Source organism: Hyphomicrobium sp. (genome assembly GCF_009026145.1).
GTDB lineage: Bacteria > Pseudomonadota > Alphaproteobacteria > Rhizobiales > Hyphomicrobiaceae > Hyphomicrobium_A.
Genome location: NZ_WBUE01000024.1, coordinates 1 through 57,300, shown reverse-complemented (window position 1 = coordinate 57,300; position 57,300 = coordinate 1). Strand labels below are relative to the sequence as shown.

The window sequence follows — 57,300 nt, the reverse complement described above, 5'->3', positions numbered from 1 at the left end:
CGAGTGCAATGAGTGCGAAAGCGATCGGGTAGAGCGGACTGGAGAAACGCTCATGCAACTCGGCGCGGAACTTGCCTGGCGCACTGCGATAGCTGTTGCTCGTGGGCTCGGGGTAGAGAAGCTCGCTCAGGTAGCGCTCGCGCGGCTTTAGATCCTCGTCCTCGGAGAGCTTCTTCTCGAACTGGTCGAGGTCGACGGCATACTTCTCGAAGGCGATGATCTGCGCCGGCTCGTCCTTGTCGGTGCGGCGCACGATGTGTCCCTTGCTCATGACGAGAAAGTTGGAGGGATCGTGCTCGACGATGAGGCCACGCTCGGCAAGGTACGACTGGTTGAGTTCCTTGTTGCGCGTGTCGTGGACGATCAGCCCCAGCAGCTCTCCGCTCGGGGCGCGCTCGCGGATGTGAAAGGTCAGGCCTTGCTCGGGGCTGGAAAAGGCCCCCGGCTGGATCACCTGCGTCAGGATGTTGGCGCGCACCTGCACGATGTACTGGCGCAGCAGCTTGAGGCTCCAGGGCATGGCGAGGTGATTGACGAAGGCGACGCCCAGCGCCACCAGCAGTGCCAGCGTCAGAAGCGGCTTGGCCGCCCGCCATACGGTGGCGCCGGAGGCGGTCAAGACGATCAGCTCGGAATCGCCGTTGAGGCGGTTGAGGGTGTGGATGGACGCGATGAGCAGCGAGAAGGGGGCGATGATGGCCATCAGGTTGGGTAGCGCCAGGGTCGTCATCTTGATCAGCATCCACACGTCTTGACCCTGGCTGGTCACGACGTTGAGCTGACGCAGCGCTAGGGCCACCCAGACGATGCTCGACAGCGACAACAGGATGATGAGCAGCGCGGACCCGGCCTGCCGAAAGACATACCTTTCGAAAATCGTCATGCTGACCGAGTGTGATGAATGGGGCGCCCGCGCCCTGCCGGCCCTCCCCGGCTCGTCCCATACCGCTTCGTTCCATTTCAGCGTGGCGGAAATTCGGCTTTTCCCCAGTGACTTGCGCTCGGCGCCTAGCCCGTCGCGCGCCGATCACGGCGCCGCCGCCGCCAGGGTCCGCCGAGGCACGCGAACGCACCGGGAACACCGGGGCCGCCACGCTGGTGTGATGGCACTTTTGGCTCCCATCGCTTGCCAGCGCGGCATCCGCGGGTTAGCTCGGAGAAACCAATGTTTCGGACTTCCCTGCCTTCCCTGCATGGCTCGGGTCCCTGCTCGGCGGCGGGGGTTCGCGTGCGGATCATTCTGCATCCCGGGCGGGGAGACCTCCATGCAACCCACCTGGGAGCTTCGCCTATATGACCAGCCGCCCCGAAATCGTTTTCCAACCGCTCTCCGCCGACCTCGAGCCGACGGTCGTCGCGCTCGCCGGCACCGACGTGGCGCTGGGCAGCCGCGCGCGTGAGATCGACCAGCGCGCGGGCGGTGCCATTCTCAAGGCGGCCGAGGCAGCCCAGTACAAGGGGCGCAAGAAGTCGACGGTCGAGGTGCTCGCTCCGCCGCGCCTCGGCAGCGTCAACCGCATCATCCTGCTCGGCACCGGCAAGACGGGCGAGCTGAAGGAGAACGACTGGGTGCTGCTCGGCGGCTCGACGGCGGCAGCAGTCGGCGCGCGCAAGACGAAGTCGGCGAGCCTCATCGCCGAGGCGTCCGACACCGGCGGCATGAAGCCGGAGATGCTCGCCGCCCTGCTCGCCTTCGGCGTCGCCCTGCGCCAGTACGAATTCAAGAAGTACCTCACCAAGACCAACAAGTCGGAGGACGAGCCGAACGAGCCCGACGGGCTGCAGAAGCTCGTCGTGCATTGCGCCGATCCCGACAAGGCGCGCGCCGCCTATCAGCACTACGAGGCGGTGGCCAACGGCACCCTCACCGCCCGCGACCTCGTCAACGAGCCGGCCAACGAGCTGGGGCCGGTCGAATTCGCCGATCGCGTTAAAGAATTGGAGAAAGCCGGCGTCGAGGTCGAGATCCTCGATCAGGACGACCTTGCCAAGCTCAAGATGGGCGCGCTGCTCGCCGTGGCGCAGGGCAGCGTGCGCCCGGCGCGCGTCGCCATCCTGCAGTGGCACGGCGCCAAGTCGAAGCGAGCAAAGCCCCTCGCCTTCATCGGCAAGGGCGTCGTGTTCGACACCGGCGGCATCTCCATCAAGCCAGCCGCCGGCATGGAGGACATGAAGGGCGACATGGGTGGCGCGGCCGCCGTCGTCGGCCTGATGCAGGCGCTCGCCGAGCGCAAGGCCACCGTCAACGTCGTCGGCATCATCGGCCTCGTCGAGAATATGCCGTCGGGGACGGCGACGCGACCCGGCGACATCGTGCGCGCGCACTCGGGGCAGACGGTGGAGATTCTCAACACCGACGCGGAGGGGCGGCTCGTCCTCGTCGACCTCATCTCCTACGTGCAGGAGCGATTCAAGCCGCGCCTCATCATCGATCTGGCGACGCTCACCGGCGCCATCATGGTATCGCTCGGCAAGGAGTACGCGGGCCTCTTTTCCAACGATGACAAGCTGGCGCACGATCTGCTCGAGGCCTCGGCCGAAACGGGCGAGAAGATCTGGCGCATGCCGCTCGACAAGGCCTACGACAAGATGCTCGAATCTAAGAACGCCGACATCAAGAACATCGGCGGGCGCTGGGCGGGCGCCTGCACCGCCGCCGCCTTCATCAAGTTCTTCGTCAAGGACACCCCGTGGGCGCACATCGATCTCGCCGGCACGGCGATGGACGCGCCGAAGTCGGAGATCAATCCGAGCTGGGGCTCGGGCTGGGGCGTGCGGCTCTTGGACCGCTTCGTCGCCGACAAGTACGAGAAGGGCGAGAAGTAAGGCGCAAGGCGGCTCTGAGCCTTCCATCGCCGTCTCCGTAAGTATCCGTAAATACACGTTAATAGAGACATATTTTCCATAATATATATTATGCGAACTAGACGGCTGGACAGTTGAGCTCGTTCGCCAGCTGTCCCAGAGCGGCGAGCGTGGCGGAGGTGCGCTGCTGATCGTCCCCCGGCCGTGCGCGCAGCACGCCCATGGCCGCATCGCCGGCTGCCTTGCCGCGCGCAACCGGCTCACACGTCCGCGCCCGTTTGGCGAGTTGCAGGTTGGCTTCCGCCAACAGCATCTGCGACTCGGCCCACAACAGCGGCGTCTCCGTCGGGGAGCGGACTTTGAGGCTTTGGCTCAACGAATCGATCGCGTCGAGGATACGACCCGGCCCCGCGTCCCCCTCGGCCAGCAGCAGCTCGGTTTGGGCGAGCGAGGTGAGCGTCAGCGCCCATGGCATGGGCACCCGTTGCTGTGTTCTGGTGGTCAGCGCATCGCGAAAAGCCGTCTCGGCTCGCTCCAAATCGGTCCGCTCCTGCGCCAGTTTTCCGCGATTGACGAGTGCGAAGCCGAGGATCTGCTGCGTGGCTCCCCATTGCAGGGGCGCCTGCTCGCGCTTGAGATCCTTGACTACCTCCTCGAGCATGGCCACTGGAGCGTCGAGCTTCGGGCGGTCGTTCTCGCGGAGCGCGATGAGCACCAAGGCGGCGGCCATATTCGTCTCCGTCATCGCCCAGTCGAGGGGAACGACGTCGCGCGGCTGCGCCAACTGGGCGGTCTTGTAGGCTTCGATGGCCTTCGCGAGGTTCTCGCCGCCGCTTTCGCGCGCGCCAAGCGTGGCGAGCGCAGTGCCATAGTTGTTCTGCACCTTCGCCCAATCGAGAGACCAATCAGGATCGATGACGTCCAGAGCGCTCTTGAAGGTATCTACTGCCTCCTTGAGACGAGCGGTGCCAGGCTCTCGCTCGCCCATTCTCAGCAGCGCATTGCCGAGGTCGTTGGTGGTCACCGCCCATTCGCGCGGATGCGTATCGCGCGCAAAGTGGCTGAGCGCCGCCTGGAACGCGGCCCTGGCCTGCTCGAACTTGGCAGTGCCGCTGGAGCGCTCCCCCAAACGCATGAGAGCGTTGCCGAGCCGATCCTGCGTGGCAGCCCAGCGCTGCTCATCCTTGTCCTGCCAATAGCTCGCGACCGCGCGGAGTTCCGCGACCCCGCGCTCGATCGTCGCTGAGTCGCCCGTCTGATCCCCGAGCCGCGCCAAACTGGATGCGAGGGACTCGCGCAAAATGGCAAGGTTCTTGTCCGAGAGCGCAGCAGAAGGACGCCTGACAATCGCTTCGAGGCGCCTCACCTGCGGCTTCAGCACCTCGCCAATATAGGTTCCCGTGCCGTAGGTGGGGTTGGCGGCTGCGACGGCCTGGGCGACGACAATCTCGGCCAGGTCGGTACCGAAACTCGGCTCGAGCTCTAGCATCTCGTTGCCGACTTGATATCCCTTTGCGGCGCTCGGGGATCCTCCGTGTCTGGATAGGAACCGGAGCCTCAGCACGCGTGTGCCCTCCTCGGCCAGCGAGCCCCAAATCAGCACGTCGGCGTTGAAGGTCTCGAGCCAGCTCTGACCCTCCCGCTCGGCATGGGCACGCGCGGCGGCGTCCCCAGACCAGGCGATCTTCAGCTCGCGCATCGCCAGCTGCACCTGGACGGGCGACGTTGGATCGAACCCGCCAAATCCCTTCTCCAGGGCAAAAACGATATGGCCGCTCTGTTCATGGCCCGTGTCGCCTTCGAGGTCGGCGACCAGAATGTTGTAGTGGTCCGCCGGCATGCGGTTGACCGATAGCCACTGGATCACGTCCTTTGGGTAATCGACCACAATGGAGGTCTCGAAGTAGTTCCATGCAAACGCGGCGCCGCCGACGAGACCGAAGAACCCCGCGATCGCGCCAGTTAGCCAGGAAGGCAAAGACATCGCGAGGGAATAGAGGCGCTCAATCCACGCCCAGACGCGTCGCAGAATGTCCATGGCAATATCTCTGAGAGCAAATAAGAGAATGAATAGGCCACTCTACCGCAACACAAGATAAGGCGTGAGCCCTCGGCGACGGGCGAGGTCAAAAATCTACAGCAGCGCGTCCTCGGCGCGGCGCACGCCGGCGGCAATGAGCGCCGCGTAGAGCGCGCTGACGAAGCCCGACAGCACGTTGACGCTGATGACGATGGCGATGATTCGCGCCGTATCGGCATCGACGATCTGGCTCAGGATGGTGACGATGAATTGGTCGAACGCCTGCTTGATCTGGAACAGCAGCTCGCTCACCTGCTCGATCGAGGGGTGCTCCGGCGTCTCGAAGATGATCTTCCAGCCGATGTCGCTGACGGTCGATTGCGGAAGCACGGCGGCGGCGGCGAGCACGGCCATGCCGATCGAGAATAGAAGGCCGAGCAGCGGCGCCAGGCGGAAGTAGCCCCAGCGCATGGGCAGCGCGTCCGACTTGAGCGACAGCAGGCGCAACAGGCTCGCGCCGGCATAGATGCAGAGCGCGAACACCACCGCCACCCAGAAGCGGCGGTCGGTATCGGTGCCGGAGAAGGTGAACAGCGTCGCCACACCCGCCACGATGCCTTTGAACGCCGCCTCGAGGAAGCCCACCATCGCGGTGAGGACGGCGCTGCGCCTGACGAGCCCGCCGAAATAGAACGGCAGCTCGTAGCGCAGCCGCGCCACCTCGAGCCTGAGGCCGAGCAGAAAGCTCAGCGCCGCCGTCACGCCGGCAAACACGAACGGGCAATAGAAGGCGAAGGCGGCGATGGCGGCCACGGCCGCCACCTCGCCCGCCATGATGATGGCGTTGCTGAGGATGCGCAGGATGATCATGCGTCGTATCCGCTCGGGCGATCCATCGCGCGGACGCGCCCCCTTCCCCTAGTCTGATGCTAGACCGGACGGGGACGGGGAGACAATGGCGCAAAGCTGCGCGCCGGCGCTACTGCAGCGAGGAGACCGTCTGCGGCGCGTGACACACGGCACCCGGTGGCGGCACACTCCCGTCATCCCGGCGCAGGCCGGGATGACGCAAGCTTCCGCGTCGGCGACACTGCAGTAGCTCACCGCGCCGAACTCGCACAGCCAGATTTCACCAGAAGCGATCGTTGAAACTGGCCTGGATCCCGCTCTAGCCGGGATGACGACATTAGGGGCAGCGCCAGCATGCCGTCTCGCCGTGTCGACCGGCTTCCATTAGGGTGCCGCGCATGACGCCCTCCAAAGACATCTCCCGCCTCATCGAGATCATGGCCGCGCTGCGCGATCCCAAGACCGGCTGCCCGTGGGACCAGCAGCAGACGTTCGCCACCATCGCCCCCTACACCATCGAGGAGGCCTACGAGGTCGCCGACGCCATCGCGCGCGGCGACATCGCCCACCTCAAGGACGAGCTGGGCGATCTGTTGCTGCAGGTCGTCTACCACGCGCGCATGGCCGAGGAGAGAAGTGCCTTCGCCTTCGGCGACGTCGTCGAGGCGATCACGGCGAAGATGATCCGCCGCCACCCGCATGTGTTCGGTACCGAGGAGGAGCGCGCCGCCGGCGCCGCCCCGGGCTTCTGGGACCGCGCCAAGCAGGCGGAGAACAGCAACAATGGAAAGACGAGCGGCGGCGTCCTCGACGACGTATCCGTCGCGCTGCCCGCATTGACGCGCGCCATCAAGTTGCAGAACAAAGCCGCCAAGGTCGGCTTCGATTGGCCCTCGCTCGCACCTGTGTTCGCCAAGCTCGAGGAGGAGATCGCCGAGCTGCACGAGGCCATCGCCGAGAACGCGGCCGTGCCCCACCCGGACATCGAGGAGGAGTTCGGCGACCTTTTGTTCGTCGTCGCCAATGTCGCCCGTCACCTGAAGATCGATCCCGAGGCGGCGCTGCGGGCAGCAAACGAGAAGTTCAGGCGCCGCTTCCGCTACATCGAGGATGCGCTTGCCAAGCGCGGGTCATCGCCCGCCCAGTCCAATCTCGCCGAGATGGACGCGCTGTGGGACGAGGCCAAGGCCAACGGCAAGTAAGCCCTGAGCGGGGCGTATTTCGCCGCAACCAAATGTCAATTCCGGTTCATCCGCCGTTCAGGCTTCGGGAGCCTTTCTAGGCGCGCGGACGGCGTTCATGGCGCCGGGCGCCTCACATCAAGTCCATTCCAAACGGAGTACCCGCAATGTCTCGAACCCTCGTGATTGCGAGCGCGGTCTGTGCCATGTCGGCAGCCGCCTTGCTCACCCCCGCCCAGGCCACCCCGGTGAACGGCCTGACGACGGGCAAGCTGCTCCCCGCTCAGTCGATGATCGAGAAGGCCGGCTGGCGTCGCTGCGCCAAATGGAACTACATCTGCCGCGAGCGCTGGGGCTGGGGCTGGAAGTACCGCCGCTGCATGCGCCGCCACGGTTGCTGAAGTGACGGTCCGGAGCAACTGCGGTTGCTCCGGACACCCCTACCCTAGATCTTATGACGTGCTCAGTTGTGTGGGCCGTGGGCGCCGAAGTCCTCGGCGCGCGGCTCCTCGACGTTCACGCCTGTGGCGCGGTTGATGGCCATGGTCACGCCCCACAGGACAACGCCGATGGACAGCAGCACACCGGCGATGACGTACTGCTGCGGATCGCGCCCCGTCCACGGCCCGACGAGAAAGCCGCAGGTGAGCGCGCCGAGTAGCGGAACTATGGTCGGTGCGCTGAAGTGGCCGTGATCGACCTTGTCCTTGCGTAGGACGAGCACCGCAACGTTCACCACCGTGAACACGCACAGCAAGAGCAGCGCCGTGGTGCCGCCCAGCGCCGGCACCTCGCCGACGAAGGTGATGAGCGCGAAGGCTAGGAGCGTCGTAAAGCCGATGGCGACGTAGGGCGTACGCCGGGCGCTATGCACCTTGCCGAGCACCGGCGGCAGCACATGCTCGCGGCTCATGCCGTAGATCAGCCGGCTCGCCATCAGCATGTTGATGAGGGCGCTGTTGGCGACGGCGAACATGGTGATGAAGCCGAACACACCGAGCGGGAACGCAGGCGCGCCCGCCTGCACCACCTTCAAGAGCGGCGTCTCGCCCTCGCCCAGCTCCCGCGGCGGCACCAGCGCGATGGCCGAGACCGACACCAGCACGTAGACGAGCCCGGTGAGGATGAGGCCGGTCAACAGCACTTTGGGGAAGATGCGGCTCGGATCCTTGGTCTCCTCGGCCATGTTCACCGAATCCTCGAAGCCGACCATGGCGAAGAAGGCGAGCGTGGTGCCGGCGATCACCGCCCAGAAGGCGCCGCCGTCGGCGCTGGTGTTGAACGTGAGCGCGCGTGACGGATCGCCGGTGCCGGCGCCGATCGCCCACAGGCCGATGGCGATGATGATCAGGAGCCCCGACAGCTCGACGCAGGTCAAGAGCACGTTGAGCTTCACGCTCTCACCGACGCCGCGGAAGTTGATGGCCGCCACCGCCGCCATGAAGGCGAGGCCGATGAGCGTTATGCCGACGCCGCCGGCGAGCCCTAGCCCGAGCGAGTCTGAGAAGTTGGCGGCGAAGGCGCGCGAGGCCGTCGACGCCGAGGTGATGCCCGAGCACATCACGGCAAAGGCGATGAGGAATGTGACGAAGTGGATGCCGAAGGCACGGTGGGCATAGAGCGCGGCGCCGGCGGCCTTCGGGTACTTGGTGACCAGCTCCAGGTAGCTGAAGGCGGTCAGCACGGCGACGAGGAAGGCGACGAGGAATGGCAGCCACACGGCGCCGCCGACGTGCTTGGCCACCTGGCCGGTGAGCGCATAGATGCCAGTGCCGAGGATGTCGCCGACGATGAACAGCAACAGCAGCCACGGGCCCATGACCCGGACCAGCGAAGGCTCGCCGGTCGCGGGCTTGTCGTCCGGCTTGGCGGCGGCTTCGTTCATCGCACTCCCCCTGCATCGGAAGGCGCGAGTGTGGCCGCCCTGGCGTGAGCGCGTCAAACGAAAGCTGCGCGCTCGAGCCTTCTCCGGCAATGCGCCAAGACGGGCGCCAGGCCGTTACCAGTTGCGCACGATACGCTCGATCCGCGCCGCCGCCCCCTTGAAGGCGGGCGTGCGAGAAGCGCCATCGAACTCGGTGCCGATGAGCCGGTTCGCCGACTGCTTTGGATAGTGGAAGGGATAGAACACCATCCCCTCCGGCATGCGGTCGGTGACGAGCACGCGTGCCTCGATCGAGCCGCGGCGCGTGGTGAGCCGTGCCCAGTCGCCGGTCTTGAGCGCGCTGCGCTTGGCGTCCTCGGGATTGATCTCCACCTCGCCCTCGGGCCGCATGTAGTTCAGCCCCTGCGAGCGGCTCGTCATCGTGCCCGTATCGTAGTGCTCGAGCTGGCGCCCGGTATCGACGATCAGCGGGTAGTCGGCGCTCGCATCCTCGATGGCGCGCTGCTGCGTGAGCACGGTGAAGCTGGCGCGTCCATCCTCGGTCGGGAAGCGCTCCGCGTAGAGGAAGCGCGTGCCGGGGTGCGAGGTGTCCGGGCACGGCCACTGCAAACCGCCGTTGCCCTTCAGCCGCTCGTGGCGGATGCCGGCATAGGAGGGAACCAGCGAAGCGATCTCTTCCATGATCGCGGCCGCGCTGGGATACGACATCGGATAGCCCATCGCCGTCGAGACATCGCACACGATCTGCCAATCGGGGCGGGCCTGGCCCGGCGGATCGACGGCCTTCTGCAAGAGCTGCACGCGCCGCTCGGTGTTGGTGAAGGTGCCCTCCTTCTCGGCGAACGCCGCAGCCGGAAGCACGACGTCGGCCAGCTGCGCCGTCTCGGACATGAAGATGTCCTGCACGACCAGGAACTCGAGGTTGCGCAGGCCCTTCTCCACCGCGGCGGTATTCGGGCTCGCCGACAGCGCGTTGTCGCCCATGATGTACATGGCGCGGATTTCGCCGGTGGCGGCTGCTGCCTCCAACTCGATGATGGACATGTACGGATTGTCGGGCAGCCTCACGCCCCACGCTTTCTCGAACTTGGCGCGCGCCGTGGGGTCGGTGATGCTCTGGTAGCCCGGCAGGGCATTGTGGTGCCCCTGCATGTCGGAGGCGCCTTGCACGTTGGCCTGCCCGCGGAGCGGCATCCAGCCGGTGCCCGGACGGCCCACGTGGCCGGTGAGCAGCCCCAGGTTCGCCATGCCGAGCGCGCCGTCGACGCCCTTCAGATGCTGGGTGATGCCCATGCCCCAAAGCAGCATGCCGCGCTCCGCCTTGGCGTAGAGACGCGCGGCCTCGCGCACGAGCTCGGGCTCCACCCCGGTGACGATCGCCATCCTCTCGGGGCTGTATCGCGCTAGGTTATCGACAAACGCTTCGTAGTTCGCCGTGCGCGCTTTGATGAAGGATTCGTTCGCCAGCCGTTCCCCGACGATGACGTGCGCGAGCGAGTTCAAGAGCGACACGTTGGTACCGGGCTTGAGGCGCAGCCAGATGTCGGCATGCCCGACCAGCTCGGTGCGGCGCGGGTCGGCAGCGATGATCTTGGCGCCCCGCTCATACTTGGCGCGCAGCACCTCGCTGGAGATGACAGGATGCGACACGGTGGGATTTGAGCCGACCGCAAGAATGACATTCGCTAGTCCGATGTCCGTGGCCGAGGCGGAGGGCGCGCTCGACCCGATCGCCTGCTTCAAGGCGACGACGCTCGCCATGTGGCAGAGCCGCGCACAATGGTCGATGTTGTTGGTCCCGACCGCGCAGCGAATGAGCTTCTGCAGGACGTAGTTGTCCTCGTTGCTGACGCGCGCCGAGGTAAGGGCGCCGATGCTGTGCGGTCCGTGCGCGGCTTTGATCGCGTTGAGGCGGCGCGCCACGTGGGCGATCGCCTCTTCCCACGTTGCCTCCTCGAAGGGGCTGCCTTTGCCGCCGCGGCGGATCAGCGGCTTGGTCAGGCGTTCCGGGCTTTGGATGAAGTCCATGCCGAAGCGGCCTTTGACGCAAAGGTTGCCGGAGTTGGACGGCGAGCGCGTCGAGGCGTTGACGGCGACGATCCTGTCGCCCTCGGTTTCGAACTCGATGGCGCACCCGGTGCCGCAAAAGTTGCAGACACTATCCGTCTTCTTGCGCTCCGACTTCGGCAAGACGCCGGTGTCGAACAGGCTCTTCAGGGCTCCCGTGGGACACACGCCGACACACTGGCCGCAGTTGTTGCATTCGGTATCGCGGAAATCGAAGGTACCGCTCACCAGCGCCGGATAGCCGTCGCTGTCGGTCGTGTAGACGTTGCGATGCTGCACCGTCTCGCAGACGTTCACGCACGCCATGCACTTGATGCACTTCTCGCGATTGAGCTCGAAGAACGGCCACGACACGATGGGCTCGAAGACACGCTCTTTTTCCGGCGCATAGGCCTTGCCCACGTAGGCGGTCGTCCCGGCGCCGTACTCGAGCGAGTACTTCTGCAGCTTGCACGTCCCAGCCGCCTGGCAGACGCACTGCAGGCAGCGCTCGGCCTCTCGCTGGGCGACGTCGTCGGAGAGGCCCAGCTCGACCTCTGCGAAGGCACCGTCGTTGTCATCGTGGCCGACGTGGCGGGAACTGCGAAAGGCGGCGACGCGCGCGGCCCCATCGAGCACCGGCATCTCGGCCATCTTCGCCGGTTGCTTGGCGGTGGCGCCGATGTCGAAGAACTTCGGAAGCGGGCGCGCAATGGCCTTGGCGATGCCGCGCTCATCGGCCCCGTTCAGATAGGCATGAATGGCATAGGCGCCCTTGCGCCCTGCCGCGACCGCCTCCACCACCGTCGCCGCACCCGTGGCGCAGTCGCCGCCGGCGAACACGCCGCGCAGACTGGTGGCCATCGTCGCCTCGTCGATGGCTATGTGGCCCGAGCGGTTGGTGCCGAGATCGGCCTCGGCCAGTGCGGTCGTGTCGACGTCCTGGCCAATGGCCATCAGGATGGTGTCGGCGGGCGTGAAGTACTCTGATCCCGCCACCGGCTCGGGCTTGCGACGCCCGCTCGCATCGGGCGCGCCCAACGCCATGCGCTGCGCCGTGACGCCGATGGCGCGGCCGTTCTCCACCACCACGGCCACGGGCGCCGCGAGGAAATCGAACCTGACGCCCTCGACCTCGCACTCGTGCACCTCATGTGCGGCGGCCGTCATCTCCGCCCTTGTGCGCCGGTACATCATGATGACCTCGGACGCCCCTTCGCGCCGGGCAGTGCGAGCCGCGTCGGCGGCGGTGAAGCCGCCACCGACCACGATCACGCGCTTGCCGATGGCCGGACGCTCACCCCAGTTGACGCGGCGGAGAAACTCGACCGCCGGCATCACGCCCTGCGCGTCTTCACCCGCAATGCGCGACTTCTTGCCGAGCATGGCGCCGATGGACAGGAACACGGCATCGAAGCCCTGCGCGCGCAGGCTCCCGATCGTGAAATCGCGGCCCACCCATTGGTCGGTCTTGAGCTCGACGCCGAGCGACAGGATGTCGGCGATCTCCTCATCGAGGATGTGGTTGGGCAGGCGGTAGGAGGGAATGCCGAAACGCAACGTGCCGCCCGGTTCCTTCTCGCCCTCGAGCAGGGTCACCGCGTGTCCTTCGAGAGCGAGATAGTAGGCGGCCGACAAGCCACCGGGTCCGGCCCCGATCACGGCAACGCGCTTGCCAGTAGCTGGCTTCGGTGACGGCTGTGTGGGCAGGCCGGACTCACGCGCCTTGTCGGCGGCGTAGCGCTTCAGGGCGCAGATGGCGACGGGCTCACCGTCAATCTGCTGGCGCCGGCATGGGTCCTCGCATGGCCGCGGGCATACGCGCCCAAGGATGCCCGGCAGGGGCAGCATTTCCTTGATCAGCGCTGTCGCCTCGACGTGCTTGCCCTCAGCAATGAGCGCGATGTAGCCGGCGATATCGATGCCGGCCGGGCAGGCGGCCTGGCACGGCGGTTGGCAGTAGGCGTTGTGATTGGAGAGGAAGCCATCGAGCCGAGACTTGCGCAAAGCGCTCAGCGCCGGCGTCATGGTCTTGATGTCGAGGCCGTCGGCAACGAGCGTGCTGCACGCCTTGACCGGCGCGCCGTACCCGGCCACTTCGACGAGGCACATGCCACACTCGCCGCTGGGCTTCAGGCGGGGATCATCACACATGGAGGGTATGGAGATCCCCGCCTTCCGCGCCGCCGCGAGGATAGGGGAGCCGGCCGCGGCCTCAATCGCCGTGCCGTCGATGACGACGCGGCAGGTTTGATCTGTACCCTCGCCAACCCTGCTGCGGCCTGCGTCCGGCGACAGCCGATCTTCAACCTCGGGGTTGGAAAGCATTGCGGGTCCCTCTCCCAAATTTGGGACTCGGCCCCCAAAACAGGGGCTGTCCGTCGCATTATCGAGCATGTCTATCGTGTGATAGCGTCGGTCGATTGTGAATTTTCAATATGTTGTCGGCCGTGAAAGAAAAACTGAATCAACGCCGTATGCGCGACGTGACGCTGAAGCAGCTGCGCGTCGTGCAGGCCGTCGCGCGAACCGGTCGGATCACGTTCGCCGCCAATGAGTTACGGGTGACGCCACCGGCCGTGACGCTGCAGCTCAAGCTGCTCGAGAGCGCCGTGGGACTGGTGCTGTTCGAGCGTACGCGGCAGGGCCTGCGGCTGACGGACGCGGGCCAGTACGTGCTCGGCTTGCAAACGCGCATCGAGGCCGCACTACTGGAGTGCAGCGAGGCGCTGAGCGAAATGAAAGGGCTGACCCGCGGCCGGGTCTCGATCGGCGTGGTCAGCACGGCGAAGTACTTCGCCCCGCGTGCCGTGGCCGCCTTCGCGGCGGCGCACCCGCGCATCGAGGTCAAATTGATCGAGGGCAATCGCGAGACGATCGTCGCCGCACTGGAGCGGTTCGAGCTCGACATCGCCATCATGGGATCGCCTCCCGGCACGCTCGCCGCCGCCCACCGCACCATCGGCGACCATCCCTTCATCATCGTCGCTCCGGCCGGACACCGGCTGGCTGCGCGGCGTCGCGTAACACTCGCGGCCCTCGCCAACGAGAAGTTCCTGTTGCGCGAGCCGGGATCGGGCACGCGCACGCTGATGGAGCGCATGTTCGCAAAGCACGAGGTCGTGCCGCGCGCCGTCACCGAATTCGGCAGCAACGAGACGATCAAGCAGGCGGTGATGGCCGGGCTCGGCCTCGCCTTCATCTCCGCGCACACGGTAGCGGCCGAGATCGCGGCCGGGTGGCTCAGCGTGTTGCACGTCGAAGGCCTGCCGATCGTGCGCCAATGGTACGCCGTCAGAGCCGAGCAAAAGCAGCTCCTGCCCGCCGGGCTGGCCATGTGGGACTTTCTGATGCGGGAGGGAGCCGGATTCCTCCCCGAGGTCTAGTTCGAGCGCCTATTCAGCGGCCTTCACGTAGCTATCCAGCGACGGGCACGAGCACACGAGGTTGCGGTCGCCGTACACGTTGTCGACGCGGTTGACCGGTGGCCAGTACTTGTCGACGCGGAAGGCGCCGGCCGGGAAACAGGCAGCCTCGCGGCTGTACGGCCGACGCCAATCGCCGACCAGATCCTCCACCGTGTGCGGGGCATTCTTCAGCGGGTTGTTGTGCGGGTCGCTGCGCCCATCCTCGATCGCACGCACCTCCTCGCGGATGGCGAGCATGGCATCGCAGAAGCGGTCGAGCTCGGCCTTGGTTTCCGATTCCGTCGGCTCGATCATCAGCGTGCCCGGAACCGGCCAGCTCATCGTCGGCGGATGGAAGCCGCTGTCGATCAGGCGCTTGGCTATGTCGTCGACGGTGATGCCGGCGCTCTGCTGCAGCGGGCGCGTATCGACGATGCATTCATGCGCGACGCGCCCGTTTCTCCCCGTGTAAAGCACCGGGTAGGCACCCTCGAGCCGCTTGGCGATGTAATTGGCGTTGAGGATCGCGACGCGGGTCGCCTGCGTTAGACCCTCCCCGCCCATCATCAGGCAGTAGCTCCAGGAGATGGGTAGGATCGATGCCGATCCGAACGGCGCCGCCGACACGCATCTCGCCCCGCCGGCCTCGGGATTGCCCGGCAGGAAGGGGGCGAGGTGCGCCTTGACGCCGATCGGACCCATGCCGGGGCCGCCGCCGCCATGCGGAATGCAGAACGTCTTGTGCAGGTTGAGATGACTGACGTCGGCGCCCATGTCCCCCGGCCGCGCCAGCCCCACGAGCGCATTGAGATTGGCGCCGTCGAGATAGACCTGCCCGCCGTTGGCGTGGGTGATGTCGCAGATCTCGCGCACCGTCTCCTCGAACACGCCGTGCGTTGAAGGGTAGGTGATCATGCACGCCGCGAGATCGTTCGCATGCTGCTTGGCGAGCGAGCGGAATTGCTCGAGGTCGATATTGCCTTTTGCGTCCGTGCCGATGACGACGACCTGCATGCCGCACATGGCCGCCGAGGCCGGGTTGGTGCCGTGCGCGGAGGCGGGAATGAGACAGACGTTCCGGTGCCCCTCGCCCCGGCTCTGGTGATAGGCGCGAATGGTCAGAAGACCGGCGTATTCGCCCTGCGCGCCCGAGTTCGGCTGCATGGAGATCGCATCGTACCCGGTGATCTGGCAGAGCTTCGCCGAAAGATCCTCGATCAGCTCAGCGTATCCACGCACCTGACCGGCCGGAACGAAGGGGTGGATCTCGGCGAACTCCGGCCAGGTGATGGGGAGCATCTCGGCCGTGGCGTTGAGCTTCATGGTGCACGAGCCCAGCGGAATCATCGCCCGGTCGAGCGCCAGGTCGCGGTCGGCGAGCCGGCGCATGTAGCGCGTCATCTCGCTCTCGGCGCGGTTCATATGAAAGATCGGGTGGGTGAGATATTTCGACTGGCGCAGCAGCGCTTTCGGCAGCCGGTATTCGGGATACTCGTCCTTGTAGACCAGGTTGTAGCCGCCGAAGGCGCGCCATACCGCCTCGAGCGTCGCGGGACGCGTGCGCTCGTCCACCGTGATGCCGATGCGGTCGTTGCCGACCTTGCGCAGGTTCACACCATTGTCGACGGCGTTCTTCATGATCAGCCCCTGATAGGGACCGACCTCGACGGTGATGGCGTCGAAGTAGGATTCGGGCGCGATTCTGAAGCCGAGCGAAGCCAGTCCGTCGGCAAGGCGCGCCGCCTTGCGATGCACGCGCTCGGCGATCGCCTTGAGCCCCTTGGGGCCGTGGAACACGGCGTACATCGAGGCGATCACGGCGGGTAGCACCTGCGCGGTGCAGATGTTGGAGGTGGCCTGGCCGCGGCGGATGTGCTGCTCGCGCGTCTGCAGCGCCAGCCGGTAGGCGCGATTGCCCCTCGCGTCGATCGACACGCCGACGAGCCGCCCCGGCAGGGCGCGCTTATAGGCGTCCTTCACCGCGATGTAGGCGGCATGCGGGCCGCCGTAGCCCATCGGCATGCCGAAACGCTGCATCGAGCCGATGGCGATGTCGGCCCCCATCTCGCCCGGCGGCTTCAGCAGCGTAAGCGCCAAGGGATCGGCGGCGATGACGCCCAGGGCCTTGGCGGCGTGCAGCTTGGCGATGACGGAGGAGAAGTCGTGAAAGTCGCCGTTCACGCCGGGATACTGGAAGATGGCGCCGAACACCGCCTTGGGATCGAGATCCTTGAACGGATCGCCGACGATGAGCTTCCAGCCCATCGGCTCGGCGCGGGTCTGCAGCACGGCGAGCGTCTGCGGCAGGCATTGCCCGTCGACGAAGAAGGACTCGGCCTTCGATTTCGTCACCCGGCGCGCCAGCGCCATCGCCTCCGCCGCCGCCGTCGCCTCGTCGAGCAACGAGGCGTTGGCGACGTCGAGCCCGGTCAAGTCACTGACCAGCGTCTGGAAGTTGAGCAGCGCCTCGAGGCGGCCCTGGCTGATCTCCGGCTGATAAGGTGTATAGGCCGTGTACCAGGCCGGGTTCTCCAGAATGTTGCGCTGGATCGCCGGCGGCATGATCGTGCCGTGATAGCCCTGGCCGATGAGCGAGGTGAGGACGCGGTTCTTGTTGGCCGTCTCGCGCAGCTTATCGAGCGCGCCGCGCTCCGAGCGCGGACGGCCGAATTCCAACGGCGCCGTCTGCCGTATCCCCTTCGGTACGGTCTCCTCGATCAAGGCATCGAGGTCCTCGGCGCCGACGATGCGCAGCATCTGCGCCATCTCCTCGGGCGACGGCCCGATATGGCGCCGATTGGCAAAGTCGTAGGGCTCGTATCTATCGCTGGCCATGCCGATCACCATCAGCCGATGAGGGATTTGTAGGCGTTCTGATCCATCAGCTCCTCCATATCCTCGATGCGGGCGAGCTTGAGCTTGAAGAACCAGCCCGCACCCATTGGGTCACTGTTGACGACGCCGGGCTCGCCGACGATTGCCGCATTGGTCTCAACCACCTCGCCTGACAGCGGGGCATAGACGTCGGACGCAGCCTTCACCGATTCGACCGTCGCCGCCCGCTCGCCCTTCTCGAGCTTGGCGCCGACCTCCGGCAGCTCGACGAAGACGAGGTCGCCCAGCTGCTCGGCGGCGTGCGCGGTGATACCGACGGTGGCGACGCCGCTGTCGAGCTTCAGCCATTCGTGCTCCTCGGTGAATTTCAGCAAGGCTCCCTCCTCGAATTGCTTGCGCTGCGGCCGCGTTGATAGTGGGTGGTGATGAAGGGTAGCGGGCTCACCTCGACGGGGAGCCGCTTGTCGCGGACTTCGGCGAAGATCCGCGTCCCTGGCGCCGCCAGCTCGGTGGGCAGGTACCCCATGGCGACAGGCGCGTTGACGCTGGGTCCGAAGACGCCGGAGGTAACGACGCCGACAGACTTGTCGGCGCCCTCGGCGGGGAACAACGGCGCGCCCGCGCGCACCGGAGCCTTGCCTTGCGTGCGCAGTCCAACGCGGCGGCGCGCGGCGCCGTTCTCCAGTTGCGCCAGGATGATCTCGGCGCCGGGAAAGCCGCCCGCGCGGGGGCAGCCGTGCCGGCGCACTTTTGGGATTGCCCACGCCAGCTCCGCCTCGACCGGCGTCGTCGTTTCGTCGATGTCGGATCCGTAGAGGCAAAGGCCGGCTTCGAGGCGCAGGGAATCGCGCGCGCCGAGGCCGGCCGGGGCAACCGTCGGATCCTCGAGCAGAGCTTCTGCGATCTCGCGCGCGATGTCCGCGTGCGAGGCGATCTCGAAGCCATCCTCGCCGGTATAGCCGGAGCGCGAGACGACGCACTGCGCGCCGAGGATCTCGAACGTCCGCACGTCCATGAAGGCCATCCGTCCGCACTCGGGTGCGATGCGCTCGAGCGCCGCCGCTGCCTTGGGGCCCTGCAGCGCAATGAGCGCGCGCTCCTTCAGCAGCTCCACCTCACATCGATCGACGAGGAACGCGCGCAGATGCGCCGCGTCGGCTGCCGTGCGCGCGGCATTGACGACGAGGTGCAGATGATCGCCCAAGTGGGCGACCATCAGATCGTCGAGCATCCCACCCGAGGCAGCGGTGAAGAAGGTGTAGACCTGCCGCCCGGCCTTCAGTCCGACGATGTCCGCCGGCACGAGTTCTTCCAGCGCCCGCGCCGCGTCCAACACTTCGCCCGATCGCGCCCGCAGCGCGACCTGACCCATGTGCGAAACGTCGAACAGCCCGGCGGCGGCGCGCGTGTGCAGATGCTCTTTGAGTATGCCGGCTGGATATTGGAGCGGCATCTCGTAGCCGGCGAACGGCACCATGCGCGCGCCGAGATCGACGTGCAGACCGTGCAGCGGCGTGCGCTTGAGCCCCGCAACCGAACTGGAATTGCCGTGACCGCTCATGCAGAGGCTCCTTGGCTCATTCGCGCACGCCTTCATGCGCCGGCACGAGCCCCCTCTGTCCTGAAACCTGAAAGATTGGACGCCTTGCCGCCAACCATTATAGCGGGAGCGCCTTATCCTCTTCGGTGGGCCGGCGCGGATCCGGCCACTTTCCAGAGCGTCATCTAGGCTGCGGTCCTTTTGCCTGAGAGTTTCCGGGGCGGTTGCTCCTTCGGCGCCAGAGGAGAACCCTCCGGACTCTCCCGCAAGCCTTGCACTGACTAGCCCAAACGTGGTGCGCGTCGCGCGCGGGGTCAATCCCCCTTAAGATCTTGTTGACACTGACCTTGCGCCCGTGGCGCGGCGCGCCTCCTGCAATTCCGTGGAGGAGAGCAGCGCGTCCAGCGTGCGCGTGAGTGGCGCCTCGGCGACGAAACAATCCGCGCCCTCCACCATGACGCGTCGACGTGCGACGCCGCCGAAGCCCACCACATAGGCCCCAGCTGCGCGGGCGGCGAGATCAGTCATTCCGTCACCGACGATGGCGACCGAGCCGTGGTGCTCCGCCACGCCACGGCAGATTTCCGCCTTGCCGTCGCTGCGCGTGAGCGGCGAACTCGCATCAAAACCAGCATATCTGCCGCTGTCGTCGAGGTATATCTCGACGGCGCGCACATTCGAAACATCGATGCCAATGGCGCGCGCCAGCGTCGCAACCGGCTGAAGAAAGCCGCCGCTCACCAGATAGGTGGGCTTGCCGATCGCCTGCAGCGCAGCAATCGTCTCGAGGGCGCCGTCGACCATTTCCTCGACGTAACGCGCTCCGAGCCATGCGAGCGCATCCCCATCCGGGCGCACGATCTCCAGTCGCTTGGCATAGATCTCATCAAGCGCCAATGTGCCGTCCATGGCCGCGGTGGTGAGCGGCGCGATCTCGGCCACGACGCCGGCGCGCCGCGCAAGCTCGTCGATGCCTTCGATCCGCGTCAGCGTGCTGTCGCAGTCGAAGCAGATTGCCGCGAATTTCGACCGCTCGCTCATTACAGCTCGATCTGTACGGCTTGGCGGATGGCGGGGATCGCACGCACCTCCTCGAGCGCCTTGGGCGGCAGCGGCGCGGAAACGCCGACCAGCGCGATGGCCTCGGGCCTGCCTTCGGCGACGCCGACCTGCATGCGCGAGATGTTGATGTTCTCCCGTCCCAGGATGCCCCCCAGCGCGCCGACCACTCCGGGACGGTCGTCGTGCCGGGTGAAGATGAGGCAGCCTTCCGGCACCGCTTCGACGTGGTAATCGTCGATACATACGAGGCGCGGGTGGCTCTCTCCCAGCAGTGTGCCGGCGACGCTGGTCGATGCCTCGCCGGTCTTGGCGCGCAGCTCTACGAGCGAGACGTAATCGCGCGCCTCGTGCGCCCTCACCTCCCGCACCGCGATTCCCTGGCGGTGGGCGAGCGTCGACGCATTGACCTCGTTGACCGGCACGGCAAGGCGCTTGCTCAGCAAGCCAGCCAGCGCCCCCGCCGTGATGAGCCGTGGATCGACATCGGCGATGCGGCCGAAGAGGGCCACTTCGAGCTCGGCGATAGGCCCTGGCATGAGCGCCGATAGGAGGCGCCCCAGGGCCAGCGCGAGTTGCTGATAGGGTCGCGCGCGGATGAGTTGATCGCTCGGGATGCGGGGCAGGTTGACGGCGCTTTGCGCCGCACCCGTCACCAGGAAGGCGGCGATCTGCTCGGCGATCTTGACGCTCACCGCCTGCTGGGCCTCCTGCGTCGAGGCGCCCAGGTGCGGGGTCATCACCACGTTGTCGAGGCGCAAGAGAGGCGAGTCTCCCGGCGGCTCTTTGCCATAGACGTCGAGGGCGGCGCCGGCCAGATGGCCACTGGCGAGCGCTTCGAGGAGCGCCGCCTCGTCGATGAGCCCGCCGCGCGCACAGTTGATCAGCCGCGCGCCGGGCTTCATCTTGGCGAGGCGCGAGGCGTCGAGCAGGTTGCGCGTCGCGTCGTTGAGCGGGCAGTGCAGCGTCACATAGTCGGCGGAGGCAAGCAGCGTATCGAGGTCGGCGGGCTCGGCTCCCGTCTCGCGGATCACGTCCGGCACGACAAAGGGATCGAAGGCGAGCACGCGCATGCGGAACGCCAGGCACCGCCGCGCCACGATGCGCCCGATGGTGCCGAAGCCAACGATGCCCACGGTCTTCTCGGCCAGTTCGGTGCCGATGAAGTTACCCGGCTTCCACTCGCCGCGCCGCACCGAGCGGTCGGCCTGCGGCAAATGGCGACTGAGAGATAGGAGGTGCGCTAGCGCCAGCTCGGCGGTCGTCGTGGCGTTGGCGTCGGGCGTATTGAAGACGACGATACCGTGCTCCGTCGCCGCCGCGACGTCGATGTTGTCGACGCCGATGCCGGCCCTGCCGATGACCCGCAGCTTTTTTCCCGCTGCGATGACAGGGGCCGTGACGCGCGTCTTGGAGCGCACGATGAGCGCATCATAGTCGCCGATCCGCTGACACAGCGCGCCTTCATCGAGACCCGTCGCGACGTCGACGGCGAGCCCCGGGGTCGAGGCCAGCAAAGCCTTCCCCTGCTCGTGGATGGGATCTGCGACGAGTACACATTTGCCTGCTGCCATCTGCAACCCCGCTGCTCGCAAGCCTTCGGCCCAAGATCTACCGATCAGATCTCACCATTCTTATCAAGACACCACTCCCAAAACCGAAGGGCTGATGTCGACGAGCGGCGGATCGGCGCGTTCGCGCGCGAGAATGGACACTCTGCGCGCCCGCGCTACTCTACGAAAGGCCAAGCGGACGCGGCTCGCCTTCTCGTCTTGCCTGCGGCATCGCGCGCCGCCACCGACGCCGATTGTGGCGCGGATGCATCGCCCGCGGCGAATCTCCTCAGCCACGCCGTGAAAACTAGACGAACACAGTCAGCAATATTACCGTCCGCCGATCGTCAGTCCTCAAAGTCCATTTGTATCGCGTAGGGGGGTTCAGTCGTGTTGCGTCTCAGCGGGCGTGCGTGGAATTGCGTCAGCAAGAAGAAGTTCGCGGGCTCGAAAGGCCTCGACCCGCGGAAAAGCTACAAGATCTCGGCTGCTTGCCTGGCGGCGACATGCGCCAGCGTCGGTCCCGCCGCGGCGCAGGAAGCAGCAAAACCGGACCAGCTCCCTCCGGTTGTAGTGGAAGCGACCCAGGCGCCGGCGCCTAAGAAAAAGTCCGCGGCCAAGAAAAAGCCCGCTCCGACGACGACGGCAGTTGCCACGCCCGACACCGCTCCGGCGCAGCCGACGCAATCCTCCTCTGGCGGCCCGCTCGGCAACCCCAACCCGGGTGGCGTCGTCGGCTATCTGGCGACACAGACCTCGACGGCGACGAAGACCGATACGCCGCTCATCGACATTCCGCAGTCGATCACCGTCGTGACAAAAGAGCAGGCCAAGGACCAGGGCTCGCGCGATCTCAGGCAGGCGCTGACGTATGTGCCCGGCGTCGTTGTCGGGCAGGGTGAAGGCCACCGCGACGCCCCGACCATCCGCGGCGTCAGCTCGACCTCTAGTTTCTTCGTCGACGGCGTGCGCGATGACGTCGAGTATTTCCGCGACCTTTACAACATCGAGCGCGTCGAGGTCCTCAAAGGCGCCAACGCGATGATCTTCGGGCGCGGCGGCGGCGGCGGCGTCATCAACCGCGTCACCAAGAAGGCGGAGGGTGAGCGCCTCTACGAGGCGACGACGACCTACGGCTCGTTCGACACCAAGCGCGTCGAGCTCGATGGCGGACAGGCGATTACCAACGACTTCGCGTTCCGCATCCTCGGCATGTACGAGGATTCCGGCAGCTACCGCGACTTCACGGAGCTGGAGCGCTACGGCATCAATCCCAAAATCGCTTTCCGTCCGGACGAGGACACTGTCGTCCACCTCGCGTACGAGTACTACAACCATGACGGCACGGTTGATCGCGGGATTCCGGGTGATAGCCAGACGGGCAAGCCCGTTGATGTCGATCTGAGCACCTACTTCGGTAATCCCGATGTGAGCTTCACGTACTTCAACTCACACGTGGCGACGGCGATCGTCGAGCACAAATTCGACAATGGCATCAAGCTGAAGAACCATACGCAATACGGCAGCTACGAGAAGTACTACCAGAACATCACGCCGACGAGCACGGTGAGCATCAGCGACCAGGTAAACTTGGGCGCCTATGGCAACCTGACCGAGCGCGAGAGCATCTTCAACCAGACGGACCTCACGGCGAAGGTCGACATGGGCGGCGGCATCCGCCACACGCTGCTCGCCGGCACCGAGTTTGGCTATCAGGATACGACCAATCAGCGGTCCCCCAGTTCAAGTGTAGGCACTCCTACAGTGTGCACGGTGACGCTACCGACGACGACGTGTTCTTTCCCATTCAACCAACCGAAGGGCCCGGTGCTCCACACCGAGCTGGCGTTGGCAGGCGTCTATGTACAGGATCAGATTGAGATGAGCCGCTATTTCGAGGTGATCGGCGGCATCCGCTTCGATCACTTTGATGTCGACTTCACCAACAAGACCAGCGGCCAGCAACTCGACCGCGTCGACAACGTCTGGTCGCCGCGCGTGGGGGCGGTGTTCAAGCCTCTCGATTACCTGTCCTTCTACGTGAGCTACTCGAAATCGTTCCTACCCTCGACGGGTGATCAGTTCGCCAACCTCTCCAGCGGCGTAACGGGAACTGCAAACCTTCAGCCCGAGGAGTTCCTCAACCGGGAAATCGGCTTCAAGTGGGATGTCACTCCCCGCCTCTTCTTCACCGGCGCCTTGTTCATGCTGGATCGCGAGAACTCGTTCGTCACCACTGGCACGGGGCAGGTTGGGCAACTTGGCAAAACACGCACTCAAGGCGGCGAGCTGGCGCTCACCGGATACCTTACTGACGACTGGGAGGTCGTCGCGGGCTATGGCTATCAGATAGCCGAGGTCCTCGTGGGAACGAGTTCGAGCCAGATCGAGGGCAATGAGGTCCCGCTTGTTCCGCACCACACCTTCTCGCTGTGGAACAAGTATCACTTCCTCCCCGATTGGGCCGCAGGCGTTGGCGTGATCAGCCGCACCGCGATGTTCGCAGGAACAAACAACAGCATAACGCTGCCCGGCTTTGCGCGCGTCGACGCGGCGCTGTTCTGGGACATCAACGAGAACATCGAAGCGCAGCTCAACGTCGAAAACGTATTCGACACCGAGTACTACGCGACGGCGCACAACAACAACAACATCACGCCCGGCTCGCCACAGGCCTACTACCTAACGCTCACGACCCGCTACTGACCGAGCGTCTGACCACGATGAAATGCCCCCGCAATCTGCGGGGGCATTTTTGCTGCAACGCGGATACGGGGAACTAGAAGCCGAGGTAGATGCCGAAGCCCGGACGGCGGTAGTGGCGATGGCCATAGTGATGGCCGTGGCGACGATAGTGGCCGCGCCGCCATCCGCGGTGGTGGTGGTAGTATCCGGCCTTCTCCACGTTGCTGGTGTTGATCTGCTTGGCGCCGTTCGCCTGCGGCAGCGCGCTGGCGCTCTGCGGTGTAGCGAGCAGCACGCCGGCGGCGGCGACGGCAGCGGCAAGGGCTGTTTTCGTAAGCATCATCTGTCCTCCATTCGCTGGGAGGGCAACACTTCCCCGCCGCGTTGGTTCCCTGCGCTCTGCACGACAAAAGCGGTCGCGGAAAAACTGTCGCGGAGGATGTTGCGGCGCGTTGCAGCGCCTACATCGCTTGCTGCACCCGATAGGCATCGTGCGCGCATGGATGCTCAACCTTGCATTAACAAGGCCCGGGTTCGATGGCGCATCGCAGGAGAAGCCGCATGACGACGATTGCCAACGCTGTCACGACGACTGCCAACGCCTCAGCGTCGGGAAGCTTCGACATCGGTGGCGATCTCACCGTGCACCGCCTCGGGTTCGGCGCCATGCGCGTCACCGGCAAAGGCATTTGGGGCGAGCCGGAGGATCGCGCCGAGGCGCTGCGTACGCTGCGCCGTGTCCCCGAGCTGGGCATCAATCTGATCGACACTGCCGACAGCTACGGGCCGGAGGTGAGCGAGCGGCTGATCCGCGAGGCGCTGCATCCCTACAAGGGTCTCGTCATCGCCACCAAGGGCGGCCTCTTGCGTCCCGGGCCCGACAAATGGGTCCCCAATGGCCGGCCCGACTACCTGCGCCAGCAGGTGTTCGTCAGCATGCGCCGGCTCGGCGTGGAGCGCATCGACCTCTGGCAACTGCACCGCATCGACCCCGGCGTGCCGCGCGACGAGCAGTTCGATGCCATCCGCGCCATGCAAAAGGAGGGTCTCATTCGCCACGTCGGCTTGAGCGAGGTGAAGGTCGAGGAGATCGGCGCGGCGCAGAAGTTCTTCCAGGTCGCGACGGTGCAGAACCTCTACAATCTCACCAACCGCTCGAGTGAGGACGTGGTCGATTTCTGCACCAAGCACGGCATCGGCTTCATTCCCTGGTTCCCGCTCGCCGCGGGCAGCCTGGCGCGGCCGGGTTCAAAGCTCGATGCCGTCGCCCATCGCCACAACGCCAGCCCGGGGCAGATTGCCCTCGCCTGGCTCTTGCGCCGCAGCCCGGTCATGCTGCCCATTCCCGGCACCGGGAAAGTGAAGCATCTGGAGGAGAACGTCGCCGCGGCGAGCATCATCCTGTCGGATGCCGAGTTCGCCGAGCTGAGCGCACTCGCCTGAAGAGGCGTGAAACGCGACGCGGTCTGTGGTTCAGTAGGTCCTGTCGCTGAGCGCGCCAGGGCACATGGGCAAATTTCCACCCGTCATCGTATCGATGCTTCTCGCGGCGGCACTGGCCGCCGCCCCCTGCGCCGTGGCGCAGAAAGCTCCACCGACGTGCCGTGACGACGCGATGCTCGTCTTCGATGCCTCAGGATCCATGGCCGGCACCGACTTCAACAATCCGCCCACGCCGCGCATCGCGAAGGTGAAGGAGGCGCTGGGGAAGGTGCTGCCGGAGGTCGCCGCGACGCGCAACCTCGGCCTCATCGACTACGGCCCGGGACCCGCCAACCGGTGCGATAACATCGACTTGCTGCTGCAGCCCGCCCCCTATTCCGCTGAACGCATCATGACGGCGATCAACCGGCTGATCCCGGCGGGACGCACGCCGCTGACGGCGGCCGTGAGCGCAGCGGCGCGCGTGCTGCAGTTTCCCCACAAGTCGGGCGTCGTCGTGCTGCTGACCGACGGCGAGGAGACGTGCGGCGGCGATCCCTGCTCCATGGCCAGGGCGCTGCGGGCGCAGGGCGAAAACCTCACCGTCCACGTCATCGGGTATCGCATGCGCGATACGGCCACGCCGACCGGATATCTGCAGTCGCGCTGCCTCGCCGACAGCACGGGCGGGCTCTATATCTCCGTGGAGACGACGGATCAGCTCGTCGCCGCCCTACAGAAGATGCTGGGCTGCCCGGCGGTCTCGACGCTGCTCACGTCGGTGCCGCGGCGGCGATAAGCGATGCCGCCCTCCCGTCCGACGCTTCCGCGCACAGGGCTGGCGTTGCCGGGCGCGTTGGGCCACAAGGGCGCTCGACGAATGGTCCGGCCCTCCGCAGCCGGGCGCGAAACAGCGTATTGGGAGACGGCATGACCGCTTCGCGCACCACGGAGGTCCTCGCGCTCACCGCACTGCTGATCAGCACTCTTGCATCGGCAGCAGCAACGGACCGCCCCGTCGATCGCGATCGGCTGACGGGCGTCGTCGTCGCGCCGGGGGCCACGACCTGGTCGAGTGAGAACTTCGAGGAGAAGAAGGGCCTCATCAGCGAGATCGCGGCGGCGGAGGGCAAGACCTGCACCGACTACTCTTTCCTCGGCTGGGCGCCGGGATCGGGCGGCACCGACGTGATCATGCCCACGACCCGCAAAAGCTTCGAGTCAGCGGGACATGCGGTCGCGCAGAAGCAGGGGCACTTTCCTACCGATACGATTTGGACCGTCGCCAAGGAGGGACGCGAGGCCGTGATCCTGTGGGGCGCCGTGGCAGGCTCGACGATCTACCTATCGTGCCTCACCGCCGGCACCGCCGCCGAACCCGGCAAGACTCCATAACGCGATAGCGCAGCGACTGCCCGCGCGAGACGCGCCGCTCCTGTGGCGCCGAGCGCGTGCTCAGTAGGCGTCCCGCATTCCGGCGGCAAACGCGAGCCGCTCCGGCACTACGATCGCCGGCCCACGGGCTCCCGCCGCGGTCGCGCTGATCGGCAGGCTCGGCACGGCATTGGCCGAGCTGAACGCAACCGGCCACTGGCAGACGAACATGCCGACGACGAGCGCCGCGATAATGCCCAGCTGGCGCAGCTGCTTGACGCGCGTTTCGCGCTCGACCGTCTCGATGATGTAGATTTTCAGCGGCAGCTCGAAATCAACGGCGTCTCGGGCTGGCGTCCTGACCGGTACATAGGCCGACAGCACCTCTCTGCATTCCCTCACGATGCGCTCTCCTGGAAGCGGTACAAACCAGTGCCCTCGGGTGCAGACATCGCGCGACATTTTGGCCACCTCGTGACAACGAGGTTAACGCCTGAACTTTATTCGGCGGGCAAGGGGGCTGGCGGGGCGTGCGAAATGCCTCCGCCTCAATCTGCCGGAGCGTAGCGAGAATGCTTGGCGAAGCGGGGGCCTGCACACCACATTAGGCTCATTCCCAAGAGGATTGCATGGGCGCTGCCGGCGTCGATCGATGGCTGTATCCGACTCACCGCGGGCTCTTCTGCGAGCCCGGCGGCTTTTTCGTCGATCCGGCGCGCGCCGTCGATCGCGCCGTCATCACCCACGGCCACAGCGATCACGCGCGATCGGGTCACGGCGCTGTGTTGGCGACGCGCGAAACCATTGAAATCATGAAGACACGCATGGGGTCAGGGTGCGCCGGCGGCTTCGAGCCGCAAGCGCTGGGAGAAGCGCGGGACATCAACGGCGTAGCCGTGCGCCTCATCCCCGCCGGCCATATCCTCGGCGCGGCGCAGGTGGTGCTCGACTGGCAAGGCCAGCGGGTGATCATCTCCGGCGACTACAAGCGCGCCTCCGACCCGACGTGCGCGCCCTTCGAGGTCGTGACGTGCGACGTGTTCATCACCGAGGCGACGTTCGCGCTGCCAGTGTTCCGCCATGAGCCGGCCGAAGCCGAGGTCGGGCGCCTGCTTGCCTCCATCGCCCGCCAACCGGAGCGCGCGCACCTCGTCGGCGCCTATGGGCTCGGCAAAACCCAGCGCGTTATCAAGCTGTGCCGCGAGGCCGGCTACGACAAGCCGATCTATCTGCACGGCGCATTGGTCGAGCTATGCCAGCTCTATCAGCGGCTCGGCGTCGACCTCGGCGACCTGCGTCCTGTCACCAGCGACAAGACAGGCGACTTCGCCGGCGCGCTCGTGCTGTGCCCTCCCTCTTCCGTCGACGACCGCTGGTCGCGACGCTTCCCCGATCCCGTCACCGCCTTCGCCTCAGGTTGGATGCGCATCAAGGGGCGCATCCGCCAGGCGGGCGTCGAGCTGCCGCTTGTCATCTCCGATCACGCCGACTGGCCGGAGCTGCTCGACACCATCGTCGAGACGGGGGCCGAGGACGTTTGGGTCACGCACGGCCGCGACGACGCGCTCGTCTACCAGCTCGGGCTTATGGGTCGCAAAGCGCGCGCGCTGTCGCTGGTCGGCTTCGAGGACGAGGGCGACTAGTAGTGTGATGATCGAGAAATTCGCCATCATGAACGACAAGGTATCGAGCGAATTTCTCGATCTGAATCACACTACCAAATCCATGATTCTAGTGTCCCTTATGCTTCCGAAGCTCGCTCCCAACCCCAGCCGCGAGCTCTGGCGAGCTTCGGAAGCGGGACACTAGCATGCAAAAGTTCGCCAACCTGCTCGACTGCCTGACGACGACGCCATCGCGCAGCGGCAAGCTGGCGCTGCTCGCCGAGTATTTCAGTTCGGCGACCGACCCCGATCGCGGCTTTGCGCTCGCCGCCCTCACCGATGGCCTGTTCCCCCGCCTGCCGCTGCGCCGCGCCCTTGCCGAGCTGATGGAGGGCAAGATCGACCCCGTGCTCTATCAGCTGTCGCGCGACTACGTGGGCGACACGGCGGAGACGGTGTCGCTGCTGTGGCCCGATAAGCGCAGCGCACGCGCCTCCCCGCGCCTTGCCGAGGTCGTCGCCGCACTCGAGCTCGCCCCGCGCAATGCCGTGGCGCCGGTGCTCGACGATTTCCTCGACCGCCTCGACGTGCGCGGGCGCTGGGCGCTCCTGAAGCTCGTGGGCGGCGCGCCGCGCGTCGGTGTCTCGGCCCGCCTCGCCAAGACGGCCTTGGCGCAGATGAGCGGGCATGAGCTCAGCGACATCGAGGAGATGTGGCACGCGCTGCACCCGCCCTACACCGATCTCTTCGCCTGGCTCGAGAGCCGCGGCCCGCGCCCCGATGCCGAGGGCAAGCCGGTATTCCGCCCCCTGATGCTCGCGCATCCGATCGAGGAAGGCGACTGGGCGAGCCTGACCCCGGAGGACATCGCCGCGGAATGGAAGTGGGACGGCGTGCGCGTGCAGGTGGCGGCCGGGTCATGCCGAAGGCATGCTTCCAGCATGGGCGAGGTGCGCATCTTCTCGCGCTCGGGCGACGACATCTCGTCCGGCTTCCCGGAGATCGTCGCCGCCTTCGCCCCATTCAACGCCGTGCTCGACGGCGAGCTGCTCATCGTACGCGACGGCGTCGTCGCCCCGTTCAACGACCTACAGCAGCGGCTCAACCGCAAGACCGTCACCGCCAAGATGCTGCGCGATTACCCTGCCTTCGTGCGGCTCTACGATATTCTGATCGACGACGGCGAGGACGTGCGCCCCCTCCCCTTCGCCGAGCGGCGGTTGCGCCTCGAGGCCTGGCACGCGCGACACCATCCACGCCTCACCGACGTCAGCGCGCTCGTCGCCTTCGAGCACTTCCAGCATCTCGGCGCGCTGTGGAGCGGCGCACGCGAGGCCGGCATCGAAGGGCTGATGCTGAAGCGCAAGACGAGCCCCTATCTTTCCGGTCGCCCCAAGGGGCACTGGTGGAAGTGGAAGCGCGCCGCGCTGACCATCGACTGCGTGCTGATGTACGCCCAGCGCGGCTCCGGCAAGCGCTCGTCCTACTATTCCGACTATACGTTCGGCGTCTGGCGCGAGGTTGCCGGGGAGGGTGGCGAAACGCTGCGCGAGCTGGTGCCGGTCGGCAAGGCGTATTCCGGCTTCACCGACGAGGAGCTCGTCCGCCTTGACCGCTTCGTGCGCAACAGCACCATCGAGCAGTTCGGGCCGGTGCGCGCCGTCGAGCAAGAGTTGGTGCTGGAGATCGCCTTCGACGCCGTGTTCCCCTCGAGCCGCCACAAGTCGGGCCTCGCCATGCGCTTTCCGCGCGTGCACCGCATCCGCTGGGACAAGCCGGCGGCGGAGGCAGATACGCTCTCGACGGTGCAGAAGCTCGTGGTGGCCCCTGGCGAGCCTGCCGCGCTGCATCGCTAGCTGCGACAGCCGAACACTGTTGGCTGGTTCCGGTCATACACCTATGTAACAACTATCAGGCCGGCTGGTACGGAGCGGGTACGCTCGTCGGCGACGTGCTGAAGCGCGTCAGCCGACGACCAATGGAGGCCTGAGCAATGAACCAGATAGATCGAAGGTTCGAGCAGCGCCGCCCCGGTAGTGGACAGGCGAGCGTGCTCGACGGCCCCGAGCACATCAAGGGGCTTCCGCACGATAAGAAAAGCGCCGTTGAGGAGGCACGCGGGCATCCGGAGCAGGCGAAGGCTTGTAAGAGCGTGCTCGATGGGCCGGCCTGCATCGCCGGCCTGCCGCACTAGGCGGGTGATCGAGCACAACGAGCATTAGGCCCCCGCAGGCGGGAACCTTGCGCCGGATAGTCAGTTTGACCATGTCGTGGTCAAAAGACTGGAGCGGTGCCATGCACACGACCAAGCATGCCCACACCGTATGGGAAGGATCCGCGCGCGACGGTGCGGGCAAAGTCACCTCGCAGAGTAATGCGCTGCAGAACCAAAAACTTTCGTTCAAGAAGCGCTTCGAGGATGAGCGCGGCACCAATCCCGAGGAGCTGATTGCGGCGGCGCACTCCGCCTGCTTCTCGATGGCGCTCGCCTATGCGCTCGACCAATCGGGCCACACGGCATCGAAGCTCGATACCGATGCCGGGGTGACGCTCGAGTCCACGGGTAACGGCTACAAGGTCTCCAGCTCGGTGCTGAAGCTCAACGCTACGGTGCCGGGCATGGACCGCGAGGAATTTGCGAAGATCGCGGAGAAGGCAAAGACGGATTGCCCGGTATCCAAGTTGCTGGATGCCGACATCAAGCTGGAGTGGATGTTGAATTGATCGCGTCGGTTCCGGCTAGGCGCCTCTGCTCGCGGATCATCGCGCGTCCTCGATCGAGCCCCGCTCCACTTGCAGGCCCGCTCGCTGCCAATCGGCCTTGCCGCCGCGGTAATCGAAGACCTTGTTGTAGCCGAGCTTGTCGAGATGCTTCGCCGCCTTGGGTGACAACTCGCACTCGCTGTCGGCGCAATAGACGATTACCGGCGTGTTCTTGTCGGGGATCACGTATTGGACGTGCATGCCGAACTCGTCGTCGAACGGCACGTTGACGGCGCCGGGCAGGTGCGCCTTGCGGTAATCTGGCTCGGGCAAGACCTCCACGAGCCGGGCGTCGGCACGGAACAGCAATCGCTGCACTTGCTGGCGAGAGACTTCCTGCATTTTTCCACCTTTCGCCTCGGGCTCTCCTTTCATGACGAGGCTAATCTTCGTCTCGGTGAACCGCTTTTGGCGCACCAAAGTTCCCTTGGCTTTCGAAAGAATTGACGATTTCCCTCACGCCGAGGGGGCAGCTCAATGGACGGCCGCCGCTGCACGCGGCGCGATCTGATCGAGAACGTGATCGATGGAAAGGGGCGCTATCCCCAGCGCACCAAACCCGGCCATCCCCGCTGCCGCGATGGTGTCGAGCTCCATGAGCTCCACTTGATTGCGGGTCAGCGCCGGCTTCGGCAGCAATTCCGTCATCCGCGCCAAGGCATGCCAGGCCGCGAAAGGCACCGGTACGAGCATCGGGCTCCGGTTGATCCTGCCTGCGATCGTGCGCAGAAGCTGCTCGTAGGTGTAGATGTGCGGCCCGCCAAGCTCGTAGGTGATGTCGGGCGCCTCGCTTGCCTGCAAACGACGCGCTATGGCTTCGCCTACATCCTCGACGTAGGCCGGTTGCAGGCGTGTCTCGCCGCGCCCGAACATGGGATAGACCGGGAACCACCTCAGGAGCCTGACGATGGTGTTGAGGAACACGTCGTCGGGTCCGAACATGACCGACGGCCGCACAATGATCGCGCCCGGTAACTGCGCCCTCACGGCCAATTCGCCCTCACCGCGCTTGCGGATGTAGAGCGAGGAGGATCCTGCATCCGAGCCGATCCCCGACACCTGCACGAGCCACCGCACGCCGCAATCCTTCGCCAGTCGCGCCAGCCGGCCGGCGCCTTCCACATGCACCGCATGGAAGGTCTCCACACCATGCTCGACATAGAGACTGACGGCGTTCACGACGCCTTGTGCGCCCGCGATGGCCGAGGCGACAGACCGCTCGTCGTGGATGTCGGCAAAGATGGGCGTGCTGCCCTGTCGAGCGGAGGCGCCAGACGACTGCGGATGCCGAGAGACAACCCGCACCGAGAAGCCTTTGTCGAGGAGATGGCGCACAACTCGCCGGCCGAGAAAGCCTGTGCCGCCAAACACCGCAACGGTTTGATCGGACATAGGGCACCTGCCAATCGCTATCGCGCCCGGCTGCGACTCCGTCCTTTACGTTATCTACGCTTGCGCAGCCATGCGCTCAAGCGGCCGGCCGCCGGCAGGCGCTATCGCTAACCGCGCGTACCGGCGCCGCGCAGGAGCCGCGCCGCCGTCATCGCGGCGAGGACGGCGCACATTGCGGAGACCGCCGACGTCACCTCGAAGGCGTAGACGAACGCCGCCCGCGCCGCGACCAGGAGCTGTGCCCCCTGCTCGGCGGTCAGCGCCTGCGCCGCGTTGATGGCGCCGCCGAGCCCATCTTTGGCACTCTCCACCGCGCTTACCGGCAGGGCGTGCAAGTCGGTTGCCCGCATGGCGCGCCCATAGACGAACGTGAACAGGCTGCCGAACACCGCGATGCCGAGCGCCCCGCCGAGCTCGAAGCTCGTCTCCGAGATGGCCGAGGCAGCACCGGCGCGCTCGGGCGGTGCCGCGCTCAGCACGAGATCGGTGGTAATGGCGCCGATCGGCGACATGCCGATGCAAAAGGCGAGCATCCCGCCGAACAGCAGCCACGGGGATCCCGCATCGGCGATCTGGGTGAGCGAGGCGAAGCCGGCAGCGGACAGCAGCAGGCCGGTGGCTATCACCGTCGCGGGCTGGAAGTTGCGGACCAGGGGCGGCGCCGCCATGGAGCCGAGGGCGAAGACGACGCCGGAAGGCGCCATCCACAGTCCGGCCTCCAGCGGCCCCAGGCCGAGCACGAGTTGCAGGTACTGGGTGATGAACAGGAAGGCGCCGAGCACCATGAACAGCCCGAGCACGTTGGTAGCCAGCGCGGCACCGAAGGCGGGAGCCGAGAACAGCCGCACGTCGATCAGTGGGTCGGCAAGGCGTCGCTCGCGGCGGAAGAACACCATGGCGACGATGACGCCAATGACGATGGCGATCACCGGCAGCGTCGCCAGCCCGTCCTCGGCGATGCGCTTTATGCCGTAGATGACGGCGAGCACGGCGATGATCGACTGGCCAGCGCTGACCAGGTCCATGTGGCCCGCGTGCGGATCGCGGAACTCGGGCAGCAGCAGCGGTCCGAGAACCAGCAGCATGAGCATCACCGGCACGTTGATCAGGAACACCGCACCCCACCAGAAGTGCGCCAGGATCAAGCCGCCGAACACCGGGCCGATGGCGGCGCCGGCCGAGAAGCTCGCCACCCAGATGCCGATGGCGAGCGCGCGCTCGCGTGGATCGAGGAACATGTTGCGAATGAGCGAGAGCGTCGACGGCGCCAAAGTCGCGGCGGCCAGGCCCTGCAGGGCACGCGCAAAGATCAGCATGCCGGCGCTGGTCGAATAGGCGGCAAGCACGGAGGTGACGCCGAAGGCGGCGGCGCCGATGAGCAGCACCTTGCGGCGCCCGACCCGATCACCGAGCGTGCCCATGGTGACGAGAGCGCCGGCGACCATGAAGCCGTAGATGTCGACGATCCACAAAAGCCCCGCCGCGCTCGGCTTCAAGTCGGCGGTGATCTGCGGCACCGCGAGGTACAGCACCGTCAGGTCCATCGAGTAGATGAGGCACGGGATGGCGATGACGGCGAGGCCGATCCAGTCGCGCCGGCGCGCCTTCGTCGTGGCCAAGGCAATGTTTTCTTGCATCAGCCGGGCTCCGGCGTGTTCAGCATCCGCGGCGATCGGCGGATCGCGGGGCGACCGGGGACTTTCCCTGTGGCGTGCATCTAGTGTGGCGGGCGCCGCATGTCATCCCTGAGCACGAAGGAGGAGCGTCCCCAACAGACCCATAAAGGGTCATGGCTAACAGTCCGTCAGCGTTCGCGCACGTAGCGGAACGGTCGCCCCTGCAATTCCCTGATCGGCGTGTCGGCGTAGGTCATTTCGAGCGCATCGCCATCGACGCGCAGGCGTTGCGCGGCGAATGCCTTCTTGCCCAGATCGCCAGGCTCGAACGCGAACACATAGGCCTTGTCGGTCCCGGCATGCGCCGAGACATCGAGCGTTTGCAGTGCGATGCCGAACATGCCGAGGCCCAAGGCAATTGCCATGGGCGCACCGGCGCAGTCGACCGCGAAGCCGCCGGCTTGCGTCACGCCGGCAGACTTGGTCTGCCCGTCGCAGGTCACGCTCACGTCCACGCCGGCGATGGGCTGGCCGCTCTGGCTCTCGACGATGACGTCGAAGGCATCGGTGCCGCTGGGCTGCATGCGCTTGAAGGAAAAGGCCGGGCGCTTGTCGTAGGCGGGCGTGGTGACGATGACCTCGCCCTTCCCCATCTGCCAAGTCCCCTCGGCGCTCTCATCGTAGGCGCCATAGGCGAGGAAGTATTCGAACGTGCCATCGGGCGACAGGCGCATGCAGGAGCCGACCTCGTGCACGCCTGTGAGGCAATAGGTGCCGGCGGCGGCCGCCGCATCCTCAGCGCGCGTCGGCATACCTGTCGCGGCGACCAGCGCGCAGACAGCTGCGAGCGCTCGCAACAGCGCGGCGGGGCGGAGAATTTGGCTCAAGACGCAATCCCTTCACCCCACCTCTTAGCACAACCGCCGGACTCTTGGCGATCTCGTCTACTCGCGCTTGGCGTTGCTGGAGGCGCGCCAGTCGCCGCTGTAGAGCGGCAGCGTACCCTCGGTGAAGGCGCGGGCGTCATAGTTCAGCAACGCCCGATCGAAGGTCACGGTCGGCTTCTTGTCGCTCTCGGCGACGTCGAGGACCAGCGAGAAGGAATAGGACCCCGGCTCGCGGATCAGCTGGTCCGGCTTCTGGTCCTCGCCGCGCGTGTAGAACAGCACGGTTTCGGTGCGGCTCGAGCGGCCGGCGAGCGATAAGGGCGCAAACGGCTCGTAGGCGCCCGCGCGCGTGCGCTCCATGCTCCAGCGGCCAAAGTCGGCGGCATAGAAGCGCTTCGTTTGCTTGCTGCGCGCATCCGTTGCCACGAGCTCCATGGCGAGAACGGTCGCCGTGCGCGCGCCCTCGTTGGCCAGCGTGACGGGCACTGCGATCACCTCGAAATTGGAGTTCTGATAGGGGGCCGCGTACTGGATGACGGGCGGCACGAAGACGCGCACATCGGCTTGCTTGAGCGAGGTCTCCCACAGACTGTAGCCGGAGAACGCCAGCGCGACAGCCGACAAGACCGCGGCCAGCTTGCCACCTTCAAGGCCCATGATCCCCTGCGTCGCGATCTCCGCCGGATCGCTTGCGCGCACGCGATCTGCAAACCGCCCCATGCACTCCCCCATCGACTTGCGTCACGTTCAACGGCCGCGGCAATGGCAGGAGATTTGGGCTCGGCTGTGGCGCGCCCCGTAGGGCGCGCCAGGCAATCCCGATGCGGCTACTTGCGGCCGATGACCATCGACGTCGATCCCACCAGCGGCTCGACCCGCGTTGCCGAGAAGCCGGCCGCGCGCATCCATGCCTGGCAGTCGGCGCCCGTGTAGTCGAACCCGCCCGTCGTCTCGATGAGCATGTTGAGGCTCATCAGCAGGCCGTAGGCGTTCTGCCGCCGCTCGTCGTCGATGATCGCGTCGTAGGCGATGAAGGCACCGCCCATCGGCAGCGCCTCGTACGCCTTGGCGATCAGCGCGCGCTTCTGCTCGAGGTCCCAGTCGTGAAGGATGTGACCCATGACGATGACGTCGGCCGTCGGCAGCGGATCTTCGAAAAAGTTGCCGGCCACGAAGGATATGCGGTCCGAGAGCCCGCTGTTCTCAACGAACCCCCTAAACACCGGCCCGACCTCGGGGAGGTCGAACCCGTAGCCGGTAAGATGGGCGTGCGCGTGTGCGAGGGTGACGGGAACCATGCCTTGCGCGCAGCCGACATCGACGAATGAACTATAGTCGGCCCAGGGAAACTTGGCCGCGATCGCCTGCGCGGGACCGGCACTGATGCTGCTCATCGCCCGCAAGAAGCGCTTGAGGCGCTCGGGATCGGCGTACAGCGCCTCGAACAGGTCGCTGCCCGCGCCCTTGCTTTCGTTCTGCGGCGCACCCGTCCTCAGCGCCTCCGTCAGCGAGCCCCAGAACCCGTAGAGCCGCGCGTTGGCCATCTCCAGGACGCCGCCTACGTAGCTCGGCTTTTGCGGGTCGAGAAAGAGGTCGGTAGCCGAAGTATTGCGATAGATGCCGTCGACGCGCTCGAGCATCCTCAAGGCGACGAGGGCGTCGAGAAAATCGCGCGCCGAGCGCGGATGCAGGCCGAGCCGCCGCGTCAGGGTCTCAATGTTCGCGGGCGCCTTGGCCAGTTCGCCGAACACGCCAAGCTCGACGGCGCTGAGCAGCGTCTTCGATCCCCAGAACCCCATGCCGAGTTGAAGAATGTCGTTGGGAGTTACGGTCGCGCTCATGGGCTCTGCTCCGTTGGCCCCTCGCACGCGAGAGCCTAGTTGCGCGGCGCGTGCGACTCAAGGCGCGGGCTTGGACGGAGGCTGACTTTGCCGCATGCAGAGCGGCGGGCCGTGAACCCGCCGCTCAGATAGGCATATCGGATATGCGCGCCAGGGACCCTAACCGCCAGGCGACTCTCTCACGCACTTCCCAGCGGCCTCGTCCCATTCCATGTCCGGCGTTTTCTCGCATTCAGCCTTTGTCGTCGGGGGAGCATCTTCGGCGAACGCGGGAGCGGCCACCGCCGCCACAAGGCCCAACGCCATGAGCGAAAGCAGGCTTTTCATGTTTCCTCTCCTATGAGGTTATCGTCGGCTCACGGAGAGATTGTCTGTCAGCGCGCACCGAGCATCCACAGCTCGTCTGCCAAGTGGCAAAAGCAATCGGAACTCGGGCATCAGCGCTTTCGTCTAACTGTCAGCGACTTTTACGGACCGCCGCATCACCGGCAGACCTGGCCGCGACCTTCACCACCCCATCGTGGACCGAAAGCAGCTCTCCTAGGCACGCTCGAAGCGCTTGAACTTGATGCGGTGCGGCTCGACCGCGGCATCGCCCAGGCGGCGCTTCTTGTCCTCCTCGTAGTCGGCGAAGTTGCCCTCGAACCATTCGACGTGGCTGTCGCCCTCGAAGGAAAGGATGTGCGTCGCGATACGGTCGAGGAAGAAGCGGTCGTGGCTGATGATGACGGCGCAGCCGGGGAAATCCTCCAGCGCCGCCTCCAGCGCGCCCAGCGTCTCGGTGTCGAGGTCGTTGGTCGGCTCGTCGAGCAGCAACAGGTTGCCGCCCTCCTTCAGCATCTTGGCGAGATGCACGCGGTTGCGCTCACCGCCCGACAATAGGCCGACCTTCTTCTGCTGGTCGGGTCCTTTGAAGTTGAACCAGCCGCAATAGGCGCGGCTCGGCACCTCCTTCTTGCCGCCGATCAGCATTTGATCGAGGCCGCCGGAGATTTCCTCCCACACGGTCTTCTTGTCGTCGAGGTGGTCGCGGCTCTGGTCTACGTACGAGACCTTCACGGTCTCGCCGAGGCGGATCGATCCCTTGTCCGGTTTCTCCTGCCCGGTGATCATCTTGAACAGTGTCGTCTTGCCGGCGCCGTTGGGGCCGATGACGCCGACGATGCCGCCGGGCGGCAGCTTGAACGACAGGTCATCGACCAGCAGCTTGTCACCGAATGCCTTCGACAGACCGTCGACCTCGACCACGACCCCGCCGAGCCGCGGACCGGTGGCTATCTGCAGCGACGCCTTGCCGACGTCCTCGCGGCCGGCTTCGGCGGCGAGCTTCTCGTAGGCGGTGATGCGCGCCTTGGATTTCGCCTGCCGCGCCTTGGGCGAGGAGCGGATCCATTCCAGCTCGCGCTTCAAGGTGCGCTGCTTGGCTTCCTCCTGGCCCTTCTCGACCTCCAGGCGCTTGGCCTTCTGCTCCAGCCAGCTCGAGTAGTTGCCCTTGTAGGGCACGCCCTGGCCGCGATCCAATTCCAGCGTCCACTCGGTGATGTTGTCGAGGAAGTAGCGGTCGTGCGTCACCAGGATGACGCAGCCGGTGTACTCCTTGAGGTAGCGCTCCAGCCAGGCGACGCTCTCGGCGTCGAGGTGGTTGGTCGGCTCGTCGAGCAGCAGGATGTCGGGCTTCGACAGCAAGAGCTTGGTGAGCGCCACGCGCCGCTTCTCGCCGCCCGACAGCTTGGTCACATCGGCGTCGCCGGGCGGGCAGCGCAGCGCGTCGAGCGCCTGCTCGACCTGCGTATCGAGATCCCACAGGTTCTGCGCGTCGATCTGGTCCTGCAGCGCCGTCATCTCGTCGGCGGTGTCCTCGGAGTAGTTGGCCGCGATCTCGTTGTAGCGATCGAGGATGGCCTTCTTCTCGGCGACGCCTTCCATGGCGTTGCCGAGCACGTCCTTGTCGGGATCGAGCTCGGGCTCCTGCGGCAGGTATCCGACCTTGATGCCGTCGGCCGCCCACGCCTCACCGATATAGTCGGTGATCTGCCCGGCCATGATCTTCAGAAGCGTCGACTTACCGGCGCCGTTGAGGCCGACGACGCCGATCTTGGCGCCGGGAAAGAACGACAGCGAGATGTCCTTCAGAACCTGCTTGCCCCCCGGATAGGTCTTGGAGAGCTTCGACATGTGATAGACGTACTGCGGGTTCGCCACGGGGGCGGCCTCCTCAAAATCGCAATGCCGGGATTGAGCTAGCGGCCTTCTAGCGGATTGGCGCGCGGGCCTCAACGGAGGTCGGTCGCGGCGGGCACCGGCCGCTTGCCGCAGGCGGCGGTTGCGCGTTATGCGCGCCGATCAAGTTGCTGAGCTATATAGGGAACTTGGCAGCGGTCGGCAAACGCAACGGTCCGGGGCGTGAACCCCGGACCGGCAAATCGCTCTTACAGCAGCCCGTCTACGCGCCTACGGGCTCGAGCGCCAGCACGGGCTGCTCGGGATAGGCCAACTGCTCGCGCGCGCGCCACTCGTTGGTGACGTAGTTGATGACCAGCGACTTGCGCACGCCCTCGATCTTGCGTCGCTCGAAGCCATGATAGCTGATGGTCGAGGGTACGAAGATCAGCCCTGCGTTCGAAGCAAAGGGGGAGCGACCTACCCACTTCTTGTCAGTGTTGTAGATGTCGGTCCCGAGGTCGGCGTGCGCAGGATCCTTCGATAGGTATAGCAGGAACGTGAAGGTTTTCACGCCGATGTCGGTGTGCGGCTCCAGCCAGAAGCCATCGACGTCCTGGGCAAGCTCGATGCGCAAATAGCTGCCATCGAGTCTGGCGCCGAAAGTGCGCTCGATCTCCTCTGTGACTTGCCGATCCTGGAGAGCTCCGGCGACCGCCGCCACGCAGCCGTACGCGGCCCGGTTCGGCGCATCGAAATATTGCCGGGTAGCATTGTGCAGCTCACGCTTGCCGGAAACGCCGCCGAGGTCGGCGGCGGCAATTGGCAGCGCCAGAATCTCCTCGACGACTGAGGCGGGAAGGCAGTCACGCAAGAACCAGTGGCGGTATGGCTCACGCTTTACGCTGGCGCGGCGGAAACTCTCACGCAACGAACGAGCGATCTCTTGTGCGGATGCTGGCATGGCATGGCGCTCCCAAATCGACTCATGACGATATGGATGCCAAAGCCAGGCGTTGGCCGCACCACGCGGGGCGGCGAATTTCGTTTTTGCTCCCCACTATACGTTGATCAGCATGCGTGGCGTCCCAGTCGAAACCGACGCGCGATTTCCCGGGCAATTTCTGGTGCCGAGTTGAGCGGCCTATAATTCCATTGCTCTATACCTTTACAGGGCTCTGGCAACCGCCGAGTTGCACCATGGCGTTCCAAGGCTTTATGGAAGCGCGCGAATTTCGCTGAGCCGCCATCCGCATGGAAGACGTACACAGGGCGTCCGGTAGCGCACGGCTCGCCGGTCATGTTGACGCTATCGGCCGGCGCCAGAAACACGTCCGCGCACGCAAGGAAATGCGGATAGGGATTGTCTCCCGTCCTGTCCCAGAAGATGCGGGGAAAGCGCTCAGTCGCAGCACGCACGCACTCGACAATCGCCGGCTCGGTACGTCGCGAGGGTGTGATGAGAAAGCTTGCGCCGTCGTTGCCGAGTGCTGAAAGCGCGTGCGCGAGGCGCTCGAGCGCGCCGACGGAGTAGAGATAGTCGCCGTTGGAGCCACCGAGCAGAACAGCAACGCGCGGCTGGGGAAGCGCAGCTATATCGGGCGGCATGGCACGCCGCATCGTTTCGAGACGCTCAGCGGTGAACCGATGTGGCGCCGTCAACGTCGTGATGACGTTCGGGCCACGCAGGCGGTCGTGCTCCGGCACCCAGAAGAGATCGGCCGTCCCGAGTGACACTTTCGGATCTTGCAAGATGACGGTGAAAGTCCGCTCGCCGGCGTGGCGCTTCAATGCGCGAATGTATGGCGTCGTCAGGCGCCCGATGGAGAGCGCGATGTCGGGCCAGGGTGGCGCAAACAGGCTGCCCTCTTTCCCGAACCGCTCGCGCGAGGCAACGCCGATCCAAGGCGACAGGAGCTTGTGAATGCCGGAGGGCGCGACACGCTTGACCGTGATGTCGACTCCGAGTGCGCTCGCGACACCGACCGTTTGCGCGTCGTTGCCGGCCTTACCGTCGCTGATGATCCAGCATTTGCGTCCGTCGAGAACGCCATGCGTGTCAGGCACCGGCGGCTCCATCCCTGCGAATTGAAATCGGCTTTCGAGGACGCCTAAGATCTAGTCCCGCCCCGTCCTCCCGTCACCTCACTTGAATTCGGTGCAACGCTGCTGGCACGACTTGATGCGTCAGGCTCTTGGTGCGCCCGCACATTCGAACTCGTTGGCAGCCAACCTGTGCAAGCGACGGTCTCTGTTGCCTATCTGCCGCGTCAGCTTGATGAAAGGCTCGCTGTTTCGCTTTTGGCGTTTGCGAGGCATTCGCCGCTGGCTAGCGTGGTGCCTGGCCGCGTGCGGGGGAGCATTGGGCGCGCCGTGCCAGGCATATTGTGATCGAAAAGTATTGCATGCGCTCGGGTCCGCCTCCGCCGCGGCGCGCGGGAGGAAAACGGACAATGCGTAAGATCCTCACTCTGCTCAGCGCCGTAGCGCTCTGCAGCATGGCGGCCGGCAATGCGGCGGATGCAGGTCACGCCCGCAAAACCTATGTCTGCTGGACCGCCATGGGCGGCTACACGGATTGCGACTGGCTGCCACGCGGCTACTACGTTCCCGGTGTCAGGCGCCCGAACTGCAGCAACGTGCGCGCCGATTCCGATCGATCCGAGTTCTATCTGACGCGGCGGCGCATTCGGGCGCTGGCCATGCAGGGCGTGCGCGTCGACACCATGGCGCCCGGGGCCTGGGCGGAGCTGCAGGCCGTGTGCAAGAAGAAACATCACAGACTCGGCTCACCGGCCGGAGGCCGCTTGACGTTCAGCGCCAGGAGAGGATGCCGACGCCGGTGAAGAAGTAGCGTCCGAGCCCCACCGTGAACACCAGCGCGCCCCACAGCGTGTGCTCGAGGAACACCGCCCAGAACGAGCGCGTCATGGCGTAGCGCCAAGCGAACAGCGCGCCCGTCGCCATGGTGCCGTAGACGGCGAGCGGCGTACCGATGACGACGTGCCCGAGCCCGAACAACACCCCGTTGAGGATGATCGCCAGCCACCACGCGCCCCCGAACAAGACGCCATAGCGATGGAAGAAGAACGTACGGTAGACCAGCTCCTGCACAACGACCGACATCAGCGGATAGAGCAGCATGATGCGCTGGTAGGTCTCCGGGCGGTTGCGCGGAAACTCCAGGAACAGCGCCGGGTGATAGTGGGCGACGTAGGCGGCGACGGCACCGCCGCCGACGGCGAACACGGCCAGGATGGAGCCGAGCTGCGCGAAGCTGAACCCGCGGGAGAGCTCGCGGCGCAGTGAGAACGAGCGGTCGATGGCAAGAAACACGACGACGACCGCCAGCACCGGCAGCAGGGCGATGAACACCGGAACGCCCTCGCCATGCACCGCGCGATCGACCGCGAAGGGAGCCGCCACGTAGAGCAGCGCCATCTCGAGGATGCGCCAGGCGCGCGCCGGCAGGGTGAGCTGCGGGATGGTGAGCGTCCCGCCGGCGCACAGGACGTCGATGCTTGGCGGAGACGCCTTCTGCATCACGTCCGCGCTCCCTGGCCGGCGAGCCAGCGGCGCTCGACCTCGCGCGCGATCGTCGCGGCGGAGTGCAAGGGTGGGTAGCTCCACGTGGGAATCGCGTCGAGGCGGTCGGGCAGCGGCCGCGTGGCGCCGTGGGCATGCAGCGCCGCGTGGAAGCGGCGGAACTTGGCCGAGCCGCCCGACGGAGTGAACACCAGCACCGGGCGCCCGGTCGCCGCCGCCTCGCCCGTCATGTTGACGCTGTCGGCGGTGACGACGAAGAGGTCGGCGTGGCCGAGAAAGTCGGGGTAAGGATTGGCGCCCTCCCCGTTCCACAACATGCGCGGGAAGGCACGCGTCGCCGCCTCGGTCACCTCGAGCAGGCGCGCGTGCGTGCGCCGCGACGGCGTGATCATGAAGCTGGCACCCAGCGCGCCGAGCGAGGCCAGCGCACCGGCGAAGCGCGCATCGTCCTCGGGACGAAACGCGTAGACGGCATTCTTGCCGCCCAAGATCACGGCGACGCGCGGGCGCGGCAGCGCCGCGATGTCCGCAGGCACGGCGCGGCGCAGCGCGGCCAGCCGTTCGGGCGTGAAGCTGTGCGGCGCGGTCAGCGTGGTGATGATGTTATCCCCGCGCAGGCGGTCGTGCTGCGGCACCCAGATCAGGTCGGCGGCAGAAAGCCCGGCCCTGGTGTCGAGCATCAGCAGCGTGAACGTCGCGGGCGAGCGTCGGCGCAGCGCGCGCAGGTATGGCACGCTGGTGCGCCCGAGGGCGATGGCGACCTCGGGCCAGGGGGGAGCGAAAGGAGTGCCCGGCGCGCCAAACCGCTCCGAAGGTGCGACCGGCCCCCACGGCGCCAAAAGCTTGAAGAGGCCCTTCGGCGCGATGGGCTTCATCTCGTAGGCGAGGCCGAGCGCATCGGCGACGCCGCGCGTCTGCGCGTCCATTCCGGCGGCGCCGGTGGTGATGATCCACGCGCTGAGGCCCTGTAGCGGGCGCTGCTGTTTGGCGGCTGCATCCATGTCGCTGCCCCGAGCTTGTCGCCATTGGCGCGCGCGCTGTCCATCCCTCTTTGCGACGCAACTGCGAGGGCGCTGCACAAGCGGCCCCGGGCGCTAGCCAAAGCTCGCGGCTTGGTGCAACGTCAGGCGCTCCGGCGTCCCCCTGTCGGCGCTGACTGCATCCGCGGAGAGAATTGCGCGATGGCCTTGCGCCTGGACCCCGTCGATTGGCGCATCCTCAAGGAGCTGCAGGCCGACGGCAGCATGACCAACGTCGCGCTGGCCTCCCGCGTCGGGCTGTCGGCACCGCCCTGCCTGCGGCGCGTGCGCGCCCTGGAGCAGGCCGGCCTTATCGCCGGCTATACGGTGCTGCTCGACGAGGCGGCACTCGGCTTCGAGCTGACGGCCTTCGCCATGGTAGGGTTGCATAACCAGGCCGAGGGGGAGCTGCGCGCCTTCGAAAATCGGGTGCTCGGCTGGCCGATCGTGCGCGAAGCCTACATGCTGTCGGGCGAGAGCGACTACATGCTCAAGTGCGTGGCCAAGGACTTGCCGGCGTTTCAGGAGTTCGTGCTGGACGAGCTGACGGCGGCGCCCAACGTCGCCAGCGTCAAGACGTTCCTCACCATCCGTCGCGCCAAGCGCGAGCCGGGCGTGCCGATCTCGGTGCCGGAGAAGTAGGAACACGGCGCAAAAAGGATCTCGTCGCTGCCACAAATTCAGGTGTCTTCCTCGGGCTTGTCCCGAGGGCCCACGGATCAGCGAGCTCCGAGGTTAGGAGTTCGCCGAATCCGGCAGCCTATCATGTGGCGCTGGAGCATGGGTCGAGTTGGATCCTCGGACCAAGTCCGAGGATGACGGCGCGCAGAAGCGCGCCGTCACTTCCACTCGATCTTGAGGATCTGGTAGGAGCGCGCCCCCTTGGGCGTCGTCACCTCGGCGGTGTCGTTCTTCGACTTGCCGATGAGCGCGCGCGCGATCGGCGAGGAGATCGAGATCTTGCCGTCGCGCACGCTCGCCTCGAAGTCGCCGACGATCTTGTATTTGACCTTCTCGTCGGTGTCCTCGTCGACCAGCGTCACCGTGGCGCCGAACTTCACGGTGTTGCCCGACAGCTTCGAGGTATCGACCACGTCGGCGCGGCTGATGCGATCCTCGAGATCGGCGACCTTGGCCTCGTTGAGTCCCTGCGCCTCCTTGGCGGCGTGATACTCGGCGTTCTCGGAGAGGTCGCCGTGCGAGCGCGCCTCGGCGATAGCCTGGATGATACGGGGACGCTCCTCCGATTTGAGGCGCTGCAGCTCCAATTCAAGCGTGCGAAAGCCCTCGATGGTCATCGGGACCCGTTCCATAGTCATTCCCTAACATCTCCCTACGGCCTGGCAGGGCTGCCAGGACCACCGACACTCGTTGGCTGCCAACGTGTGGAATGGACCGCGCCATCCGCGAGGACGGGCGGTCCCGATGGATTAGGATGGGTGCGTCACGAAGCTTTGCAAAGGGGCAACTCGCAACGTGCCCGCTTTCAGGGCTCTAATGGCCCGGGTGACTGCCACCGCACCGGCTACGGTTGTATAGTATGGTATATGATGTAGCAAGGCGGTACGGCGGATATCCTTGCTGTCCGCCAATGCCTTGGCGCCCGCGGTGGTGTTGAAAACAAGGTGCACGTCGCCGTTCTTCATGGCGTCGACGATGTGCGGGCGCCCCTCCAATACCTTGTTGATAGCTTCACACGCGATGCCGTTCGCCTCGAGGTGCCGCTTGGTGCCGCGCGTGGCGATGATCTTGAAGCCCATGCTCTCGAGCTGACGCACCGGCGCAACCATGCGCTCCTTGTCGCTATCCTTCACCGAGATGAACACCGTGCCGTGCATGGGCAGTACCTGGCCGGAGCCGAGCTGGCTCTTCACGAACGCCATGGCGAAGTCGCTGTCGATGCCCATCACCTCGCCGGTGGAGCGCATCTCGGGGCCGAGGATCGGATCGACGCCGGGGAAGCGCGCAAACGGGAACACCGCCTCCTTGACAGCGACGTGCTTGAGCTGCGGCGCCTTGAGCCCGAAGTCGGCGAGACGCTTGCCGGCCATCACCTCGGCGGCGATGGCGGCGATCGGCTTGCCGATCACCTTGGCGACGAACGGCACCGTGCGCGAGGCGCGCGGATTGACTTCGAGCACGTAAACGACACCGTCCTTGATGGCGAACTGCACGTTCATCAGGCCGACCACCTTCAGCGCCATGGCGAGTTCGCGCGCCTGGCGGTCGAGCTCGGCGAGCGTCGCCCCATTGAGGGTGTAGGGCGGCAGCGAGCAGGCGCTGTCACCCGAGTGGATGCCGGCCTCCTCGATGTGCTCCATGATGCCGGCGACGTAGGTATCCTTGCCGTCGGCGAGACAGTCGACATCCACCTCGACGGCGTCCGTCAGGTAGCGGTCGATGAGCAGCGGGCGCTTATCGGAGACGACGAGCTCGGACGGCCGGTCGAGCGTTGCCGACAGGCGCGCGACGTAGCGGTCGACCTCCGATCCGTCGTGCACGATCTCCATGGCGCGACCGCCGAGCACGTAGGAGGGGCGGATGACGACCGGATAGCCGATGGAATCGGCGACGGCGCGCGCTTCACCCGGAGAGCGGGCGATGCCGCTCTGCGGTTGCTGCAGTCCCAATTTGTCGATCAGGACCTTGAAGCGGTCGCGGTCCTCGGCGAGGTCGATGGCATCCGGCGAGGTGCCGAGGATCGGCACGCCCGCATCCTCGAGGGCGGCGGCAAGCTTCAGCGGCGTCTGCCCGCCGAACTGCACGATGACGCCCTTGAGTGTGCCCTTCGACTGCTCCTTGGCGACGATCTCCAGCACGTCCTCGGCAGTGAGCGGCTCGAAGTACAGCCGATCCGAGGTGTCGTAATCGGTCGACACCGTCTCCGGGTTGCAGTTGATCATGATGGTTTCGAAGCCGGCAGCCGTCAGCGCAAAGCACGCATGGCAGCAGCAGTAGTCGAACTCGATGCCCTGCCCGATGCGGTTCGGCCCGCCCCCCAGGATGATGACCTTCTGTGCCTCCGATGGGCGCGCCTCGCACGCCGGCGCGCCCGCGCCGTTGCCCGTCTCCGACAGGACTAGCCCGCGCTCGTAGGTCGAGTACATGTACGCCGTCGGCGCGGCGAACTCGGCCGCGCAGGTATCGATGCGCTTGTAGCTCGGGTGCACGCCGAGCGCCGCGCGCCGGGCAGCAACCTCCTTCTCGCTGATGCCCGCCAGCTTGGCGAGGCGCGCATCCGAAAAGCCCATCGCCTTCAGAGCGCGCAATTGCCCAGCCGATTGCGGCAGCCCGTGCGCTTTGACGCGCTCCTCCTGCTCGACGATTTCTTTGATCTGATTGAGGAACCAAGGATCGATGCGGCACGAGCTGTAGACCTGCTCGACATCGAAGCCGAGCCGCAGCGCTTGCGCGACCTTGAGCAGCCGGTCGGGCGTCGGCGTGGACACGGCCGCACGGATGACGTTCTTATCGTCGCCCGCCCCAAGTCCCTCGAGTGCGATGTCGTCAAAGCCGGAGAGACCGGTCTCCATTGAGCGCAACGCCTTTTGCACGCTCTCCGCGAACGTGCGCCCGATGGCCATTGCCTCGCCGACCGACTTCATCGCTGTCGTCAGCACCGGCTCGGAGCCGGGAAACTTCTCGAAGGCAAAGCGCGGGATTTTGGTGACGACGTAGTCGATGGTGGGCTCGAACGACGCCGGCGTGGCGCCCTCGGTGATGTCGTTGGCGAGCTCATCGAGCGTGTAGCCGACGGCGAGCTTGGCGGCGACCTTGGCAATGGGAAATCCGGTCGCTTTCGACGCCAGCGCCGAGGAGCGCGAGACGCGCGGGTTCATCTCGATGACGACGAGACGCCCGTCCGCCGGGTTGACCGCGAACTGCACGTTGGAGCCGCCGGTCTCGACGCCGATCTCGCGCAGCACCGCAATCGAGGCGTTGCGCATCATCTGATATTCTTTGTCGGTAAGCGTCAGCGCCGGGGCCACGGTGATGGAATCGCCGGTGTGCACGCCCATCGGATCGACGTTCTCGATCGAGCAGATGATGATGCAGTTGTCCGCCTTGTCGCGGACCACCTCCATCTCGTACTCCTTCCAGCCGAGCAGGCTCTCGTCGATGAGGATCTGGCCCACGGGGGAAGCGTCGATGCCGGAGCGGGCGATCTGCTCGAACTCCTCGCGGTTGTAGGCGACGCCGCCGCCCGTCCCACCGAGGGTGAAGGCCGGGCGGATGATGGCGGGAAGCCCGATGGTGTCGAGCAGGCGCATGGCCTCGGCAAAGCCGGCCGTGGTGTCGTAGCGGACGATGTGGCCGCTCGCATCGCGGATGGGGGGCGAGGAGGCAATGGCGGCGCGCGGGCTTTCAAGGCCGATGCGCTCCATGGCCTCGCGGAACAGCTTGCGGTCCTCCGCCTTGTCGATGGCCTCGGCGCGGGCGCCGATCATCTCGACGCCGAACTGCTCGAGGATACCCTGCCGCTCCAGCGCCAAGGCTGTATTGAGCGCCGTCTGCCCGCCCATGGTCGGCAGCAGCGCATCGGGGCGCTCCGCCTCGATGATCTTGGCGACAACCTCAGGCGTGATCGGCTCGATGTAGGTCGCGTCCGCCAGCTCCGGATCGGTCATGATCGTCGCCGGATTGGAGTTGACGAGGATGATGCGGTAGCCCTCGGCCTTCAGCGCCTTGCAGGCTTGCGTGCCGGAATAGTCGAACTCGCAGGCCTGGCCGATGACGATCGGTCCGGCCCCGATGATGAGGATGGACTTGATATCCGTGCGTTTGGGCATGAGGCGGCCTTTTATTCATGATCGGCGGCTTTGGCTATAGCCCCAATTCGCGCACGCGCGTCTGTGCACCGGCGTTTGGCCGGCGCGAGGCGCAAAATCGTGCGAAAAGACCGCGCTGGCGGTGGCTCGTGCCTACTTCTTCTCGGCCGGCTTATCGACCGGGGCACCCGGCGCCGGGGGAGCGTCCACCCTGATATCGGCCGGATAGCTGTACGTCGCCTCGAAGATCGGCTTGTCGAGCTTGTTGGCGCGCGCGTAGATGCTGCGCATCGGCAGGCCGGTGATCGGATCGACGTAGATCACGCGCACCGGGCGGTCGGGCAGCTTCGGCTTCTCGGCGACGCCGGGGCTGAGGTTCTCAGGACCCGGCTCAACGTTCTCGCCCTGGTAGGCGAGAAGGTTCTGCTGGGCAACTGCCTGCTTGCCAAGGCATTCGAACTCCCCCAGCGCGCCTTGGTCATCGCCCAGCGTCTCCTGCATCTGCGCGGCGAGCGCGTCGGCGACCTGTGGATGCAGCGGGCGCCACGACTCCCCTTCCATGCGGCTCCAGGCGTCGCGGCCGATGACGACGGTCTCGACGGGCTTCGGCTCGGCGGTCGACTTGATGACCTGGCGCATGCGGTTGGGCAGCATGTAGTCGACCGTCATGTCGACCACGCCCTGGTCCGAGAGCATCTTCGTCTGCATGCGGAAGCCGCTGGTTTTGCGCTGGCGCTCGAGCGCCGAGGCGACCTCATCCTTGCAGCCCGCATGGGCGGCGGGGCCGGCTGCGATTATCAGGGCTAGGGCCGTCAACAACCGGCGCATCGTCTGCTTCTCCATCGTTACTCGTCCTCGACACTTCAACCGCGCCACGCTCGAGCGCGGAGCGCCTATCTCATTTTGACCAGCGGGGCGTCCGGATGGTCCTCGATCTCGAGCTTCTCCGGATAGTCGTATGTCGCCTTGAATACGACCTCGTCACCTTTGTCGTCGGCAACGATGTTGCGCGCCGGCAGACCCGACTCCGGGTCGACATAAATGGTACGATGCAGCTGCGGAGCCCCCGTAGCGGCGCCGGCGTCCGCCTGCTTCTCGACGCTGCGGTACGTCAGATAGTCCTTGCCGTCGAGCGAGGTCGTGCCGAGGCAATCGAAATTGCCGACGTCCTTCGGCGGATCGACCACGGCGGCACGGACTTGCGCGATGATGGTCTGCGCCACGGCCGGCATCAGCTCCTCCCATGCGCCGCCCTGGCGGCTGTAGGCGCGGTTGCCGAAGAGCACGGTTTCGAGTGGCGCCTGGTTGGGGGCGACGATGGTCTGGCGCATGCGATCGGGCGGCTGATACTCGACCTTGATCTGCACTGGACCCGATTCACTCTTCAGCTCGGAGACCATGACGAAGACGCGCGAGGCGCGCTGCTTGTCGAAGGCGGCGGCAACGGCTTGCCGGCACTTTTCGTCGGCCAGCGCCGGTGCCGCGAGCCAAGCCGCCATTGCGCAAAGGAGCGCGCCGCGCTGCATCAATTCCTCCCACGTCATGCCGCCCGTTGGGCCAAGGATGGCCGTCGGGCCGCTTGCTTACTGTGCCTCGGGAACTTTTTCCATGCCGGTGTCGCATAATTCCCGATAGCGGTACACTATAACGGCACCCCGCCGGGGCGGGAGCCCCGACCGCATTAATGTTTTGTAGGGTAAAGCGCGGCGGCCGGCGATCAGCCGGGCTTGCGGCGGCGCATCAGATCGACGAAGCGCTCGAACAGGTAGTGGCTGTCCTGCGGACCGGGCGAGGCCTCGGGGTGGTACTGCACCGAGAACACCGGCTTGTCCTTCACCTGCAGGCCGCAGTTGGTGCCGTCGAACAGCGACACGTGCGTCTCCTCCACCCCCGCCGGCAGCGTCGAACGATCGACGGTGAAGCCGTGGTTCATGGAGGTGATCTCCACCTTCTCGGTGGTGAAATCCTTCACCGGGTGGTTGGCGCCGTGGTGGCCCTGGCGCATCTTGTGCGTCCTGGCGCCGAGCGCCAGCGCCAGCATCTGGTGCCCGAGGCAGATGCCGAACACGGGCAGGCCCGAGGCGACGAGCTTCTTGATCTCGGGCACCGCGTACTTGCCGGTCGCCGCCGGATCGCCGGGGCCGTTGGACAGGAACACGCCGTCCGGGCGGCGCTCGAGGATATCCTCGGCGCGCGTCGTTGCCGGCACCACCGTCACCTTGCAGCCGGCGCTGGCGAGGCAGCGTAGGATGTTGCGCTTCAAGCCATAGTCGATGGCGACGACGTGAAACGGCGCGTTCTCCGCCCGCCCGTAGCCCTTGCCCCACACCCAGCGCGTTTCGTCCCAGGTGTAGCTCTGGCCGCTGGTCACCTCCGGCACGAGGTCCATGCCGTCGAGCCCCGGCCAGGCCGCGGCTTCCGCTTTCAGCTTGTCGAGGTCGAACTTGCCCGACGGCTCGTGCGCGATGACGCCGTTGGGCATGCCCTGCTCGCGGATGCGGGCGGTGAGCGCGCGCGTATCGACGCCGGCAATGGCGATGATGCCGCGCTGCTTCAACCAGCGATCGAGATGCTCGGCGGCGCGATAGTTCGACGGCCCGGTGATGGGCGCGCGCAATACGCAGCCGCGCACACCCGAGCGGGCGGCGAGGTTCGAGGTCTCGGTGTCCTCGTTGTTGACGCCGACGTTGCCGATGTGGGGAAAGGTGAAGGTGATGATCTGCCCGGCATAGGAGGGATCGGTGAGGATCTCCTGGTAGCCGGTCATGGCCGTGTTGAAGCACACCTCGCCCACGGCCGTGCCGGTGGCCCCGAGGCCGACGCCGGCAATGACGCTGCCGTCCGCCAGAACGAGCCGCGCGGTGAGCGGCGTGTCGGCCCAGGGCGGCAGCGGATCGGATGGCGTCGTCGTCAATGGCGGCTCCGGGCATTCGCGCGGGGCGCGGCGCAACGGGCGCGGCCGAGGCGCCGTGCGGACGCGAGGCAAGGGGGCGGAATGCGGCCGGAACCTATGGGAAGGCTTCCCGCCGGTCAACTGTGAAGCCAATGCCGGGCGCCAATCATCGTCCCGCTCGCTTATCGGACACGATGGCGCCGTCCATGAGCTCGACCTGCCGGTCCATGCGCCGGGCGAGGTCGAGGTCGTGGGTGACGGCCACCACTGTCTTGCCGCGCTCATCGACCAGATCGCGCAGGATTTGGAACACCTGCTCGCTCGACTTGGAATCGAGCGATCCGGTCGGCTCGTCGGCGAGGATGACGGGGGCGTCGTTGGCGAGCGCGCGGGCCACGGCCACGCGCTGGCGCTGGCCGCCCGAAAGCTGGTCGGGGCGCTTGTGGGCATGCTCGGCAAGGCCCAGGGAGGCAAGCAGCATTAGGCCGCGCGCATCCATCTCCTCGCGCGACAAGCGCCCGAGGGCGCGCATCGGCAGCGTCACGTTCTGCAGGGCGGAGAACTCCGGCAGCAGAAAGTGGAACTGGAACACGAAGCCAAGCTCCGACAGGCGCGTATAGGCCCGCTCCGCCTCGCTCATGTGGGCGGTGGACTTGCCGTGGATGCGCACCTCCCCGCTGGTCGGCAGATCGAGCAGGCCGAGCAAGTAGAGCAGCGAGGATTTGCCCGATCCGGAGGGTCCGGTGACGGCGACGAACTCGTTGTCGCCGATCGCCAAGTCGATGTCGTGAACCAGCGTCGTCGGCACGACCCCTTCCAGAATGCGGGTCACGCTGCGCGCTTCGATCAGCGGTTGCGCGCCGCCCGCTCGCCTGTCGGCCAGCGTCGTTGTCTGGCTCCGCGTCATGTCGCACCGCGGATGATGTCGACCGGGTGCACGCGCGATGCCTTGCGGGCGGGCATGAAGCCGGCGGCGAACGAGGAGGCGAGCGCCACGAACAGCGCGATGAGGTAGTGCCAGGCGGAATAGGCGAGCGGGATGCGGTTGGCGTCCATGAACGGGCTCTTGAACTCGACCGAGGCGAGCGCCAGGCAAAGCAGGTAGCCGAGGACGAAGCCGAGCAGGCCGCCGGCGAGGCCGATCACCTGTGCCTCGACGATGAAGATGAGGCGCACCGTGCGCTCCGTGAGGCCGAGCGACTTCATGATGGCGATGTCACGCGCCTTCTCGTAGGTAATGGTCGAGATGATGTTGTAGGTGCCGAAGCTGGCAACCAGCAGAATGGCGCCGACGATGGTGTACATGATGACGTTGCGGATGACGAAGGTGGACAGCAGATCCTCGTTCGCCTCCTGCCACGAGACGGACTTGTAGCCGGTCTCGCTCTCCATCCGCACGGCTATGTTCTGCGCGGCCATCGGGTCGGCGGTGCGCACACGCAGCTCGTTGACGAGGCCAGTTTGCTTGGCGAGGATCTGCGCCGTGCGCACGAGCACATACGCCGTGCCCTCGTCGATGGAGCGCACGCCGGCGTGGAACATGCCGACGACCTGGGCATTGATGCGGGCGCCGTCGCTCGTCTGCACGGTGATGTTGGCGCCGACGCGGGCACCGATCTTCTCCGCCAGCCGGTCACCGAGGATGATGGCGTTGGTGGCGCCGTAGAGCGAGCTGAGCGTTCCCTCGCGCATCTGCTTGACGAGCTCGGACACCTTCGGCTCGCGGTGCGGATCGATGCCGAAGATGCTCGTTCCCACGTCGCGCGAGGCGTAGCGGATGATCCCCTGCACCTTGACCGAGGGCGCGATGCCCCCCGGCAGCCACGCCTCGAGCGAGGCCATGGTGGCGAGCGGATTCTTGATGCCGCGTCGGCGCACCTCTGGCGTCAGGCCGTAGATCTGTGCCGCGTCGAATGCCACCTCGGCCGGCTGCTCGGGCGGATTTCGGCGCTCGTCGTAGACGGTGACGTGCGGCATGGCGTTGACGAGCTGGCGAATGAAGTCGTCCTGCGAGCCCTGCATCAGCGCCGCCATCATGATGGAAAAGCCGACGCCGGTGGCGACGCCGGCGACCGCGACCAGCGTCTGGCGCGCGCGGCTGCGCACGTGCGTCAGGGCGACGTCGAGGACGAGGTTCATGGGGCGGCCGTCGGCGCTTGGGTTACGCGCACGCGGGCCCCGTCGGTAAGGCCGCCGGGCGGCGGAAGGGCGATGCGGTCGGCCTCGGAGAGGCCCGCGACAACCTCAGCCGAGCGGGCGCCGCGAATACCGACCTCGATCTTGCGTGCGCGAACCCGGTCGCCGTCGACGACGAACACGCGGCTCCCCTGCAGCGCGGCGACGGGGATCAGCAGCGCACCGGCCTTCTCGCGCGTAATGACGTTGGCCTCGACGCTCATGCCGGGCAGCAGCACGGTATCGTCGGGCAGTGCCACCTTGATGCGGTAGGTCTTGGCGATCGGATCGCCGATGCGCGTGACCTCGCGCACCTTGCCCTCGATGCGCTGGCCGGCAAACGCGTCGGTGCGGAACAGCACGGTCTGGCCGACTTTGACGCGCGGGATGTCCTCCTCGTTCACCTCGGCGACGACCTGCAGGGGCTTTTCGGCGCCGATGCGGAAGAGGATCTGACCCGCCTCGGCAATCTCGCCCACCTCCCCGTCGCGCCGCAGCACGATGCCGTCGATCGGCGCGATGATGGTGCGATCGGCGATCTTCTCCATCTGCACGAGGATGAGCGCCTGGATGGTGCGCAGCTCCATCGACACGCGCTCGTGCGCCTGCGGCGACACCACCTTCTTTTCGACCAGCGTGGCGTGGCGCTCGAGCTCGCGCTTGGCGAACTCCTCGCGCGCCCTGAGCTCGGCGAGCGCCGCGTTCTGCTCCTTGTCATCGAGGCGGGCCAGCACCTCGTCCTTCTTGACGGCTTTGCCCTCGCAGTCGCAGATCTCGACGATGCGATCGCGGATGACGCTGGTCACCTTGGCCCAGCGCACCGGCTCCACGGCGCCAGTGGCGTAGACGATCTCCACCGCGGTTCCGATGACCGGCGAGACCACCGCCACTTCCGGGCCGCGCAGGGTGCGCCACGACCAGAACGCAGCCGCGGCCGTCGCCAGCACCAGTGCTAGTGCCAGCGCGCGGTGGCGACGTGCCCGCGCAGCCAAGCGCTGGAGCAGTCCCGGCGCCGCTGCCGCGACGTGGTCGACCACCTGATGAAGAGGTCTCTGCATCGCTCGTCTCGCTCATCCGCCCCATCGATGCAATGCACCGCGGCGGCGCCATGACTTGCCGCAAACGTGCGCGCAAAACCAGCGCAAACGATGACGGACACATTCGTGCGCCTTGCCTCGGGCAGGGGCGCAAACATATTGGTGATAGGAACGGACCCCCACCCAGCAAAGAGGATGGCTTATGCGCTGCTTTCAATTCGCCGTGACCCTAGCCCTCGCCGCGGTGCTGGCAACACTTCCCGTCTCCGCGCAAGCCGATCCCGCCGACGCGGAGATCGTCACCATCCGCCCCGCCGCGACCACCGGCACCAAGCAGGGCCTTCCGATCTTCCAGGGCATCTCCGGGCAGAATGCCGGCGCCAAGCACATCTCGATGAACAAGGTCATCATTCCGCCTGGCGGCGCCGCCAAGGCGCATATCCACAAGGGCTATGAGTCGGTGATCTACCTCATCAAGGGCAAGGTGAAGACGCTCTACGGCGAAGGCCTCAAGAAGAGCATCATCAATGAGGGCGGAGACTTCATCTATATTCCGGCCGACCTGCCGCATAAGCCGATCAACCTCTCCGCAACCGAGCCGGCCGAGGCGATCGTCGCCCGCACCGATCCCAACGAGCAGGAAAGCGTCGAGCACGTCGCCGAGCCCGGCGCGGCCGACGCCAAAGAGTAGCGGCCATTCCCGCCAGCCTTGCGCCGCGCAGGCGTGGCGCCTAAACAACCGCCTCGCAGTGATGGAGGCAATGATGCGCGACAAGATCAACGACGACCTGAAGGCGGCGATGAAGGCCGGCGACAAGGATCGCGTCGGCACGCTGCGTCTCATCAACTCGGCCATCAAGTCGGCCGACATCGAGGCGCGCCCCTCGGGCAAGGACAAGATCACCGACGCCGACATCCTCTCGGTCATGGCCAAGATGATCAAGCAGCGCCGCGACTCCATCGAGCAGTTCACCGCCGGCGGCCGCCCCGAGCTGGCGGCGAAGGAAGCGGCCGAGATCGCCGTCATCGAGGCTTACATGCCCAAGCAGATGAGCGAGGCGGAGGCCAAGGCGGCGATTGCGGCGATCATCAAGGAGGTCGGCGCGGCGGAGCCCAAGGACATGGGCAAGGTGATGGCGGCGCTGAAAGCCAAGTACGCCGGGCAGATGGACTTCGGCAAAGCGAGCGCCATCACCAAAGGGCTGCTGAAGTAGGCCGCTACGACGGCCCCACATGTCATCCTCGGCTTTATGCCGAGGATCCAACTCGACGCTTGCTCCGACGAGGAAAATTGCCGCCCACGGCCAACCAAGCGACCTGAACTTGGGAACCCGCAGTTAATGTGGGTCCTCGGGACAGGCCCGAGGATGACGGTTGAGAGCAAGCCCGAGGATGACACCTAGAGCGGAGGCTTGCGCAACAGACCAAGCACACGACGCGAGCCTGTGGATTGCGCATATAACCGATTGAAATTGATCGGCGCAGGGCCGGTGGCGGCGCGAATCGCGTAGGTCAGACATACGCGTGCCTTTGCCGACCCATGCGAGCCCGATGCGCTATCCACCAAATTTCCTCGATGAAATACGCGCGCGCCTCAGCGTCAGCTCCGTCGTGGGCCGCAAGGTTGCCCTGAAGCGCGCCGGGCGCGAATATAAGGGCCTCTCCCCGTTCAAGATGGAGAAGACGCCGTCCTTTACGGTCAACGACCAGAAGGGCTTCTATCATTGCTTCGCCTCGGGCGAGCACGGCGATATCTTCACCTTCGTGATGAAGACCGACGGGCTGACGTTCCCCGAGGCGGTCGAGCGCCTGGCCGAGGAGGCCGGCGTGCCGATGCCGAAGCTCTCACCCCGCGATGAAGCGCGCGAGGACGAGCGCGAGCGGCTCTACCGCATCGTCGAGATGGCGGCGGCGTTTTTCGAAGCGGCGCTGATGACGGGAGCGGGCGCCGAGGCACGGCGCTATCTGGAAAAGCGCGGCCTTGCCCGCGAGACCATTGCCTCCTTCCGCTTGGGCTATGCGCCGAACGACCGCGCGGGCCTGCGCAACCACCTCGCGGCAGCCGGCTTCAAGGTCGAGGAGATGATCGCCTCGGGCATGCTGATCGGCGGCGACGACATCCCCGTCGCCTACGATCGCTTCCGTCACCGCGTGACGTTTCCCATCGCCGACCTACGCGGGCGGGTCATGGCCTTTGGCGGTCGCGCCCTCGATCCCAACGCGCCGGCGAAGTATCTCAACTCGCCTGACACCCCGCTCTTTCACAAGGGCTTCAATCTCTACAACGCCCACCGCGCACGCGGGCCCGCGCACGACAAGGGCCGCGTCATCGCGGTGGAAGGCTACATGGACGTCATCGCGCTCACCGAGGCGGGGTTCGGCGAGAGCGTGGCGCCGCTCGGCACGGCGCTCACCGAGGAGCAGGTGAAGCTCCTGTGGCGAATGGCCGATGAGCCTATCCTGTGCTTCGACGGCGACGCGGCGGGCCGCAAGGCAGCATTCCGCGCCGTCGAGACGGCGCTGCCGCTGCTGAAGCCCGGCTTCAGCGTACGCTTCGCCTTCCTGCCGGGCGGCCTCGACCCGGACGACCTCGTGCGCCAGCAGGGCCCGCAGGCCTTCGCCGCCGAGCTCGGCAAGACGCGCGCGCTGTTCGACGTGTTGTGGGAGCGCGAAGCGCAGGAGCAGGATCTGTCGACGCCGGAGCAGCGCGCTGCCTTCGAGGCGCGGCTCAAAGCCATGGTCGGCAAGATCGGCGACGCCGCGGTGCGCGCCCACTACGAGCGCGAGCTGCGCGAGACGCTGTGGGCGCTCAACCGCACCGTGGTGCGCGAGATCGCCCGCGGCCAGGGCCCGCGCCGCGGGGCTGGCGGAGCTGTGCGACGCAATAACGTTACGCCCGACTGGCGGGTGCGCGAGCGCGCCCGCCTGGGGCCGAAC

49 protein-coding genes and 1 riboswitch (1 of these 50 only partly in view) are annotated in these 57,300 nt (G+C 66.1%); of the genes, 17 read left to right on the top strand and 32 right to left on the bottom strand.

Features of this window, described 5'->3' with window-relative positions; genetic code table 11:
- Positions 1-883, bottom strand: the 5' portion of a protein-coding gene (gene lptF / locus F9K20_RS16475) for an LPS export ABC transporter permease LptF (protein WP_291004239.1). It extends 329 nt beyond the left edge of the window; only the first 883 of its 1,212 coding nucleotides appear in the window; it begins with the start codon at positions 881-883; the stop codon falls past the left edge of the window.
- A 410-nt stretch (positions 884-1,293) separates the two neighbouring features.
- Here lptF and F9K20_RS16470 point away from each other — a divergent pair, with 410 nt between their 5' ends.
- Complete coding sequence (locus F9K20_RS16470) at positions 1,294-2,826, top strand: leucyl aminopeptidase (RefSeq protein WP_291004236.1); 1,533 nt, start codon at positions 1,294-1,296, stop codon at positions 2,824-2,826.
- Positions 2,827-2,923: 97 nt separating this feature from the next.
- On the opposite strand, the gene F9K20_RS16465 is transcribed toward F9K20_RS16470, so the two are convergent.
- On the bottom strand, positions 2,924-4,843 hold the full coding sequence (locus tag F9K20_RS16465; RefSeq protein ID WP_291004233.1) for a tetratricopeptide repeat protein: 1,920 nt from the start codon (positions 4,841-4,843) through the stop codon (positions 2,924-2,926).
- A 96-nt stretch (positions 4,844-4,939) separates the two neighbouring features.
- Positions 4,940-5,695, bottom strand: coding sequence for a hypothetical protein (locus tag F9K20_RS16460; protein ID WP_291004231.1), 756 nt, complete (start codon positions 5,693-5,695; stop codon positions 4,940-4,942).
- Between the two features lie 377 nt (positions 5,696-6,072).
- On the opposite strand from F9K20_RS16460, the gene mazG reads away from it, so the two are divergent.
- Both mazG and F9K20_RS16450 read left to right on the top strand, forming a co-directional pair.
- Positions 6,073-6,876: a nucleoside triphosphate pyrophosphohydrolase gene (gene mazG, locus F9K20_RS16455; RefSeq protein WP_291004228.1), complete on the top strand. Its 804-nt coding sequence runs from the start codon at positions 6,073-6,075 to the stop codon at positions 6,874-6,876.
- A gap of 146 nt (positions 6,877-7,022) precedes the next feature.
- Positions 7,023-7,256, top strand: a complete 234-nt coding sequence (locus F9K20_RS16450) for a glycosyl hydrolase family 5 (protein WP_291004225.1) — start codon at positions 7,023-7,025, stop codon at positions 7,254-7,256.
- Positions 7,257-7,318: 62 nt separating this feature from the next.
- On the opposite strand, the gene F9K20_RS16445 is transcribed toward F9K20_RS16450, so the two are convergent.
- Positions 7,319-8,740, bottom strand: a complete 1,422-nt coding sequence (locus F9K20_RS16445) for an APC family permease (protein WP_291004222.1) — start codon at positions 8,738-8,740, stop codon at positions 7,319-7,321.
- 114 nt (positions 8,741-8,854) lie between these two features.
- Entirely contained in the window at positions 8,855-13,114 is a 4,260-nt protein-coding gene (fdhF, locus tag F9K20_RS16440) for a formate dehydrogenase subunit alpha (protein ID WP_291004219.1), read from the bottom strand.
- 149 nt (positions 13,115-13,263) lie between these two features.
- Between fdhF and F9K20_RS16435 the strand changes: the two genes are divergently transcribed.
- Positions 13,264-14,172 carry a LysR family transcriptional regulator gene (locus tag F9K20_RS16435; protein ID WP_291004216.1) on the top strand — a complete coding sequence of 303 codons (909 nt, stop codon included), beginning with the start codon at positions 13,264-13,266 and terminating at the stop codon, positions 14,170-14,172.
- 9 nt (positions 14,173-14,181) lie between these two features.
- Here F9K20_RS16435 and gcvP read toward each other — a convergent pair whose 3' ends face one another.
- The 5 genes from gcvP to serA all read right to left on the bottom strand — a co-directional run bounded on the left by gcvP (position 14,182) and on the right by serA (position 21,201).
- Complete coding sequence (gcvP, locus tag F9K20_RS16430) at positions 14,182-17,028, bottom strand: aminomethyl-transferring glycine dehydrogenase (RefSeq protein WP_291004213.1); 2,847 nt, start codon at positions 17,026-17,028, stop codon at positions 14,182-14,184.
- 11 nt (positions 17,029-17,039) lie between these two features.
- Positions 17,040-17,402 carry a glycine cleavage system protein GcvH gene (gene gcvH, locus F9K20_RS16425; RefSeq protein WP_291004211.1) on the bottom strand — a complete coding sequence of 121 codons (363 nt, stop codon included), beginning with the start codon at positions 17,400-17,402 and terminating at the stop codon, positions 17,040-17,042.
- The gene (gene gcvT, locus F9K20_RS16420; RefSeq protein ID WP_291004208.1) at positions 17,396-18,589 is read right to left on the bottom strand and encodes a glycine cleavage system aminomethyltransferase GcvT; all 1,194 of its coding nucleotides are present in this window, start codon (positions 18,587-18,589) and stop codon (positions 17,396-17,398) included. The genes gcvH and gcvT overlap by 7 nt, the downstream gene beginning before the upstream one ends.
- 162 nt (positions 18,590-18,751) lie before the next feature.
- Positions 18,752-18,844, bottom strand: a riboswitch (glycine riboswitch).
- A 48-nt stretch (positions 18,845-18,892) separates the two neighbouring features.
- Complete coding sequence (locus F9K20_RS16415; RefSeq protein WP_291004205.1) at positions 18,893-19,609, bottom strand: HAD-IB family phosphatase; 717 nt, start codon at positions 19,607-19,609, stop codon at positions 18,893-18,895.
- Entirely contained in the window at positions 19,609-21,201 is a 1,593-nt protein-coding gene (gene serA, locus F9K20_RS16410; RefSeq protein ID WP_291004202.1) for a phosphoglycerate dehydrogenase, read from the bottom strand. Before serA ends, F9K20_RS16415 begins: the two co-directional genes overlap by 1 nt.
- Before the next feature lie 369 nt (positions 21,202-21,570).
- Here serA and F9K20_RS16405 point away from each other — a divergent pair, with 369 nt between their 5' ends.
- Entirely contained in the window at positions 21,571-23,886 is a 2,316-nt protein-coding gene (locus F9K20_RS16405) for a TonB-dependent siderophore receptor (protein ID WP_291004199.1), read from the top strand.
- Between the two features lie 73 nt (positions 23,887-23,959).
- Here the strand turns inward: F9K20_RS16405 and F9K20_RS16400 are convergent, their stop codons facing one another.
- A complete protein-coding gene (locus F9K20_RS16400) occupies positions 23,960-24,208 on the bottom strand; it encodes a hypothetical protein (protein ID WP_291004196.1) in 249 nt (82 codons plus the stop codon).
- A 218-nt stretch (positions 24,209-24,426) separates the two neighbouring features.
- Here F9K20_RS16400 and F9K20_RS16395 point away from each other — a divergent pair, with 218 nt between their 5' ends.
- The 3 genes from F9K20_RS16395 to F9K20_RS16385 all read left to right on the top strand — a co-directional run bounded on the left by F9K20_RS16395 (position 24,427) and on the right by F9K20_RS16385 (position 26,682).
- Positions 24,427-25,308, top strand: a complete 882-nt coding sequence (locus F9K20_RS16395) for an aldo/keto reductase (RefSeq protein WP_291004194.1) — start codon at positions 24,427-24,429, stop codon at positions 25,306-25,308.
- Between the two features lie 64 nt (positions 25,309-25,372).
- Complete coding sequence (locus tag F9K20_RS16390) at positions 25,373-26,086, top strand: VWA domain-containing protein (RefSeq protein WP_291004191.1); 714 nt, start codon at positions 25,373-25,375, stop codon at positions 26,084-26,086.
- A 131-nt stretch (positions 26,087-26,217) separates the two neighbouring features.
- Entirely contained in the window at positions 26,218-26,682 is a 465-nt protein-coding gene (locus F9K20_RS16385; protein ID WP_291004188.1) for a hypothetical protein, read from the top strand.
- 60 nt (positions 26,683-26,742) lie between these two features.
- Here F9K20_RS16385 and F9K20_RS16380 read toward each other — a convergent pair whose 3' ends face one another.
- Positions 26,743-27,123, bottom strand: coding sequence for a hypothetical protein (locus tag F9K20_RS16380; protein ID WP_291004185.1), 381 nt, complete (start codon positions 27,121-27,123; stop codon positions 26,743-26,745).
- 167 nt (positions 27,124-27,290) lie between these two features.
- On the opposite strand from F9K20_RS16380, the gene F9K20_RS16375 reads away from it, so the two are divergent.
- The 4 genes from F9K20_RS16375 (at position 27,291) to F9K20_RS16360 (ending at position 30,989) form a co-directional block, all read left to right on the top strand.
- Positions 27,291-28,304 carry a ligase-associated DNA damage response exonuclease gene (locus F9K20_RS16375; protein ID WP_291004183.1) on the top strand — a complete coding sequence of 338 codons (1,014 nt, stop codon included), beginning with the start codon at positions 27,291-27,293 and terminating at the stop codon, positions 28,302-28,304.
- Between the two features lie 167 nt (positions 28,305-28,471).
- A complete protein-coding gene (locus tag F9K20_RS16370) occupies positions 28,472-30,121 on the top strand; it encodes a cisplatin damage response ATP-dependent DNA ligase (RefSeq protein ID WP_291004181.1) in 1,650 nt (549 codons plus the stop codon).
- A 137-nt stretch (positions 30,122-30,258) separates the two neighbouring features.
- Positions 30,259-30,459 carry a hypothetical protein gene (locus tag F9K20_RS16365; protein WP_291004179.1) on the top strand — a complete coding sequence of 67 codons (201 nt, stop codon included), beginning with the start codon at positions 30,259-30,261 and terminating at the stop codon, positions 30,457-30,459.
- 101 nt (positions 30,460-30,560) lie between these two features.
- Positions 30,561-30,989 carry an OsmC family protein gene (locus F9K20_RS16360; protein WP_291004177.1) on the top strand — a complete coding sequence of 143 codons (429 nt, stop codon included), beginning with the start codon at positions 30,561-30,563 and terminating at the stop codon, positions 30,987-30,989.
- A 36-nt stretch (positions 30,990-31,025) separates the two neighbouring features.
- Here the strand turns inward: F9K20_RS16360 and F9K20_RS16355 are convergent, their stop codons facing one another.
- The 10 genes from F9K20_RS16355 to F9K20_RS16310 form a co-directional block, all read right to left on the bottom strand.
- Complete coding sequence (locus tag F9K20_RS16355; RefSeq protein WP_291004175.1) at positions 31,026-31,445, bottom strand: rhodanese-like domain-containing protein; 420 nt, start codon at positions 31,443-31,445, stop codon at positions 31,026-31,028.
- Positions 31,446-31,502: 57 nt separating this feature from the next.
- A complete protein-coding gene (locus F9K20_RS16350) occupies positions 31,503-32,420 on the bottom strand; it encodes a complex I NDUFA9 subunit family protein (RefSeq protein WP_291004173.1) in 918 nt (305 codons plus the stop codon).
- Positions 32,421-32,527: 107 nt separating this feature from the next.
- Positions 32,528-34,057, bottom strand: a complete 1,530-nt coding sequence (locus tag F9K20_RS16345) for an MFS transporter (RefSeq protein WP_291004171.1) — start codon at positions 34,055-34,057, stop codon at positions 32,528-32,530.
- A gap of 167 nt (positions 34,058-34,224) precedes the next feature.
- Positions 34,225-34,923 carry a hypothetical protein gene (locus F9K20_RS16340; RefSeq protein WP_291004170.1) on the bottom strand — a complete coding sequence of 233 codons (699 nt, stop codon included), beginning with the start codon at positions 34,921-34,923 and terminating at the stop codon, positions 34,225-34,227.
- 57 nt (positions 34,924-34,980) lie between these two features.
- The gene (locus F9K20_RS16335) at positions 34,981-35,643 is read right to left on the bottom strand and encodes a hypothetical protein (RefSeq protein ID WP_291004168.1); all 663 of its coding nucleotides are present in this window, start codon (positions 35,641-35,643) and stop codon (positions 34,981-34,983) included.
- Positions 35,644-35,750: 107 nt separating this feature from the next.
- The gene (locus F9K20_RS16330; RefSeq protein WP_291004166.1) at positions 35,751-36,764 is read right to left on the bottom strand and encodes a methyltransferase; all 1,014 of its coding nucleotides are present in this window, start codon (positions 36,762-36,764) and stop codon (positions 35,751-35,753) included.
- Positions 36,765-36,923: 159 nt separating this feature from the next.
- Positions 36,924-37,091: a hypothetical protein gene (locus F9K20_RS16325; protein WP_291004164.1), complete on the bottom strand. Its 168-nt coding sequence runs from the start codon at positions 37,089-37,091 to the stop codon at positions 36,924-36,926.
- A gap of 213 nt (positions 37,092-37,304) precedes the next feature.
- Positions 37,305-38,966, bottom strand: a complete 1,662-nt coding sequence (gene ettA, locus F9K20_RS16320; RefSeq protein ID WP_291004162.1) for an energy-dependent translational throttle protein EttA — start codon at positions 38,964-38,966, stop codon at positions 37,305-37,307.
- A 241-nt stretch (positions 38,967-39,207) separates the two neighbouring features.
- Complete coding sequence (locus F9K20_RS16315; protein ID WP_291004160.1) at positions 39,208-39,888, bottom strand: 2OG-Fe(II) oxygenase; 681 nt, start codon at positions 39,886-39,888, stop codon at positions 39,208-39,210.
- A 107-nt stretch (positions 39,889-39,995) separates the two neighbouring features.
- Positions 39,996-40,991, bottom strand: a complete 996-nt coding sequence (locus tag F9K20_RS16310; RefSeq protein ID WP_291004158.1) for a mitochondrial fission ELM1 family protein — start codon at positions 40,989-40,991, stop codon at positions 39,996-39,998.
- 386 nt (positions 40,992-41,377) lie between these two features.
- Here F9K20_RS16310 and F9K20_RS16305 point away from each other — a divergent pair, with 386 nt between their 5' ends.
- A complete protein-coding gene (locus F9K20_RS16305) occupies positions 41,378-41,770 on the top strand; it encodes a hypothetical protein (RefSeq protein WP_291004156.1) in 393 nt (130 codons plus the stop codon).
- Here F9K20_RS16305 and F9K20_RS16300 read toward each other — a convergent pair.
- Together F9K20_RS16300 and F9K20_RS16295 are read right to left on the bottom strand one after the other, a co-directional pair.
- Positions 41,739-42,467: a CPBP family intramembrane glutamic endopeptidase gene (locus F9K20_RS16300; protein ID WP_291004154.1), complete on the bottom strand. Its 729-nt coding sequence runs from the start codon at positions 42,465-42,467 to the stop codon at positions 41,739-41,741. The two genes, F9K20_RS16305 and F9K20_RS16300, sit on opposite strands and share 32 nt — an antisense overlap.
- A complete protein-coding gene (locus F9K20_RS16295; protein WP_291004152.1) occupies positions 42,467-43,471 on the bottom strand; it encodes a mitochondrial fission ELM1 family protein in 1,005 nt (334 codons plus the stop codon). The genes F9K20_RS16300 and F9K20_RS16295 overlap by 1 nt, the downstream gene beginning before the upstream one ends.
- 180 nt (positions 43,472-43,651) lie before the next feature.
- Between F9K20_RS16295 and F9K20_RS16290 the strand changes: the two genes are divergently transcribed.
- On the top strand, positions 43,652-44,131 hold the full coding sequence (locus F9K20_RS16290) for an Lrp/AsnC family transcriptional regulator (RefSeq protein WP_291004150.1): 480 nt from the start codon (positions 43,652-43,654) through the stop codon (positions 44,129-44,131).
- 197 nt (positions 44,132-44,328) lie between these two features.
- Here the strand turns inward: F9K20_RS16290 and greA are convergent, their stop codons facing one another.
- From greA to F9K20_RS16250, 8 genes are all read right to left on the bottom strand, one after another.
- Positions 44,329-44,802, bottom strand: coding sequence for a transcription elongation factor GreA (gene greA / locus F9K20_RS16285; RefSeq protein WP_291004270.1), 474 nt, complete (start codon positions 44,800-44,802; stop codon positions 44,329-44,331).
- A gap of 117 nt (positions 44,803-44,919) precedes the next feature.
- Positions 44,920-48,279 (bottom strand): carbamoyl-phosphate synthase large subunit, encoded by a 3,360-nt coding sequence (gene carB / locus F9K20_RS16280; RefSeq protein ID WP_291004147.1) that lies wholly within the window; start codon positions 48,277-48,279, stop codon positions 44,920-44,922.
- Between the two features lie 132 nt (positions 48,280-48,411).
- Entirely contained in the window at positions 48,412-49,101 is a 690-nt protein-coding gene (locus F9K20_RS16275) for a hypothetical protein (protein ID WP_291004145.1), read from the bottom strand.
- Positions 49,102-49,151: 50 nt separating this feature from the next.
- Positions 49,152-49,784, bottom strand: a complete 633-nt coding sequence (locus F9K20_RS16270) for a hypothetical protein (RefSeq protein WP_291004142.1) — start codon at positions 49,782-49,784, stop codon at positions 49,152-49,154.
- Between the two features lie 191 nt (positions 49,785-49,975).
- Positions 49,976-51,172, bottom strand: a complete 1,197-nt coding sequence (gene carA / locus F9K20_RS16265) for a glutamine-hydrolyzing carbamoyl-phosphate synthase small subunit (protein ID WP_291004139.1) — start codon at positions 51,170-51,172, stop codon at positions 49,976-49,978.
- A gap of 145 nt (positions 51,173-51,317) precedes the next feature.
- Complete coding sequence (locus tag F9K20_RS16260) at positions 51,318-52,058, bottom strand: ABC transporter ATP-binding protein (protein ID WP_291004134.1); 741 nt, start codon at positions 52,056-52,058, stop codon at positions 51,318-51,320.
- Positions 52,055-53,290, bottom strand: a complete 1,236-nt coding sequence (locus tag F9K20_RS16255; RefSeq protein WP_291004131.1) for an ABC transporter permease — start codon at positions 53,288-53,290, stop codon at positions 52,055-52,057. Before F9K20_RS16255 ends, F9K20_RS16260 begins: the two co-directional genes overlap by 4 nt.
- The gene (locus F9K20_RS16250) at positions 53,287-54,384 is read right to left on the bottom strand and encodes an efflux RND transporter periplasmic adaptor subunit (protein ID WP_291004128.1); all 1,098 of its coding nucleotides are present in this window, start codon (positions 54,382-54,384) and stop codon (positions 53,287-53,289) included. Before F9K20_RS16250 ends, F9K20_RS16255 begins: the two co-directional genes overlap by 4 nt.
- A 181-nt stretch (positions 54,385-54,565) precedes the next feature.
- Between F9K20_RS16250 and F9K20_RS16245 the strand changes: the two genes are divergently transcribed.
- From F9K20_RS16245 to dnaG, 3 genes are all read left to right on the top strand, one after another.
- Positions 54,566-55,054, top strand: coding sequence for a cupin domain-containing protein (locus F9K20_RS16245; RefSeq protein WP_291004125.1), 489 nt, complete (start codon positions 54,566-54,568; stop codon positions 55,052-55,054).
- A 70-nt stretch (positions 55,055-55,124) separates the two neighbouring features.
- On the top strand, positions 55,125-55,577 hold the full coding sequence (locus F9K20_RS16240; protein ID WP_291004122.1) for a GatB/YqeY domain-containing protein: 453 nt from the start codon (positions 55,125-55,127) through the stop codon (positions 55,575-55,577).
- Between the two features lie 337 nt (positions 55,578-55,914).
- Positions 55,915-57,300, top strand: a 1,386-nt coding sequence (gene dnaG / locus F9K20_RS16235) for a DNA primase (RefSeq protein WP_291004119.1), incomplete at its 3' end; no start/stop codon positions are given.

Excerpts from the sequence above, each read along its gene's own strand:
- F9K20_RS16470 (WP_291004236.1), top strand. The coding sequence starts at position 1,294 with ATGACCAGCCGCCCCGAAATCGTTTTCCAACCGCTCTCCGCCGACCTC.
- F9K20_RS16465 (WP_291004233.1), bottom strand. The coding sequence starts at position 4,843 with ATGGACATTCTGCGACGCGTCTGGGCGTGGATTGAGCGCCTCTATTCC.
- F9K20_RS16460 (WP_291004231.1), bottom strand. The coding sequence starts at position 5,695 with ATGATCATCCTGCGCATCCTCAGCAACGCCATCATCATGGCGGGCGAG.
- mazG (WP_291004228.1), top strand. The coding sequence starts at position 6,073 with ATGACGCCCTCCAAAGACATCTCCCGCCTCATCGAGATCATGGCCGCG.
- F9K20_RS16450 (WP_291004225.1), top strand. The coding sequence starts at position 7,023 with ATGTCTCGAACCCTCGTGATTGCGAGCGCGGTCTGTGCCATGTCGGCA.
- F9K20_RS16445 (WP_291004222.1), bottom strand. The coding sequence starts at position 8,740 with ATGAACGAAGCCGCCGCCAAGCCGGACGACAAGCCCGCGACCGGCGAG.
- fdhF (WP_291004219.1), bottom strand. The coding sequence starts at position 13,114 with ATGCTTTCCAACCCCGAGGTTGAAGATCGGCTGTCGCCGGACGCAGGC.
- F9K20_RS16435 (WP_291004216.1), top strand. The coding sequence starts at position 13,264 with ATGCGCGACGTGACGCTGAAGCAGCTGCGCGTCGTGCAGGCCGTCGCG.
- gcvP (WP_291004213.1), bottom strand. The coding sequence starts at position 17,028 with ATGGCCAGCGATAGATACGAGCCCTACGACTTTGCCAATCGGCGCCAT.
- gcvT (WP_291004208.1), bottom strand. The coding sequence starts at position 18,589 with ATGAGCGGTCACGGCAATTCCAGTTCGGTTGCGGGGCTCAAGCGCACG.
- F9K20_RS16415 (WP_291004205.1), bottom strand. The coding sequence starts at position 19,609 with ATGAGCGAGCGGTCGAAATTCGCGGCAATCTGCTTCGACTGCGACAGC.
- serA (WP_291004202.1), bottom strand. The coding sequence starts at position 21,201 with ATGGCAGCAGGCAAATGTGTACTCGTCGCAGATCCCATCCACGAGCAG.
- F9K20_RS16400 (WP_291004196.1), bottom strand. The coding sequence starts at position 24,208 with ATGATGCTTACGAAAACAGCCCTTGCCGCTGCCGTCGCCGCCGCCGGC.
- F9K20_RS16395 (WP_291004194.1), top strand. The coding sequence starts at position 24,427 with ATGACGACGATTGCCAACGCTGTCACGACGACTGCCAACGCCTCAGCG.
- F9K20_RS16390 (WP_291004191.1), top strand. The coding sequence starts at position 25,373 with ATGGGCAAATTTCCACCCGTCATCGTATCGATGCTTCTCGCGGCGGCA.
- F9K20_RS16385 (WP_291004188.1), top strand. The coding sequence starts at position 26,218 with ATGACCGCTTCGCGCACCACGGAGGTCCTCGCGCTCACCGCACTGCTG.
- F9K20_RS16380 (WP_291004185.1), bottom strand. The coding sequence starts at position 27,123 with ATGTCGCGCGATGTCTGCACCCGAGGGCACTGGTTTGTACCGCTTCCA.
- F9K20_RS16375 (WP_291004183.1), top strand. The coding sequence starts at position 27,291 with ATGGGCGCTGCCGGCGTCGATCGATGGCTGTATCCGACTCACCGCGGG.
- F9K20_RS16370 (WP_291004181.1), top strand. The coding sequence starts at position 28,472 with ATGCAAAAGTTCGCCAACCTGCTCGACTGCCTGACGACGACGCCATCG.
- F9K20_RS16365 (WP_291004179.1), top strand. The coding sequence starts at position 30,259 with ATGAACCAGATAGATCGAAGGTTCGAGCAGCGCCGCCCCGGTAGTGGA.
- F9K20_RS16360 (WP_291004177.1), top strand. The coding sequence starts at position 30,561 with ATGCACACGACCAAGCATGCCCACACCGTATGGGAAGGATCCGCGCGC.
- F9K20_RS16350 (WP_291004173.1), bottom strand. The coding sequence starts at position 32,420 with ATGTCCGATCAAACCGTTGCGGTGTTTGGCGGCACAGGCTTTCTCGGC.
- F9K20_RS16345 (WP_291004171.1), bottom strand. The coding sequence starts at position 34,057 with ATGCAAGAAAACATTGCCTTGGCCACGACGAAGGCGCGCCGGCGCGAC.
- F9K20_RS16335 (WP_291004168.1), bottom strand. The coding sequence starts at position 35,643 with ATGGGGCGGTTTGCAGATCGCGTGCGCGCAAGCGATCCGGCGGAGATC.
- F9K20_RS16330 (WP_291004166.1), bottom strand. The coding sequence starts at position 36,764 with ATGAGCGCGACCGTAACTCCCAACGACATTCTTCAACTCGGCATGGGG.
- F9K20_RS16325 (WP_291004164.1), bottom strand. The coding sequence starts at position 37,091 with ATGAAAAGCCTGCTTTCGCTCATGGCGTTGGGCCTTGTGGCGGCGGTG.
- F9K20_RS16315 (WP_291004160.1), bottom strand. The coding sequence starts at position 39,888 with ATGCCAGCATCCGCACAAGAGATCGCTCGTTCGTTGCGTGAGAGTTTC.
- F9K20_RS16305 (WP_291004156.1), top strand. The coding sequence starts at position 41,378 with ATGCGTAAGATCCTCACTCTGCTCAGCGCCGTAGCGCTCTGCAGCATG.
- F9K20_RS16300 (WP_291004154.1), bottom strand. The coding sequence starts at position 42,467 with ATGCAGAAGGCGTCTCCGCCAAGCATCGACGTCCTGTGCGCCGGCGGG.
- F9K20_RS16295 (WP_291004152.1), bottom strand. The coding sequence starts at position 43,471 with ATGGATGCAGCCGCCAAACAGCAGCGCCCGCTACAGGGCCTCAGCGCG.
- F9K20_RS16290 (WP_291004150.1), top strand. The coding sequence starts at position 43,652 with ATGGCCTTGCGCCTGGACCCCGTCGATTGGCGCATCCTCAAGGAGCTG.
- greA (WP_291004270.1), bottom strand. The coding sequence starts at position 44,802 with ATGGAACGGGTCCCGATGACCATCGAGGGCTTTCGCACGCTTGAATTG.
- carB (WP_291004147.1), bottom strand. The coding sequence starts at position 48,279 with ATGCCCAAACGCACGGATATCAAGTCCATCCTCATCATCGGGGCCGGA.
- F9K20_RS16275 (WP_291004145.1), bottom strand. The coding sequence starts at position 49,101 with ATGGAGAAGCAGACGATGCGCCGGTTGTTGACGGCCCTAGCCCTGATA.
- F9K20_RS16270 (WP_291004142.1), bottom strand. The coding sequence starts at position 49,784 with ATGCAGCGCGGCGCGCTCCTTTGCGCAATGGCGGCTTGGCTCGCGGCA.
- F9K20_RS16260 (WP_291004134.1), bottom strand. The coding sequence starts at position 52,058 with ATGACGCGGAGCCAGACAACGACGCTGGCCGACAGGCGAGCGGGCGGC.
- F9K20_RS16255 (WP_291004131.1), bottom strand. The coding sequence starts at position 53,290 with ATGAACCTCGTCCTCGACGTCGCCCTGACGCACGTGCGCAGCCGCGCG.
- F9K20_RS16250 (WP_291004128.1), bottom strand. The coding sequence starts at position 54,384 with ATGCAGAGACCTCTTCATCAGGTGGTCGACCACGTCGCGGCAGCGGCG.
- F9K20_RS16245 (WP_291004125.1), top strand. The coding sequence starts at position 54,566 with ATGCGCTGCTTTCAATTCGCCGTGACCCTAGCCCTCGCCGCGGTGCTG.
- F9K20_RS16240 (WP_291004122.1), top strand. The coding sequence starts at position 55,125 with ATGATGCGCGACAAGATCAACGACGACCTGAAGGCGGCGATGAAGGCC.